Source organism: Paraburkholderia sp. J76 (assembly GCF_905220295.1).
Classification (GTDB): domain Bacteria; phylum Pseudomonadota; class Gammaproteobacteria; order Burkholderiales; family Burkholderiaceae; genus Paraburkholderia.
On the sequence record NZ_CAJMZJ010000001.1, the window covers coordinates 227013 to 284055 of the forward strand.

Below are 57043 nucleotides of genomic sequence, written 5' to 3' on the forward strand. Positions count from 1 at the left end.
CAATAACCGGATGATGCGCTGGGTGCCCGGCATCGGCACGGGCGTGTTCCGCGCGAACGCGAATTTCAGCAACGGCAACACGCTCGACCGCGAATGCCGGCTCGTCACGTGCGAGCACGGCACGCGCCGCGTCACGCGCACCGAGCACGATGGGCGCATCACCGTCATCGCCGATCGCTTCGAAGGGCATCGGCTGAATTCGCCCAACGACGTGGTCGTGCATTCGGACGGCTCGATCTGGTTCACCGATCCCGACTACGGCATTCTCGGCGACTACGAGGGCTTTCGCGCACCGAGCGAGATCGGCGCTTGCCATGTGTATCGCGTGGCGCCCGGGACAGGCGCGGTGCGGCGCATGGCCGACGACTTCGCGAAGCCCAACGGCCTCGCGTTTTCGCCCGATGAATCGCGGCTCTATGTGGCCGACTCGGGCGCTTCGCATATCGAGAACGGCCCGCATCACATCCGCGTATTCGACGTGGACGCGCAAGGCCACCTGCACAATGGCCGCCTGTTCGCGGACGTAACGCCGGGCGTGCCCGACGGCATGCGCGTGGACGAGCACGGCAACGTCTGGACGAGCGCGGGAGACGGCATCCACTGCTATGCGCCCGATGGCACGCTGCTCGGCAAGATTCTCGTGCCGGAAACGGTCGCGAATCTCGTGTTCGGCGGCCCGAATCGCAATCGCCTGTTCATTGCAGCCAGCACGTCGCTTTACTCGCTTTATGTCGGCGTGCGCGGCGCTTTCCAGGGAGACCGGCTATGACACTTCTCGACCCGGCCAAGCTTTCGGCCGCCCTCATTCTTCTCGACCGGCGCGATGACGTTGCCATCGCGCGCGGGCAGTTGATGCCAGGCTCGACGCTCTACGGCGACCACACGGTTGCGGGCATGATTCCGCCTGGCCACAAGGTGGCGCTGCGCGACATCGGGCAAGGCGAACCGGTGCGCCGCTACGGGCAGATCATCGGCTTCGCGAGCCGGCCCATCCGTCGCGGCGAACACGTACATACGCAGAATCTCTCGATGGGCGACTTCGAGCGCGACTACGCATTCGGCGTGGACGCGCACGAAACGCCTGCCGCCGCGCAGCCCGCGACGTTTCTCGGCATACGGCGCGCCGATGGCCGCGTCGCCACGCGCAATTACATAGGCATCCTGACCTCTGTGAACTGTTCGGCCACGGTGGCGCGTGCGATTGCCGATCACTTTCGCCGCGATATTCACCCGGAAGCGCTGGAGCCGTTTCCCAACGTGGATGGCGTGGTGGCGCTCACGCACGGCGAAGGCTGCGCGCTCGCGGCAGAAGGCGAGCCGATCACGGTATTGCGCCGCACGCTCGCCGGCTATGCGCGGCACGCCAACTTCTACGCAGTGCTGATCGTTGGTCTCGGCTGCGAGACGAACCAGATCGACGGTCTCGTGGAAGCGGAGCACCTGGAGCGCGGGGCGCGCCTTTCGACCATGACGATCCAGCAGACGGGCGGCACCGCGCGCACGGTGGCAGCGGGCATCGAGCAGGTGCGCGCGCTGCTGGCCGACGCGAATCGCGTGACGCGCGAGCCGGTGGAGGCGCGGCACCTGATGGTCGGCTTGCAGTGCGGCGGCTCGGACGGCTACTCCGGCATTTCCGCGAACCCGGCGCTGGGCGCCGCCGTGGACAGACTGGTCGCGCACGGCGGCACGGCGATCCTCTCCGAAACGCCCGAAATCTACGGCGCCGAGCACTTGCTCACGCGGCGCGCGGCGTCGCGCGAGGTAGGCGAAAAACTAGTGGCGCGCATCCGCTGGTGGGAAGCGTATTGCGCGCGCATGGAAGCGAACATGAACAACAATCCGTCCGCCGGCAACAAGGCGGGCGGCCTCACGACAATTCTCGAAAAATCGCTGGGCGCGGTGGCGAAAGGCGGCACCACGCGGCTCGTCGAAACCTACGAATACGCGCAGCCCGTGCGCGCGCAGGGGCTCGTGTTCATGGACACGCCTGGCTACGATCCGGTGTCCGCCACGGGTCAGGTGGCGGGGGGCGCCAACCTCATCTGCTTCACGACGGGCCGCGGCTCCGCTTACGGCTGCGCGCCGTCGCCGTCGCTCAAGTTCGGCACGAACAGCGCGCTATGGCGACGCCAGGAAGAAGACATCGACCTGAACTGCGGCCGCATTCTGGATGGCGAGCAAAGCGTGGACGAGACGGGCGCCGCGATCTTCGAGCTGATGCTCGCGACGGCCTCGGGGCAGCGCACCAAAAGCGAACTGCACGGCTATGGCCAGAACGAATTCGTGCCGTGGCATCTGGGGGCGGTCATGTAGAGCGGGCGACGTTCGAACCGGCGCCGCTACTCGATGGAGAACTCGATGGAGACACGACGCCACATTCAGAAGGAGTGCTTTCCATGAAGGAAAAATCGCGCTGGCTGGTCATATTCTTCTGTTTTCTGGCAATTGCAGTGAACTACATCGACCGCGCCAATCTCGCGGTCGCCGCACCTCACATCATGAAGGACCTGGGCATTGGTCCGGCCGCCATGGGGCTGCTGCTAAGCGGCTTCTTCTGGACTTACGCCGTGATGCAACTGCCCTACGGCTGGTTCGTCGATCGCGCCGGCGCGCGTATCGCGTTGCCGTTCGCGGTGGGTTGGTGGTCGGTGTTCACCGCGGCTACCGCGGTAGCAGGCAGTTTCGCCGCGATGTTCGGCTGCCGGCTCATGCTCGGCGCGGGCGAGGCGGGGGCGTATCCGTCGTGCGCGAAACTCGTTAGCCAGTGGTTCTCCCGCGAAGAACGCGCGCTCGCCACGAGCATTTTCGACAGCGGATCGCGCGTGGGCTCCGCGCTGTCGCTGCCGCTCGTTGCCGCGATCATGGCCGCGTGGGGCTGGAAAGCTTCGTTTGTGATTACCGGTGCGCTCGGTCTCGTGTGGGTCGTGGGCTGGATCGCGCTGTATCGCGAACCCGAGGCGCGCGCCGCACTTGACCAGCCGCGCGCGCCCGCTCCGGCGGCCGCCTCGATACGCTGGAGCGGGTTGTTCCGCTACCGCACCGTGTGGGGCATGATGCTGGGCTTCTTCTGCCTGAACTTCGTCATCTACTTCTTCATTACGTGGTTCCCGAGCTATCTCGTGGAGGCGCGGGGCTTCTCGCTCAAGTCGCTCGGTACGCTGGGCACCTTGCCCGCCATCGCCTCGATACCGGGCGGCTGGCTGGGCGGCTGGCTTTCGGATGCGCTCGTGAAGCGCGGCTGGAGCCTGACGGCCGCGCGCAAGACATGCATTGTCGGCGGTATGCTGCTTTCTTCGGTCATCACGCTCACCAGCGTTGTTCAGGATGTCTACGCAATGCTGGCACTCTTCGCGATTGCGTATGGAAGCCTCGCGGCCGCGGCGGCCAGCATCTGGTCGCTGCCCGCCGACATCGCGCCCACGCCGAAGCATGTCGCCTCGCTGGCGGGCATCCAGAACTTCGCGTCGAATCTCGCGGGCATCGCACTGACGACGTTTACCGGCGTGATGCTGCAACTCACGCGCGGATCCTTCACGATCCCGCTCGTCGTCGCCGGCGGCTTTTGCGTGCTCGGCGCGGTGAGCTATCTTGTGATAGTCGGACGCGTCGAGCCGCTGCAAGCGCCCGATGCGATCGGCGTCGACGAATCGGCTTACGCGCCGCGCACGTAAGCATGCCTAAGCGTCATCATTTGTTTTGCTGCCATACAGGGTCACGTACATGTCGAATGCCACTGCTGCAAAAGGTTCGGAAGTCGTTGTCGACGCTCGCGCGCTGCATGCCTTCGTTGTCGCCATCTGGCGCGCGGCGGGCAGCGAAGCGCGCGAGGCGACGCTGGTCGCCGACCATCTCGTCGAAGCGAATCTCGCCGGTCACGATTCGCATGGAGTAGGCATGATTCCGCGCTACATGCTGTCGTGCCGCGAAGGCGAACTCAAGCTGAATGCGCATGCGCAGATTGTGCGCGACGCGGGCGCGGTGCTCACGATCGAAGCCGGCCGGGGCTTTGGGCAGGTCACGGCGTTCGAAGCGATGGAGCACGGCATCGAGCGCGCGAAGTCGCTCGGCGTGTGCGCGCTCGGCCTGCGCAACGCGCATCACATCGGACGCATCGGGCATTGGGCCGAGCAATGCGCGCGCGCCGGGCTCGTGTCGTTCCACTTCGTCAACGTCGCGGGCGATCCGCTCGTCGCGCCATTCGGCGGCATCGACCGGCGCTTCGGCACGAACCCGTTTTGCGCGGCGTTTCCGCTCGAAGGGCGCTCGCCGCTGGTGCTCGACTTCGCCACGAGCGCGATAGCCGCGGGCAAGGTGCGCGTGGCCTACAACAAAGGCGTGGACGTGCCCGCCGACGCGCTGATCGACAGCGACGGACGCCCCACGCGCGACCCCGGCGCGCTCTTCAGCGATACGCAGCATGGCGCGCTGCGCGCGTTCGGCGGCGCGGTGGCGGGGCACAAGGGATCGGGGCTCGCCGCGATGTGCGAGATTCTGGCGGGCGCGCTCTCGGGCGGCTTCACGACGCGCGAGGAAACCATCGTCTCCACGCATGCCATCGTCAATTGCATGATGTCGGTGATCGTCGATCCGGCGGCGTTCGACGCGCCTTCGCGCGAGCACGAAGCGTTCGCGTTCGTCGAATGGCTAAAGGCCACGCGGCGCGCGGCGGGTGTCGATGAAATCCTGCTGCCCGGCGAGCGCGAGAACGCGACGCGGCGCGCGCGCGAGGCGCACGGCATTCCCGTGGATGCGACGAGTTGGGCGCAGATTGTCGACGCCGCGCGCATGGCGGGCGTGCCCGACGAGCAAATCGCGGCGTGCGGGCGCGGCGCAAGCTGAGAATGCGGCGGCGCTAATTACGCGCTGGTCACTCCTCGCACTTCACCTCGTTTTTGGGCGCGACGATGATCACCGGATAGGTTCCGCGATCGAGTTCCACGCGCACGACGATGGCGGTAGTGGCAGGGTCGCTATCGTCGTACACGCTCACTTTCTCGTTCTTCAATAGCGTGACGCCGACGCAGCCGGACGCGTGGCTGTCGTCGTCAGCGATCTTGCATTGAATTTCGTTGTCCTTGAGATAGCGGATGCGGTCGCGCTCCGGCGTGGCCAGATAGTCGCGCACGCCCGCAGCCGAGCCGGCCACGCCCGTTACGTAACCGATTGCGCAATCGCGCTTCGAATTCGTGTCGCCCGAGGACGTTTGGGCGAGTGCGGAAGGCGCGGTTAGCGCGATGGCCACGATGCCGGCGAGGGCGGACGAAAGGGTAAGGCACTTCATGAGTGTTCATTGGCCGCAAAAGGGGAATGGGCGATTTTAACGCGGGCGTCCGTTCGGCCGCCGACTCTGGATGTGGTTATCATGTGAATAGATATGCGCATGAGCATGCGCGCGGAGGATTCGAATGGCACAGGGAGTAACTGGCGGCCCACCCGGGTCGTCGCGCCGCTGATCCGGGCTGACGCTTTTCCACCTGGAAAGCATCAGACCGCATCGGGAGGGAACGCACCATGAGCACTCAAGTGAACGAGCAGGGGTTGCTGCGCTTGCTTGGCATCCAGAAGCCGATCATTCAGGCGCCCATGGCGGGCACCACCACGCCGGCGCTGGCCGCCGCTGTTTCGAACGCGGGCGCGCTCGGCTCGCTCGGCGTCGCGGCGATGAATGCGGAGAACGCGCGCAAAGCGATTCGACAAACACGCGAACTGACCGCGAAGCCCTTCAACGTCAACGTGTTCTGCCATCGCCCGGCCACACCCGATGCCGCCGTGGAACGCGCGTGGCTCGACTGGCTCGCGCCGGTGTTCCAGCAATACGATGCGACGCCACCGGCGTCGCTTTCGGAGATCTACACGAGCTTCGTCGTGGACAAGGCCATGCAGACCATGCTGGTGGACGAGAAGCCGGCTGTGGTGAGCTTTCATTTCGGACTGCCACCCGATGCGGTGATCGCCGAACTCAAGCACGCGGGCGTCCACTTGTTTGCGAGCGCGACGAATCGCGACGAAGCGGCGGCGGCCGTGGAAGCGGGCGTGGATGCGATCGTCGCGCAGGGCGTGGAGGCGGGCGGCCATCGCGGCGTGTTCGATCAGCGCGCACGCGACGACCGCCTCGGCACGTTCGCGCTCACACGCCTGCTAGCGAGCGAGTTCGACGCGCCCGTGATCGCGGCGGGCGGCATCATGGACGGCGCGGGCATTGCCGCCGCGCTCGCGTTGGGCGCGCAGGCCGCCCAACTGGGCACGGCGTTCGTGGCCTGCCCCGAGAGCGCCGCCGACGAGGGCCATCGCGCCGCCTTGCTCGGCGACGGCGCGCGTCACACCACGTTCACGGCGGCGATCTCGGGGCGCCTCGCGCGCAGCATCGTCAATCGCTTCACCGCGCTCGGCGAGGATCCGCACGCGCCGCGCATTCCGTCTTATCCAATCGCTTTCGACGCGGGCAAGTCGCTGAACGCGGCTGCGAAGGCCAAGGGCGAAACCGGCTATGGCGCGCAATGGGCGGGCCAGGCAGCGGCGCTCGCACGCGCACTGCCCGCAGCGGAACTGGTGGCGCAACTGGAGCGCGAAATGCGCGAAAGCATCGCGCGGCTGCAGTCGGCGTGGGGTTGAACGGAATTTAACAAGGCGCAGCCGCAGGAATATCGCGCACGTCGAACAGCCCGCCCGAAAGCGGATGCGTCATACTGCGAAATGCACCACGCATTTGCATTCCGTTGCCTTCACAGGGAGCCGCGATGATTTTTCGCCAGCTTTTCGACCCTGTATCGTCTACCTACACCTATCTGCTCGGCGACCCCGAAAGCGGCGAGGCGCTGCTGATCGACCCTGTCTACGAGCAGGTGCCGCGCGACCTCGCGCTTCTGCAGGAACTGGGCCTGCGCCTGCTGGCGACGCTTGACACCCACGTACACGCCGACCATGTCACGGGCGCGTGGCGCTTGCGCGAGCGCAGCGGCAGCGAGATCGCGCTCGCCGCGGCGGTGGGCGCCGAAGGCGTGAACCGCGCGCTGCGGCACGGGGATCGCATCGCGTTCGGCAAGCGGCATCTGGAGGTGCGCGCCACACCCGGGCACACCAGCGGCTGCCTGACCTACGTGCTCGACGACGCGAGCATGGCCTTCACCGGCGACAGCCTCTTGATACGCGGCTGCGGCCGCACCGATTTTCAGGGCGGGAGCGCGGAGCAGCTTTTCGCGTCGGTGCGCGAGCACATTCTCACGCTGCCCGGCGACTGCCTGCTATACCCCGCGCACGACTATCGCGGCATCACGGTGACGAGCGTGGCCGAGGAGCGGCGCTTCAATCCGCGCCTGGGCGGCGACGTCGATCTCGGTGACTTCGCGGGCTACATGCACAACCTGAATCTGCCGCACCCCAAGCAGATGGCCGTGGCAGTGCCCGCCAACATGCGCTGCGGCAAGCCCGAAGGCGACGCGCCGATCCAGGAAACGCCCGACTGGGCGCCGCTCACGCTGCGTTTTAGCGGCGTGTGGGAAATCGAGCCCATGGCGCTGCTGGAGCATGCGGCGGCGCTCCAGATCGTGGACGTGCGCGAGGCGCCTGAGTTCATCGACCAGCTTGGCCATCTGCAGGATGCGATGCTCGTGCCGCTCTCGCAACTCACGGCGCGCATCGGCGAACTGGATCGCGACCGGCCCGTGGTGGCGGTGTGCCGTTCGGGCGTGCGCTCGGCGCAGGCAAGCGTGTTGCTGACGAAGGCGGGCTTCGGCAAGGTGGCGAATCTCGCGGGCGGCATGCTGCGCTGGAAGGCCGAAGGATTGCCCGTCGCGCCGTGCAATCCTTGACGGCGCCCGGAGAAGAGGAGACGACATGGCAGCCCACGACTTCGCCCAGTTTTCATGGGACGAACAGGAAGACGTCAAGGCCGTGCTCGCGAGCCGCGGGCTCGACCCGAGCGAGTTCCGGATCTCGGACACAGAGAAAGCCGTCGCCGAGGGCGAGCGCGCGGCGATCCGGCAGGTATGCGTCACGCGCATCGCCAACGGCAAGACGGCCACTTACAACACCGATCACTTCGCCCCGTGGATCACGGATTTCGACGAAGCGCTGCAGGCCGGCGAATTTGACGACTGAGCGATGAAAACCGGCTACGGGAACGAGACGCGCGATGACGAACGCGACGGCGGCTAAGGGCCGGAACGATCACTGGCTCGTCGCACGGCGCGACGCGCAGACGGGCATCGAAAGCTTGCGCGCGCATTTCAGCGGTCACGCCTACGACCCCCACGATCACGACGACATGCTGATCGGCTACACGGAACAGGGCGTGCAGCGCTTTCAGTGTCACCGGGCGCTGCACACGAGCGTGCCGGGCCGGGCGATCCTGATCGAGCCCGGCGCGCTGCACGATGGCCACGCGCCCGAGCCGGGCGGCTTCACTTACGCGATGTTGTATCTGCCGCAGCCGTGGGTCGAGCGTGCGGCGCGCAGGCTGAACATCGCGGGCCTGAGCGGCGTGGAGGCCGCATTCGGCCGGACGCTCGTGGACGACCCGCGCCTCACCGCTGCAATCCGCCGTGCTTGTCTCGCGCTGTACGGCGAGGAAGGCCGGCTCGCTCGCGATGAAGCGCTCGACCGCTTGCTGGAACACCTGGCCGGCCATCTGCTGGATACCGCTGCGGCGGCGACTCCCGCGCCGCCCGCGCTGGCTCGCGCTCGCGACCTGCTGCACGAGCACATGAGCGCGAACATTGGACTCGACGAACTCGTCGATACCTCGGGCATCGACCGTTTTCGTTTGACGCGCTTGTTCCAGCGCGAGTTCGGCACCTCGCCCCATGCGTATCTGGTGCGCTTGCGTCTGCGCGCCGCGCGCAAGCTGCTGGCGGCGGGGCGCACGCCGGCCCAGGTTGCCGCGGAAGTGGGTTTTGCCGACCAGAGCCATCTGGGCCGCTGGTTTCGGCGCGCGTACCGCATGACGCCGTCCGCGTACCGGCGCATGTGCGCGCGCGTCGCGCCTTAAGCGGCTACCGGCTCAACGCGGCCTGAGCCCGTTGCAGCCACTCGCTATTGTGCTCGCGGGCGTGGCGCGGCCAGTGCTTCGCGTCGTGCACGATATCGGCGTAAAGCTCGCGCGAGCGCTGGCGGTCGGCATCGCCGGGCTGCCTGGCCAGCCAGTCGGCGAAAAGGCAGCGCGGCGCGGCGTCGCTCGCGCACGAGAGCGCGGCTTCGAACGCGGCGCGCGTGCCCGCTGCGCCATTCGCGGCCAGTGAGCGCGCATAGAGCAAGGCGGGGTCCGGCTGCTGCCTGGCGACAGGCTGGACGGCGAACAACTTTTCCAGCGTCTCCTGCGCAGCCGCGGCGTTGCCGTTGGCAAACTCCGCGCGCGCGAGGCCTTCGAGCAAAGCGGGATCGGATGCGAACGGCCCGGTGGCGGCCGCCTGATAATGCGCCAGCGCTTCGGCGGGGTTGCCCGCGTCGAGCAGGGCCGCGCCTAGCCGCATACGGTGCGCGACGGTCGGCGCGCGGTCGAAATCCATGCGCGCCTCGCGCACCGCGCGATTGGGATCGACCAGTTGCGAAATGGCCCGGCCCGTCGCCCTCGCTCCGCGCGATTGACGCAGGCTCGGCAAATAAATGACGAAGAAGTAGACGAGGCTGCCGAGGCCCGGGAAAAGAAACAGGATCAGCAGCCAGTACATGTTCTGCTGGTTGCGAATGGCGTGCACCGCAAAGAGCAGCGCGATGATGACGTAAAGACTGATTCCGAAAATGCGCATTGACGAAAGGGTCCGTTGTGATGATGGCGAACGCCGTGCAATTTGCCGCCCGGCTTGCGTAGCCGCGACGTCTGTTTTTCAATCATACCCTGCGCGTTCCGTGGCCTTCGCACGGGGTGGCATAATAGCCGCTCGGTCAAATCTTACGGATGCGTTGGGCAGGCGCCTGCCGAGTCAACAATGAAAGTCGATACGGTCCGCGGTTTTATCAGCAAGAGTCTTCGCGTTCCTCATCCGGAAATCGTTCAGGATGAGGTCGAGAGCCTTTCTGCATATAAAAAACTTTCGCTTCTGAAGAAGCAACTGCACAAGTGGTCGATACTGTCACTCAACCGCCAACTGGGTCTGTATACGGAAGCGGCGCAGTTGCGCCCGGGCGCGCGCATCCTGTTGTTCTACAGCGGCGTCAATAATCTCGGCGACGCGTTGATGGACCTTTCCGGGCGCGCGCTCCTCAGCGGCACGCCGTACAAGCTGGACGTGGTGCTCGATCCTTGTCTCGCCGAGTTGTTCCGCCACGACCGCTATTTTTCGAAAGTCTATACCGACTACCGCGAAGTCGATTTCGGCGAATACGATTTCGTTATTTTGAACAAGATGGGCATTCGCGTCATCAAGGAGAAAATCCGCTATGCCGGCCACGCCCGATTTACGAGCTTGATCGGATGGTATGCGGGGCGCAATTTCAACCACATTCAGTTCAGCTACTATTCGTTCAACAAGATCCTGAATTCCGGAATCGACGAAGCGGCGTTGTACAGGAATTCGCGGCTGATTCTCGACGCGCCGCAAAACCTCGATTTTCCGGTGCAAGCATGGGCCGGCAGCATTGCGATTTCGGTTGGCGGCAGGGAATCGAACCGTATCTACGGCAAGTGGGCCGACGTTCTTACGCGGCTCGATGACGATCCCGAGTTGTCGCGCTATCAATACGTCCTGGTCGGTTCGGATAACGGGCTCGACGAAGCCAATAATCTCACGGCAATGTCATTCAGGAATCTGAAGCTCGACTCACTGGTCGGCAAGTTGAAGATTCACGAATGCCGCGCGCTCATCGGGCAGAGTAAGCTGTTCGTCGGCGCGGATGGGGGCCTGTTGCATATCGCGCACGCGGCGGGCGTGCCGACTGTGGCGTTGTTTAGCGACGATATCGATCCGCGAACCCGCTACGTGGAAAACGACTTCTTCAGGTGCTCGCCGCTCGTTGGACCGGCCGACGTAACGAGCATCGAGCCGGGCGATGTCGTGCGCGTCATGAAAGGCGCGGTGCAGCAATAAAACCTCCTCCTTGAAGTGAGCCCATTCGGGCTTCGCTTTTTTTCTGAAATTAATCAGGATTCCTGTATAAACCTGAATAAAAGCCACTTTTATTCAGGCATTGAATAGCTGGATGAATCCACAGGCCGAGATTTCGGCCTGTGGCTCGGCCCGATTCTGAATTTTCGGATCGCAGCGCTTCGCGCACCTCCATCATCCGCATAAAAAAGTAGCTAAATCAAATACTTATGCTCAATGTGAGTAGGAGGCACGCGCTGGCACGGCTGCTGCTTTACCGGTGTCCAGCGGCCCGAACACCAATCGGCCGCGCCCCTTATTAAACAAGCACCGGAGACGCGACGCAGTCCGGTCGCGAAAACGAAGGAGACATCCCGTGCAGAACAGCGCATCCGCATCCCACGTGGCTCAGGCGACGCCCGAGTCATCCTCCCCGACGACGCAAACCCGCTTCTGGCCCGAAGGCTGGTGGAAGCTGATGGAAATCCGCATCGGCATCATTCCGCTGCCGGTCTACATAATCCTGTTCGCGCTGATCGCGGGCTTCGCCGTTACCGGCAAGGTGCCCGGCGAGATCTCGATGGCCATCGCCGTGCTCGCCTTTTGCGGCTTCACGTGCGCGGAACTCGGCAAGCGTCTGCCGCTCCTGCGCAATATCGGCGCGGCGGCCATTCTCGCGACCTTCGTGCCTTCGGCGCTCGTGTATTACCACGTGCTGCCCAAGCCCGTGCAGCATCTCACGGTCGAATTCACGAAGCAGACCAATTTCCTTTATCTCTTCATCGCGTCGATTATCGTCGGCAGCATTTTGAGCATGGACCGGCGCGTGCTGATTCAAGGATTCCTGAAGATCTTCATACCGCTTGCGGCGGGCACCGTCGCGGCGACCATCGTGGGCACGGCTGTGGGCGCGGCGCTTGGCCTGGGCGTCAAACACACGCTGCTCTATATCGTCGTCCCGATCATGGCGGGCGGCGTGGGCGAAGGCGCGATTCCGCTTTCGGTCGGCTACTCGGAAATCATGCATGTGGCGCAAGGCGATCTGTTCGCGCAGGTGTTGCCGCCCGTGATGCTCGGCAGCCTCATCGCAATCGTTCTCTCGGGCATGCTCGACATGCTGGGCAAGCGCATGCCGCATCTCACCGGCAACGGCCGTCTGCAAGTCGGCGCGACCGACGAACTGGGGTCGTCGAACGAGGAAATTCGCGGCCACGTGGACGTGAGCCACATCGCCGCGGCGGGAGTCACGGCGATCACGCTGTACCTCATCGGCCTGATGGCGAACAAGCTGTTCGGCCTGCCCGCGCCGGTCGCGATGCTGTTCCTCGCCGTGCTCGTGAAGCTCGCGCGCGCGGTGTCGCCGCCGCTGCAGGAAGGCGCGTTCGTGGTCTACAAGTTCTTCTCGACCGCGGTCACGTACCCGCTGCTGTTCGCCATCGGCGTGGCAATGACGCCGTGGGACAAGCTCATGGCCGCGTTCACGCTCGTCAATGTCGTGACGATTGCCGCGACCGTCATCACGCTCATGGGCACGGGCTTCGTGGTGGGCCGCCTGATGAAGATGTACCCTATCGACACCGCAATCGTGAACGCGTGCCACAGCGGGCAGGGCGGCACCGGCGACGTGGCGATCCTCACCGCCGCGAACCGCATGCAGCTCATGCCGTTCGCGCAGATCGCCACGCGCATCGGCGGCGCCATCGTCGTGACCGTGACGCTCATCCTGCTCGCTCACTTCGGCGCGTGACGCGGGGCTGCGCGCCCCTCGCACGCGCCCGCGCGATAACGGCGCCGGCGAATCGGGCGCGCGGTATCCGCTGAACCGCCCTCCGGCGGCAGCCAATCGACGAGGGTGAACGTGCGCAAGCGTTACAAGGGCATTCCATTATGGGGATGGGCGGCGGCGGCCGTGCTGTATGTCGGCGCGGCCGCCGCGGCAGTGGAGTTCGCATGGAACCGCGCCATCGACGCGCTGGTCGACGTGGGCGAGCATCGGCTCGATCTCTACTCGGCGAGCCTGAAAAGCGAGCTGGGACGCTTCGAGATGGTGCCCGCGCTCGTGGCGCGCCAGGATAGCGTGCGCGCGTTGCTCAAAGCGTCGCCTGAAGAAGCGCGCGCCTTGACGCCCTCGGTCGATGCCTATCTCGAAGCGGTCAACGACGATGTCGGCAGCGGCGCCGTGGACGTGATCGACGCGCATGGCACGGTGATCGCCGCGAGCAACTGGAACCAGCCGGTCAGCTTCGTCGGGACCAACGTGTCGTATCGGCCGTACTTCAAGGACGCGCTCGCACAGGGCCGCGGCCGCTTCTTCGGCATCGGCACGAACACCGGCATTCCGGGGCTGTACTTCGCCAATGCGATCCAGGATGGCGGCAAGTCGATCGGCGCGGCGGCCGTGAAGGTCAGCGTGGACGCGCTCGAATCGGCGTGGCGCACGCCTGGCGAAGCGGCGATCGTGGTCGACAGCAACGGCGTGATCGTCATTGCTACGCAGTCCGAATGGAAATTCACCGCCATGCGCGCGATGAGCGGGCCGCAGCAGCGCGACATCCAGGCCTCGCGCCAATATGCGGGCCGTATTGTCGAGGCGCTGCCGTACCGGCGTGTCGGCGACTGGAACGACAACGCGTGGATCGGCGTCTTTCCTGACCTGCGCCGCGCGGGCCGCACGGCCCGCTTTCTCGTGATGTCACGGCCTGCGCCGCAGGGGCAGGACACGATCATGGTGCTGCTCGACACGGCGGGCGCGCGGCGGCAGCAACGCCTCGCGTTCGCGTTCGTGACGGGCGTATTTCTGATCGCCGCGCTCTATGCGCTGTATGCGGCGCAGCGCCGCCGCGCGATCGTGGAAAAGCTCAAGGCGCAAGAAGCGTTGCGGCGCGCGAACGATCAACTGGAAACGACCGTCGCGCAACGCACCGCCGCGCTAACCCAGGCCAATACGCAGATGCAGCGCGAGATCGCCGAGCGGGAACGCACCGAGCAGCGGCTGCGCGCCACGCAGCAGGAAGTCGTGCACGCCGGCAAGCTCGCCGTGATCGGCCAGATGGCGGCGGGGCTCACGCACGAGTTGAACCAGCCGCTCGTCGCAATCCGCACGCTCTGCGACAATGCGCGTACCTTCTTCGAGCGCAATCAACCCGCACAGGCAATCGCGAATCTCGAGCGCGTAGGACGCCTCGTGGACAGCATGGCGGTTTTGACAAGCGAACTGAAGGCATTCGCGCGCAAGCCCGAAGTGGAGCGCGTGGCAGTGTCGCTTGGGGAGGCCGTCGCGCATGCGCGGCTCATCTACGAGTCGCGCATTCGCGACGAAGCGGTGCGCCTCGACGTGCGCATCGCGCCGGGCACGACGGTGTACGCGGAATCGAGCCAGTTGCAGCAGGTGATCGTCAATCTGCTGGGCAATGCACTCGACGCCGTGCGCGACGCGAACACGCGCGCGATCGCGATGGAGGCGAGCGAGCCCGATTCGCAAGGGCGCGTGCGCTTTACCATCGACGATAGCGGCCCCGGCATCGCGCCCGATGTGCTCGCGCACCTGTTCGAGCCGTTCGTGACGACCAAGCCGCGCGGGCAGGGCCTGGGACTCGGGCTCGCGATCACGTCGCGCATTGTGGAAGGCTTCGGCGCGAAAATCACCGCAACCAATCGCGACGAAGGCGGGGCGCGCTTCACGATCGAATTCGCGGCAGCCGGGCCGCAAAGGACAGAACATGGCAGATGAGATTCGGGTGCTGGTGGTCGAGGATGACGAAAATGTTCGCATCGGCGTGGAGCAGGCCGTGGCGCTGGCGGGCTTTCCGGTGAGCGCGTATGCGTCGGCGTCCGATGCCTGTGCCGGGATCGCGCCGGGCGCGCCTGTCGTGATCGTCTCGGACGTGCGCATGCCCGGCATCGACGGCCTGCAACTGCTGAATCACGTGATGGCAATCGATCCGCAAATTCCAGTGCTGCTAATTAGCGGGCATGCGGATATTTCGACGGCGGTCAGCGCAATGCGCGTGGGCGCCTACGACTTCATCGAAAAGCCGTTTTCTTCCGATGTGATCGCGGGCCGCGTGGCGCGCGCGGTGGAGAAGCGGCGGCTCACGCTCGAAGTCGAGGGCCTGCGCGCCTCGCTGCGCAACTGGCAGGGGATCGAGGCGCTGGTGCTCGGCAAGTCGCCGGCCATGGCGGAAGTCCGCAAGAAGATTCTGCGTCTCGCGGATACGTCGGTGTCGGTGCTCATCACCGGCGAAACCGGCACGGGCAAGGAGCTGATCGCACGCAGTCTGCACGACTTCAGCGCGCGGCGCGAGGCGCATTTCGTGGCGCTGAACTGCGGCGGCCTGCCCGAGCAGGTGTTCGAGAGCGAACTCTTCGGGCACGAGGCGGGCGCGTTCACGGGCGCGATCAAAAAGCGCGTGGGCAAGATCGAATGGGCGAACGGCGGCACGCTCTTTCTCGACGAAATCGAAACGATGCCGCTGCCGCTGCAGATCAAGATGCTGCGCGTGCTGCAAGAGCGCGTGGTCGAGCGCCTGGGCGCGAACGAGCTGATTCCGGTGGATTGCCGCATCGTCGCCGCTTCGAAGGCGGACCTTGCCGAAGTCTCGGCGGAAGGCAACTTTCGCGCGGACCTGCTGTACCGGCTGAATGTGGCGCAGATCGAACTGCCGCCGCTGCGCGAGCGGCGCGAAGACGTACCCCTGCTATTCGAACATTTCGTGCTCGCGGCCGCGCGCCGCTTCGGCACGCCCGCGCCCGTCGTGACCGCCGCGCAGGTGTCCGAACTCATGACGCACGCGTGGCCCGGCAACGTGCGCGAACTGCAGAATGTCGCGGACCGTTTCGTGCTCGGTCTCACCGGCGACAGCCTGCTTTCGGCGGGCGCGGCGACGGTGAAAGGAGAGACGCTCGCGGACCAGCTTGCCTACTTCGAGCGCATGCTGATCGAGAACACCGTGCGGCGCCATCACGGCAACGTCGCGCAGGCGAGCGACGAGTTGGGCATGCCGAAGAAAACGCTCTATCACAAGCTGCGCCAGTTGAAGATCGCGGCGCGTGACCCGCTGGGCGAGGAGAAGGACGCTTGACCTTGAACCGGCCTAGTTGGTGCGGTAGGTGGTTGTCGACGATTGCAGCTTCGTGAGCGCGCCGTTCCTGAGCCGGAACCAGCCTTCCGAGCCTTGCATCACGACTTCGTCGGGTTGCCAGAACACGCGCTTGACCGTCATGCGCGTGCTCACGTGCTGCACGAGCGGCGGAGTGCGGCGGAAGTCGTACAGGACCGGACCGTAGGCGGTCTGCACGAGCATGCGCGTGATCGTGCTGTTGTCGTGGCCCAATTCGTCGAAATGCGCGAGCGTTTTCGCGTCGAAGCGGTCGAAGATGTCCTTGCCGAGGACCGCCACGAAGTCGCGGTCATCGCGCACGAACTGGACCGTGCCGGCGGGCGTGGCGAACGAGCCCGCCGCGTCGCTTTGGGCATGGGCGCAGGTTGCAAACGAGGCGGCGGCGAGCGCGGCGAGTAACAGTCGTTTCATATTTCTTTCCAGTGGGTCCGCGGCATTTTCGTACAGCATTTTCGTTCATTTTTGCCGCAGCGGCCCGTGTTGCGCCAGGGCGGGAACGCCATATTCTCGCGTACATTCCGATTCGTTGACAACCGCGCGATGGCAAAACGGACGAAGCGCCCGGCCCGCGGAATCGTGTCCGCGAGCCGGGCGCCTCGTGGGTCAAGCTTCCACGCGACCACGTGGCCGCGCTGTCGCCTAGTTCGGCGTATAGCCCGCGGGCAGCGTCGAATTGGTGCTCGCCACCGTGGCGTTCTGCGAAATCACATACACCGGCGATTCGGTCAGGCTCAGCGAAAGCTGGCCATTGGCGTAGCTCTTCGTCGTCGGATTGCCCATTTCGTCGAGCACGGTCACCGTGCCGCTCGTGCCGGGCGCATCCACCGCGAGGCTGTAATTCACACTATAGGTCGAGCTGTAGCCGCTGCTCGCGCTCCATACGCTGTTGTTGTGCGTCCAGAGCGCCGTGATGACCGCGCCGTTGTTCAACTGCCGGAACGCGTAGGCGTAGACGCCCGAGGGCGTGCCGTTCACCGGGCCGAGCGTGTTCGTGCCGTCGAGAATGCGCGTCATCGCCGCGACGGTCATCGCCGCCGGCTTCGGGCTGATGTTCTGCGCGCCGTATTGGCCCTGCGCGTCGGCGAGATCGAAGAACGTGCCGTAGCCCACGAGGCCCGGGAAATCCGCGCCATAGAAGATCCAGGTTTGATCGGCGCCTTCGCCCAGGATGATCGCGTGGCTGCGCGCCACCAGTGCGCCCTGTGCGTACAGAACGTTGGCGGTCGGATAGTTCGCGCCATACGACGAACCGTTGTCATAGCTGATGCCCAGCTCCGTGCTGAACAGCTTCATGCCCGGCTTGTAGTCGGCGGCCATTTCGCTGCGCAGCGCGCGCATTTGCCCGATCAGCGAACCCGATGCGTTGGCCGGATCGGTCGCGAGCCGTTCGGGCGCATACGAAGGCGACGTGCCGTTGATGTCGTAGTAGCCGTGCGTCGTCACGCCGTCGATGTATTGCGCGTAGCCGAGCGGCGCGAGCGCCTTGAGCTGGTCGGCCGTGCCGGAGGGCGCCGTATCGGTGGGACCCATCACGACGGCGTGAGGGTCGGTCGAATGGATGCCCTGGTAGACGGTCTGGTAAAGCTGCACGAACTGCGAATTCGTGCCTTGCCATTGCGCATCCGGTTCCCAGGTGAGCTGGTAGTAATTGGCCGCCTGGTCCGGAAAATAAGTCGTCCGAATGATATTCGATTCGGTGCCGATGCGAGCCATGTAGTTCTGGTAGTACGCGAGATCGGTGGGCGGAAGCGCTTCGTCCTCGAACGCGCCTGTCGGGCTCGCCCACGCGGGAATGCCGTCCAGACGCACGAGCCGCATGACCTTGCTCGTCGTGTAGAACGGATCGAGGTTGTTCGCGTTCGGGTTGAAGGTGTTGGGGCCGTTGGGCTCCATGTTGTACAGCTCGCGATGGTCGTACGTCCACGAGATGCCGAGCGAGGAGAGCACGGAGGTGTTGTCGTCCTCGCCCTGCATGCCGAAGCGATGCAGGTCCTGGTGCGGATACGTGACGGCCGGCACGACGTTGGCCAGATCGGGCAGCACGCCGAAGGTCGCGGTTCCCGCGGGGCGCGTGCCGAGCTGGGGCAACTGGCCGCCTGCCGTGGCGAGCGTAGCGGTGACGGCGAAGTAGCCTGCGAGCGTGGAGTTGCAGGAGAGCGTGGTCGTCACGGGTCCTGCCGTCACGGGCAGGCGGCCGCTCGCGGCCACGTTGCCGAACTGGTCGGCGATCGACCAGATCAGCGTGTCGGCGGCGGGCGCGTTCGTTGTGAAGGCAACGGGGAACGCCGTGGCCGAAGCGAAGATGCGGCCGCTTTGCGTGGTCGGCGTATCGGCGGAAACGAGATCGCTGCCGGCGCTTGCGCTCGACTTCGAGCCGGAGTCGCAGGTCATCGTTCCAGGCTGGAGCGCGGGCGTGCTGGCGCTGGCCGCGTTCGTGCCCGCCTTCGTCGCGTTTCCGGCCGGGCTCGCGCCGCTGTTGTTCGTGCCGCTCGTATTTTGCGGCGTGGCCGAGGCATTGGTTGCGTCGCCGGGGCTTCCGGAACCGCCGCCGCCGCACGCCGCGAGAAACAGCGACGAGGACAGCAGGAGATAAAAGAGTTTCATCGTTTTTTGAAAAGACAAAGCGACGCCCAGCCGGCGACGGCGCGCGCGGCGCGCCCAGAGGCTGGCTTAGGTCTGAAGAATGAGTTTGGGCGGACGGTGCACAACGGCTCGATGAGCCGTGCGCCCGCTGCGTGCGCCGCGCGGTTCGCGCTAATGGCGAAGGTGCGTATCTGTCCCTGGCTGTCGCGCGGGTAAATATTTCACCGTTGCAACAGCTACCCCGTCGGGAATTTCGGCCTTACGCTGGATCCCTGAAGAAGGGAGACGTGCGCAATATTTTCGGACGAAGATTACGAAGTCACTGCGTGAAGTCAGACGCGCGGCGGATGTTACCGATAATTCCCCCTGGCATGTGAAAATCAGACGTAACAAAATGTCACACGAATTCACACCCGTTTCCAATTACCGAAACTTAGTGAATTTCTGCCGAATAGCAAGGTATTAATTACCTCAAATCCAGACGGTAATGCTTGCTGCATCGATTACGTATTCGCCCGCTATTTGCAGGCTTATCGGCAGTTTTTGAGCGGTCTGAAGTGCGCTGATGTAATTAATTCCTTGGCCTATATTCCCTTTTAAATGCCTTTCTGATTTAAATCGGGTCGGAATTTAATTGACGTGACTGATATCATGGCGGGCATGCGCATCGATCCCTATAGCCTCGAACTGTTCATTTCGGTCGTGGAGGAAGGTTCCATTGCCCGGGCGGCGAGCCGCAATCACATTGCGCCTTCCGCACTCAGCCGCCGCATGGCGGATCTGGAAGCGGCAATGGGGCTGCCTTTGCTCATCCGCTCTCCTTCCGGCGTCGAATTGACCGAGGCGGGCCGCCACGCGTTTTCTCGCGCGGCGGCGGTGCACGACCAGTTGCAGTCGCTCGCGCGCGAAGTTCAGTCGCTCAGCGGCGAGGTGGCGGGCGTCGTGCGCCTGTTCGCGAATGCGTCCGCGATCGTTGGCTTTCTGCCGGAGCGGCTCAAGGCCTTTCAGGCGCGCTATCCGCTCGTGCAAATCGCCCTGACCGAACAGATCAGCGACGAGGTCGTGCGGGCCTGCATGGAAGATCGCGCCGACGTGGGCATCTCCGCGAACGGCAGGACTCCCGGCGCGCTCGATTCATGGCACTTCGCCGACGACCCGCTCATGGTCGTGCTGCCGCCCGAACACGAACTGGCCGCGATGCAGGCGCTCACGTTCCACGACGTGCTGCGTTTTCCGCTCGTCGCGCTCCAGGCTGGCGGCTCGCTCGACCAGCTCCTCAAGGAGCGCGCCGCCGCTGCGCGCGTGCCGCTCAAGATTCCGGTGACGGTCAACAGCTTCGACGCCCAGTGCCGCATGGTCGAGGCCCAGCTTGGCATCGGCATCGTGCCGACCAGTGCGGCGTCGGCCTTCGCGGGCTCGCAGGGGTTCGTGCGCCGGCCTCTGGACGAACCGTGGGCGACGAGCCGCAGCCTGCGCTTGCACGCGTTGCGCAAGTCGCCGCGCCTGAGGGCCGTGCAGGCCCTGATCGATACGCTCGTGCAGCGCGAGGGTTAACGAGGACATCGCGAACGGCGATGCCCCCTTTGCCGATCGAGCACTTCGTCTCGCCGCTTCCTGCCGTCTAGATTTCCCCTCAAGGAGAAAGGGGATGGCAACACTGGAATTGACTGGCCGCATGTTATTTCTTTGCAATGACCCGGAGCAGGTCGAGCGGCAATTGCATGGCGACAGGCGTGACGCCGATCGGGAAGGCTTCACGCCAGACGCATTGAGAGACGACGTTTCGACTGACGAGATCACGCCCATGAGCGTGCTCACGCGCTTCGACGATCGCCTCGGCCGCGTGCCCTACGTCGGCTTTCAGGCGGGCGGGCGCAATCCCATTGGTATGGATTCCATACGAAATGGCGGGTTCAGCGTGACCGTGGCGGGGAGCCGCTACGGCAAGGGATCGTCGCGCGAGCACAGCCCGCTGGCGGAATATCGTGCGGGCATCCGGCTCGTCATCGCGCGCAGCTTCGAGCGCATCTATCGACAGAACGCCGACAACATCGGCTTGTTTACGTCGACGGATTTCGGGCTGATCGAGCGCATCCGGCGCGGCGAGCCGATCGACGTCGAAGAGCTGGTGGCGTCCCGCGACGGTTTGGCGGCTTCGATTCTGCGCAGCGGCGGCCTGCTGAAATACGGCGCGCAATACATGCGGAAGATCGAGCCTGTTTCGCAGTCCGCCAATCACGCCCCACGCACGTTCGCGCAGAAGATCCTCGAGCGTCACGTGTTACGCACCGGGCACACCGGCGAATCGCTCGCGCCGGGCGCAGGCGTTTTCGTCCGCGCGGACTGGCGTTTCATCCACGAGTACTACACGGGGATGGCCGCGCACATGCTGCATGCCACGTTCGGCAAGCCGCTTGCGCTGCATGAGCCCGAAACCCTGCTCGCGTTCGAAGATCACCTTTCGTATTCGCACAGGAGCGAGCTGCATGTGCGCAATGGACTGCTGCCTGATGTGCGCGAGCTTTCGGCTGCGCACCGGCAATTCGCGCACGACTATGGGGTGCATAACCACGGCTATCTGAGCGAACTCGAAGGCGGCATAAAAGAAGGCTCGGAAGGCATTTCCCACGCGATGATGGCCGAGCGTTACGCGCTGCCGGGTCAGGTCGTCGCCGGGACCGATTCGCATACGCCGCATAGCGGCGCGCTCGGGTGTCTCGCGTTCGGCGTGGGCACGACCGACATGGCGAATGCGTTCGTAACGGGCGCGGTGCGCATGACCGTGCCGCAGTCGCTGCGCGTGAATTTCCACGGCCCGATTCCCGCAGGCGTGACGGCAAAAGACCTCGTGCTGCACCTGCTCGCGCAACCAGGCATTCGCGCCGGCGCGGGCGTAGGAAAAGTGTTCGAGTTCGCCGGTTCCGCGATCATGCAATTGAGCACCGACGAACGCACGACGCTCACGAACATGACGGCGGAACTGGGCGGCTTCACAGGCATCGTGGCACCCGATGAGGAAACCGTGCGCTTTTTGCGCGAGCGCCGCGGCATCGAGTTCGCCATCGAGCCGTGGATGTGCAGCGACCCGGGCGCGACCTACGCCGAAGTCATCGACATCGACTGCGCGCGCCTCTCGCCGATGCTCGCCGCGCCGGGCGACCCCGGCAACGGCATTGCGCTGCATGACCTCGAAGCGAGGCCGCGCATCGACATCGCCTACGGCGGTTCGTGCACGGCAGGCAAGCGCGAAGACTTCGACCACTACCACGAAGTGCTGGCGTGGGCGGCGGCGCGCGGCATACGCGTGCCCGCCGAGGTGAAGCTCTATCTGCAATTCGGTACGTCCGACGTGCGCGACTATTGCGTGCGGCGCGGTTACATCGCCGCGTTCGAGCAGGTCGGTGCTATTCTCCTGCAGCCTTCATGCGGCGCATGCGCCAATTGCGGACCGGGGTCTTCCGTCGACGCGGGTCAGGTCACGATCAGCGCGATCAACCGCAATTTTCCGGGGCGCTCGGGGCCTGGCCGCGTCTGGCTCGCGAGCCCGCCAACGGTCGTGGCGAGCGCCCTCGCGGGCGAGATCGCGTCGTTTGACGAATTGAAAGAGCGCTACCGGTGAGCGCGGCGTAACGAACCATTGAATCGAATGACTACATTGGAGACAAACATGGCCATTCTGGAGGGCACGGCGAGCGTGCGGGCCGCAGACCATGGAACACCCGCCGATGCAAACGCGCTGGCCGAAGGCAGCGCGCAGTACGGCACAATATCGGCCCGTCTCGACCGGCTTCCGGCCACGCGCGCGGTATGGAAGCTGATCCTGTTGCTGAGCCTCGGGTTCTTCTTCGAACTGTACGATCTGCTCTTCACCGGCTATGTTGCGCCGGGTCTCGTTAAAAGCGGCATTCTCACTTCGACCACCCCCGGCCTTTTCGGCACCTCGGGTGTGGCGAGCTTCATCGCCGCGCTGTTTTGCGGCCTCTTCATCGGCACGGCCGCTTGCGGCTTTCTCGCCGATCGCTTCGGCCGGCGCGCCATCTTTACGTGGTCGCTGCTGTGGTATGTCGCGGCGAATACGGTCATGGCCTTCCAGGATACGGCGAGCGGACTGAACTTCTGGCGCTTCGTTTCCGGCGTGGGCATTGGCGTCGAGCTGGTGACCATCGGCACCTACCTCTCCGAGCTTGCGCCAAAACACTTGCGCGGCAGAGCGTTCGCGGTGTGCCAGGCCATCGGCTTTTCGGCCGTGCCTGTCGTGGCGTTTCTTTCGTGGCTGCTCGTACCGCGTGCGCTGCTGGGGCTCGATGGGTGGCGCTGGGTCGTGCTGCTCGGCGGCATTAGCGCGCTCTTCGTCTGGTACTTCCGGCGCAATTTGCCCGAGAGTCCGCGCTGGCTCGCAGGCAAGGGCCGCACCGAAGAAGCCGCTGCGGTGCTGGCGGACCTCGAAGACAAGGTGGCGCGGCAATACGGAGCGCCGCTGCCCGCGCCAGGCGCCGCCGACCCGGTGCCGCGAAAGGCAGGATTCGCGGACATGTGGAAGCCGCCGTACGGCAAACGCACCGTCATGCTCATCGTCTTCCATATTTTCCAGACGGTGGGCTTTTTTGGCTTCGCGAACTGGGTGCCCACGCTGCTCGTGAAGCAAGGCATTACCGTCACGTCGAGCCTCATGTACACCACGGTGATCGGACTCGCCGCGCCGCTCGGTCCGCTGCTCGGCTACTGGATTGCCGACCGTTTCGAGCGCAAGCATGTGATCGTCGGCATGGCGGCGATCAATATCGTGAGCGGCCTGTTGTTCAGCCAGGCGTCGGCGGCGGTGGCGATCGTCACGCTTGGCGTGCTGTTGACGCTCGCGGGCAACATCATTTCGTTCACCTATCACACGTACCAGCAGGAGCTTTATCCCACAGCGATTCGCGCGCGCGCCGTGGGCTTCGTGTATTCGTGGAGCCGGCTTTCGGCCGTGTTCAGTTCGTTCGTCATCGCTTTCACGCTCAAGGAGTTCGGCGTGACAGGCGTGTTCGTTTTCATCGCGGGCGCCATGGCGCTCGTGATGGTCGCCATCGGCCTGATGGGGCCGCGCACGCTGGGCAAGTCGCTGGAGAGCATTTCGCACTGAGCGCTTTTACTCCGCCGCCGGCTCTCGAGCGTTCGGCGCGTGTTCGGACAATGGGCGCAGTCCATGGCGCAGTGATCCCCGCGAACCGCTGGGCTAAGCCGGTGCGAGCGCAAGATGCAGCGGCGCCTGCGGCCTTAGCGTCACATTGAGCACGGGGCGCGGGGCCGCTGCGCCGTCCGGCACCGAGAGCGTGTAGCGTTGCAACAGCATCGCCGCGATCACCGTCATCTCGGTCATGGCCAGATGCTGACCCAGGCACACACGCGGACCCATGCCGAATGGCGACCACGCGCCGCGCTGCGCAGGCGCGGCGTCGCGGGCGAAGCGCTCGGGCTTGAACGCGGACGGCTCCGCAAACCAGCGCGCGTCGTGCTGCATCAATTGCACGGGCAACATGAACAGCGTGCGCGCCGGAAACCGCCACTCGCCAAGTTCCACCGCTCGCGTCGCGCGACGGTTGATCAGCACCGGTGCGGCGGGGTAGAGGCGCAGTGTTTCCTCCAGGGTCTGCGCGAGCCACGGCAGCGCGGTGCGCACGTCGGCGCCCGGCGCACGGCCTTGCAGCACCTCGCTCACCTCCGCGCGCGCGGCGGCTTGTGCCGAAGGATTCGAGGCCATGCACCATGCCCACCACGTGAGGGTGGCCGCCGTCGTCTCGTGACCGGCGAGAAAGGTCGTCATGCATTCGTCGCGCACCGCCTGGAGCGGCCATGTGGCCGGGTCTTCGCGATGCAGATGCAAGAGCCGCGAGAGCAGGTCGTCGGGCCATGCGCCAGCGCAAAGCGCCAGGCGCGCTTGCAGATGCTGCGCGATGAGATCCTTCAGCACGCGGATCGCCCGCCGCTTCGCGCGTTTCCAGGGCATCCAGTCGGGCGCGCTGGCGGGCCAATAGAATTCGGCGTTGGCGGCTTCGCTCGCCACCCGCACGGCGTCTTCGGCCTCGCGAGCCTGCGCGCCGATTTGCGCCGAAAACATCATCCGCAAGATCACGTCCATGGTGAGCGAGGTCAGCGCGGTTTCCACCGGCCAGCGCGCGTCATGCGACGGCCACTGCGCGAGCGCGCCTGCCGTTGCCGCCGCCACGCCCGGCACGAAGGCTTGTACGGTTTTCGGCGTGAAGCCGGGCTGCATCGCATGGCGCTTCACGCGCCACGCATCGTCTTCGGATGTCAGCACACTGTGGCCGTGCAATTGCGCGAAAATGCCCGTGCCGCGTTCCCAGCGGATCAGCGCGTCGTGATGCGTCACCAGCAGGTCGCGTGCGAGCTGCGGGTCGGTCAGCATGATCGCGTGCTCGGGGAACGTGCGCACATGCACGACGTCGCCGTAGGTGCGCTGCCACTGCGCGAGCGTGCCGAGCAGGTCGCGGGACATCTGGCGCAACAAGCGCCAGCCGGTCAGCCCGGCGGGTGGGCCGGGCGGCCATGTGCCGGTGGGCGCGGGCGTTGGCGGCTTCCCGTCGCGCTTCGCGTGGAAAGGGCATTGAGGGGTCGATGGCGTATTCATGCCTGGCATTGCACACCCTCCGGCGCCCGCGCGTCTTGAACGCAAACGACATCGACGCTCTTGCGGCGCTCGCCTATACTGCGCGGTCATGTCCACTGCAACGCCTTCCAGCCCGATTGTCTGCCCCGACCGATGGGCGCGCGCGCCGCGCGTATTGCGCGGCGCCGGGCATCCGCACGCGCGGCTCTATCCGCCGCCTGCGGCGTTGGCGGATGCCATCGTGGCGGTGGCCTGCCGCGACACGCGCGGTTTCGACCTGAACGACGCGCAACGCCTCTCGCATTTCCCGGCCTCGCCGCTCGTGTGTGTCTCGTGGTATCGCGACCTGGATGCGGGGCTCCTGGAATCGACCGCGAACGGGCCGCGGTGGCGGCCGTTCGGCACGGCGATCACGCTCTCGGGCAGCCAGTCGCAGCCCACCACGAGCTGGGCGCCTGGCACGGGCTTCGGCGGCATGGTGTGTTTCAACGCCGATGCAGCGAAGGCTTTGTTCGATCTCGATCTGGCCGCGGTTCACGACCGTTTTCTGTGCGCGCGCGAAACCTTGGGCCGCGAGTGGATGCCGCTCCTGGACGCCTTGCTTCGCACTGCCGACGATGCGCAGGCGCTCGCAGCGCTCGAATCCCATCTCGCGCTCCGCTGGTATGCGGTTCGCGGCCACCGCTCCGCCGTTGCCACGCTGCGCGAGGCGGGCCGCCGCTGGGTGGGGCGTCTCGCCTGGCAGGCGCGCGAATGGGGGCACACGCATAGCGCACGCCAGGTGGAGCGGCGCATCAAGGCTTACAGCGGGCGTTCGCTGCGCGAGTGGCACTCGCTCGTGAAGGCCGAGGGCGCGTATTTCGCGGCAACGGAGCGCCTCGCCAACGGTGAGTCCTTCGACTGGGCGGCGTTCGCCCACGACGAAGGCTTCGCGGATCAGGCGCACCTGAGCCGCACGACCCGCCGCATGACCGGCTTCTCGCCCACCGACTTCGCGCAGCGCTATGTCGAGGACGAGTCGTTCTGGATGTACCGTCTGTGGGTGTGAGCGGGCCGCGCGCGCGAGCCTAGCGATCCACCCGCTGTTGCCACTGCGCGGGATATCGGTCGCCCACCACCTGAATCGCCTTGAGCGCAGCTTCAATATCGGCGAGATCGCCCGCGCTCAACTCGATGCTGGCCGCACCGACGTTTTCGTCGAGACGCGAAAGCTTGGTAGTGCCAGGAATCGGCACGATCCACGGCTTTTGTGCGAGCAGCCAGGCCAGCGCGATCTGCGCGCGCGTCGCGCCTTTGCCTTCGGCGAGACGGCCCAGCACGTCGACGAGTCCCGCATTGGCCTTGCGGTTCTCCTCCGTAAAGCGCGGCACCATAGCCCGGAAGTCGCTCTGATCGAACGACGTGCGCTCATCGATCGCGCCGGTCAGAAAGCCCTTGCCGAGCGGGCTGAACGGAACGAAGCCAATGCCCAGTTCTTCCAGAACCGGCATCACCTTGTGCTCCGGCTCGCGCCACCACAGCGAGTATTCGCTTTGCAGCGCGGCCACGGGCTGCACGGCGTGAGCGCGGCGAATGGACTGCTCGCCCGCTTCGGAAAGGCCGAAGTGCTTTACCTTGCCTTCGCGGATCAGGTCCTTCACCGTGCCCGCCACGTCTTCCATCGGCACGTTCGGATCGACGCGATGCTGATAGAAGAGGTCGATGCGGTCGGTCTTCAGGCGCTTGAGCGACGCCTCGGCCACGGCGCGGATGCGCTCGGGCCGGCTGTCCATCGGCTTCTTCGAGTCGCCGTCCTGGAAGCCGAATTTCGTGGCGATCGCCACCTGGTCGCGAATGGGCGCGAGCGCTTCGCCCACGAGTTCTTCGTTGACGAAAGGCCCGTAGACTTCGGCCGTGTCGAAGAAGGTGACGCCGCGCTCGAACGCCGTGCGGATCAGACGGATGGCGTCGTTCTTTTCGGTGGCGGGGCCGTAGCCGAAGCTCAGGCCCATGCAGCCCAGACCCAATGCGGAAACTTCTAGGCCGTTCTGGCCGAGTGTGCGCTTTTGCATGTTTTGCTCCTTTAAAGCGATGGGACGTGCGGCCTCGACGTTTGCCCGGAGCCGCCTTTACCCGTCGAGTGTAGGTTGCTGTGTCCCGCTCAACAATCCCGCTAAGATTGCATGAGGTATTGAGAGGAATTCATAAATGATGCGCACCGGTTTATCCGAACTGACGGCCTTCGTGACGATCGCCGAGCAGCGCAGCTTCAGCGGCGCGGCGCGCACGCTGGGCGTTTCGCCGTCCGCGCTCAGCCATACCGTGCGCAACCTGGAGGCGAAGCTCGGCGTGCGCCTCCTGAACCGCACCACGCGTTCCGTGGCGCTGACCGAGGCGGGCGAGCAGTTGCTCAACCGCGTGCGTCCCGCGATGGCCGATCTCGAAGACGCCGTAAACGACGTCGCGACCGCGAGCAACCGGCCTTCGGGATCGATCCGCATCAGCGCTTCGGAATCGGGCGCGCGCCCGCTCATTCGCCACGTGCTGCCGGACTTCCTCGCCCGTTATCCGGACATCCGCGTGGAATTCGTGGTCGATACGCGGCTCGTGGACATTGTCGCCGGCGGGTTCGACGCGGGCGTGCGCCTGCTCGAAGACGTGCCGCGCGACATGATCGCCATCCGCTTCACGCAGGACATGCGCTTTGGCGCGGTCGCCTCGCCCGCGTATCTGGCGCGGCACGCGCCGCCGCGCGCGCCGCACGACCTCGCGCAGCATCGCTGCATCCGCTTTCGCTTCGAGAGCGGCGCGCTATTCCGCTGGGATTTCGCGCACGGCGGCAAGAGCGCCAGCATCGACGTGGACGGCGCGCTCACCCTCGGCAATCCCAACCTCATGGTCGATGCGGCGCTCGCCGGGGTGGGCGTGGCGTGGGTGCCGGAATCGCTCGTGGCCGAGCATGTGGCCGCCGGGCGGCTCGTTCACCTGCTGCCCGAATGGGGGCCGGTGTTTTCGGGGCTCTCCCTTTACTGTCCGGCCAATCGCCATCCGCCCGCCGCGCTGCGCCTCTTCGCGCAGGCCGTGCGTGAGTGGGCCGGGACGAACGATATCGCCGGCATGGCCCATGCCGCACCGCAGCACAAGCCGCAAACGCCGTAAAACGAACCGGCCTGCAATGTATTGTGTCCCGCACTCGCGCCGATACAGTGAGATACAAAGCCGCTCGCGGCATGCGGTATAAACCCACCATTCCCTGCACACGGAGTTCGAACATGCACGCCGATGGATTTGCGGGCCGCCGCCGCGCGCCGCTGGTTTCGCGGGCGGCGCGGCAATGAGCGCGCCGCACTGGCCGCGCACGCTGTTCGCGCGCCTGGCCCTGATCCTGTGCGTCGGGCTCGCGCTTGCGCAGTTGCTGTCGTTCAAGCTCACGATGACCGAGCGCAACGACGCCACCGCGAACATGATGACCGACTACATTTCGCGCGAAGTCGCCATCTCCGTCGCGTTGCTCGATCATCTGCCCGCGGCCGAACGCGCGGCGTGGCTGCCGCAGCTCGCGCGGCGCACCTACAGTTTCATTCTCGGTCCCGGCACGCCCGGCGAGCCGCCCGACGCGAGCCGCTCGAAGAGCGTGGCCTCGGCCATTGCGGCGGGACTTGCCGGCAAGTACGCGCTCACGACCAATTCGGTGCCCGGCAAGGGCGAACGCCTGCAGATCCATCTGCGGCTTTCGGACGGCTCGCCGCTCACCATCGACTATCGCCCGGGCCCGGCGCTGCCGTTGTCGGGCTGGCTGCCGGCGGTGCTCGTCGCCCAGCTTGTCGTGCTGGCGGCGTGCTGCTGGTTCGCGGTGCGCACGGCCACGCGGCCGCTGCACGAACTCGCCCGCGTGGCCGACGCGCTGGGCCCGGACCTGAAGGCGGAGCGCCTGGAGGAAGAAGGGCCTTCCGAAGTCGCGCGCGCGGCGCGCGCATTCAACGCGATGCAGCAGCGCATTGCGGCGCACGTGGCCGAGCGCATGCAGATTCTCGCGGCCATCTCGCACGATTTGCAGACGCCGATTACGCGCATGCGCCTGCGTGTGGACCAGATGGACGACGAAGCGCAGGCGGGCAAGCTCGCGCAGGACCTGCACGAAATGGAGCAACTGGTGAAGGAGGGCGTGGCGTACGCGCGCACGCTGCACGGCACCGGCGAAGCGGCCGCACGCGTCGATCTCGACGCGCTGCTCGACAGTCTCGTATGCGATTACGTGGATGCGGGCTCGCCCGTGACCTTCGAGCGCCGCCTCGACGTGGCGATCGTTACGCGCGTGCAGGCGCTGCGGCGCATTGTCGGCAATCTCGTCGATAACGCGCTGAAATACGGCAGCACGGCGGCTATCGAAGTGAGCGCGTCGCCGCAGGACAAGACCGTCACGATCTCGGTGCTCGACAGCGGCCCCGGCATTCCCGAAGACGCGCTCGAAAAGGTATTCGAGCCGTTCTACCGGCTCGAAACCTCGCGCAATCGGGGCACGGGCGGCACGGGTCTCGGCCTTGCGATCTCGCGCCAGCTCGCCGTGGCGATGGGCGCCCAGCTCACGCTGCGCAACCGGCCCGAAGGCGGGCTCGAAGGGCGGCTCGTGCTGGGCGGCGCGCAGGCGTGAAATGTGGAATGCGGTGTGCCGCGAGCGTTCGTCGCGGTCAATCGGCGAGCGGAATGAACACGTTGAACTGGCCTTCCTCAGGGTGGCGCGAACGATGACCCTTGCCCACGGTGTCCTCGCACAGCACGACCGTGCCGGGCTCGCAGTGGCGCGTGTCGCCGTCGCTGGTTTCGAACTCGACCCAGCCGGTCATCCAGAGCACGAACTGACGAACCGGGGTGGTGTGCCAGTCCGCCTCCTTGAGGCCCGCGGGCACCCAGCCAAAGCGCACGGCCTTTGTTTGTTGCCACGTCGAAAGATAAATGGGCGGGATGTTGGGAAAAAGCTCCAGCGGCGTGAGCGGAATATCGATGTCCTCGAAATGGGACTCGCCCTGGGGGTCGGCGTAGATTCGCAGACATTTCATGGGGGCCTCCTGGAGCCGTTCCCTGCGTTGCGCGCTACCGCACATTGTGGTCCCGAACCGCGCGGCGCGGTTTCGATGTGTACGCCGTGCAATGTGTTGTGTAGAAGCGCGCAACGGATACTGTGCGATGCAGCGCAGCGTGCGTATTACGCTATAAATCACGCCATAAATCGCGCGATGAATCAGCCAACGAAATCGATCGAAAGGAGAACACGATGAGCACGACGAACTGGAAGGGTTCCTGTCATTGCGGTGCGGTACAGTTCGAAGTCCGCACGGCGATCGAGCCAGCCGGGCGCTGCAACTGCAGCCTGTGCCGCCGCAAGGGCGCGCTGATGAGCCCGATGTTCGAGGGCAGCGAACTCAAGATTCTCGCGGGCGAAGACGCGCTCACGCTGTACCAGTTCAACACGCGCGTGGCGAAGCATTACTTCTGCAAGCACTGCGGCATCTATCCGTTTCACCAGACGCGCAGGGACCCGACGCGCTGGCGCGTCAATCTCGGCTGCCTGGAGGGCGTGGACATCTACGCGCTCGAAGCGTCGGTTGCCGACGGCGCGAGCCTTTCCGTCATGGAGGACGCATGAAACGCCTGCTCGCCATCCTGTTCTTCGCGGCGAGCGGCGTGGCTGCGGAGATCGCGCATCCGGTGTACTGTTCGTGCATCGCGGAAACCCGCTCACGCCTCGCGCGCAAGGAGAAAAACAATCCATGACGGAAAAGATCGATCACGTCCTGATCGTCGACGACGATCGCGGCATACGCGAACTGGTCGGGGCCTACCTCGAAAAGAACGGCATGCGCGTGTCGCTGGCCGCAAACGGGCGCGAGATGCGCGCGGTGCTGGAAAGCGGCGCGCCCGACCTGATCGTGCTCGACCTCATGATGCCCGGCGACGACGGCCTCGTGCTGTGCCGCGAACTGCGCGCGGGCAAGTTCCGCGCCGTGCCCGTGGTGATGCTCACCGCGCGCAACGAGGAGACGGACCGCATCGTGGGTCTGGAAATGGGCGCCGACGACTATCTGCCCAAGCCTTTCGCCGTGCGCGAATTGTTCGCGCGCATCCGCTCGGTGCTGCGCCGCACACGCATGCTGCCGCCGGGCATGGAGGTGAGCGAGTCGGCGCAACTGCTCGCATTCGGGGACTGGCGGCTCGATACCACGGCGCGCCATCTGCTCGACGCCGAAGGCACGATCGTCGCGCTGAGCGGCGCGGAATACCGGCTGCTGCGCGTGTTTCTCGACCATCCGCAGCGCGTGCTCACGCGCGACCAGTTGCTGAGCCTCACGCAGGGCCGTCAGGCCGATGCGTTCGACCGTTCGATCGATCTGCTCGTGAGCCGGCTGCGCCAGCGTCTGCGCGACGAGGCGCGCGAGCCGCGTTACATCAAGACGCTGCGCAGCGAGGGGTATGTGTTTTCGTCGGCGGTTAGCACGGTCGAAGCGCCGGAGTAAGGGCGGCCCGAAACCGGGCGCTCACTCCGCGCTCTCCCCGCGGCCCTTGTGCTGCGCCGCCAACCGCTCCTGATGCGCCGGCGGCACGGGATCATAGTGGCTTAGCTGAATGCTGTAGTTCCCGTGGCCGCCCGCGAGCGAATTCAGCCGCGACTGGTAATCGTTAAGCTCCGCAAGCGGCACCTTCCCCGCAATGACCATGGCCTGGCCGCCCATCGTGCGCGTGCCGTGCACCTGCCCGCGCCGCGCGGAAAGATCGCCGATGATGTCGCCCATCGCGGCCTCGGGCGTCATCACCTCGATATCGACAATGGGTTCGAGCACGATGGGCTGCGCTTTCAAAACCGCATCGATAAACGCCTTGCGCCCCGCGGTAACGAATGCCACTTCCTTCGAATCGACGGGATGATGCTTGCCGTCGTACACGATCACGCGCACGTCCTGCATCGGAAAGCCCGCGAGCGGCCCGCGGTCGATCACCTGCAGGATGCCTTTTTCCACCGCCGGCATGAATTGCGAAGGAATCGCGCCGCCTTTCACGGCATCGACGAACTCGAAGCCCGCGCCGCGCGGCAAGGGCTCGACACGCAGCATCACTTCGCCGAACTGGCCCGCGCCGCCCGTCTGCTTCTTGTGGCGGCAATGGCCCTCGGCCTTGCCGCTTATCGTCTCGCGCCACGCAATCGTGGGCGGCCGCGTCACGACGTCGAGTTTGTACTGGTCGGTCAAGCGCTCCAGCATGTAGCGCAGATGCAGTTCGCCCAGTCCGCGCACCACGGTTTCGTTGGTGCCCTCGGGGTGATCGATCTGCAGGCAAGGGTCTTCCGCCGCGAGTTTTTGCAGCACTTCCCACACGCGTTGCTCATTGCCGCGCCGCGCCGGCTCGATAGCGAGACCGTAAATCGGATTCGGAAACGCAGGCGCCGTGAGGTGAATGTTGCCGTCTTCGGGCGCGTCGTGCAGCACGGCGTCGAAGCCGATGTCATCGGCCTTCGCGACCGCGCAGATATTGCCGGGCCCCGCGCGCTGCACTTCCGTATGCTCCTTGCCCTGCAGCATCAGCAGGTGCGCCACCTTGAACGGCTGCCGCGCGTTGCCGATATAAAGCTGGCTATCGCGCGTAACGGTGCCCTGATGAATGCGAAACACGGCCACCTTGCCGATATACGGGTCCATCACGATCTTGAACACATGCGCGAGCACGTGCTTGCCGGCGTTTGGCTCGGCGTGCACGGGTTCCTTGCCTTCCTTGCCGTCCACCTCGCGGTAAAAGAGCGGCGGATTGCCTTCGGTGACGTTGGGCAGGAGCTTCACGAATACGTCGAGCAGTTGCGCGATGCCCGCGCCCGTTGCCGTGGAGGTGAAACACACGGGCACGAGATGCCCTTCGCGCAAGGCGCGCTCGAACGGCTCGTGCAGTTGTTCGGGGCTGATGGCTTCGCCTTGTTCGAGGTATAGCTCCATCAACTCGGGATCGAGTTCGATCACCTGATCGACGAGCGCATTGTGCGCCGCTTCCACCGAATGAAAATCGGCCTCGCCCGCAGGGTTGAAAAAGCAGTCCACCACGTCGCGGCCGCCGTGCGCGGGCAGATTGATCGGCAAGCAGGTCTTGCCAAAAGTCTCCTGTATCTGCGCGAGCAGTGCGGGCAAATCGACCTTTTCCGCGTCGATGCCGTTCACGACGATCATGCGGCATAGCTTGCGCTGCTGCGCGTACGTCATCATGCGGGTCGTCGTCATTTCGATGCCGGTGCGCGCGTTGATGACGATGGCCGCCGTTTCGACCGCGGGCAGCGCGCTCATCGACATGCCGGCGAAGTCGGGATAGCCGGGCGTGTCGAGCAGATAGATGCGCGTGTCCTGATGATCGAAGTGGGCGATGGCGGAATTGAGGGAGTGGTGATACTTGCGTTCGAGCGGATCGAAATCGCAGAGGGCGGTGCCGCGATTCACGCTGCCTGGCGCGTGCAGCGCGCCGCCCTGGTGCAGGAGCGCTTCCGCAAGCGAGGTCTTGCCGCAGCCGGCATGGCCGACCAGAGCGATCGTGCGGATGGCTTCGGGACTGTAATCCATGGCCGCCGTCGTCCGTTAGTGGATGTTCGGCAATTATTGGCGATATTTCCGCGCTCTGCCAATGCCAAGCTCAAAAGTTGCGTGCATGAACGCGCGCAGACGGGCAGTGCGCCGGTTTCGCTGCGCTGCAATATTCAGTTGAACTGGAGAAAACGCTTGGCCCCCAAAACGGGACGGATCGCTCACAGTTCGCGCGGCGGCCCTGCGCGATCTATCAGCGCGTTGAGCAGTTCGATGGGCAGCGGGAAGACGATGGTGGAGTTCTTGTCGGCGGCGATGGTGGTGAGCGTTTGCAGATAGCGCAGTTGCATGGCCTGTGGCTGCTGTGCGAGACATTGCGCGGCCTGCAGCAATTTTTCGGACGCCTGAAGTTCGCCTTCCGCGTGAATCACTTTCGCGCGGCGCTCGCGTTCGGCCTCGGCCTGGCGGGCAATCGCGCGGATCATCGTTTCGTTCAGATCCACGTGCTTGATTTCGACGTTCGACACCTTGATGCCCCACGCATCCGTTTGCGCATCCAGCACTTTCTGGATGTCGGCGTTCAGTTGCTCGCGCTCGGCGAGCAGGGCGTCGAGTTCGTGCTTGCCGAGCACGGCGCGCAGCGTGGTTTGCGCGAGCTGGCTCGTCGCCTCGACGTAGCGCGCAACCTGAATCACGGCCTTTTCCGGGTCCACGACGCGAAAATAGACCACGGCGTTCACCTTCACCGAAACGTTGTCGCGCGTGATGACGTCTTGCGACGGCACGTCGAACACCACGGTGCGCAGGTCGATGCGCACGGCCATCTGCACCACGGGAACAATCAGCACGAGCCCCGGCCCCTTGACCTTCCAGAAGCGCCCGAGCATGAACACGACGCCCCGTTCGTACTCCTTGAAGATGCGGATGGACGACAAGGCGAGCAGCACCACCAGCGCGATCAGAAGACCTGTGAAGCCGAACGTGAAGCCGATCATGAACGTTCTCCCTGGCCGTGTGCCTTGTCCTCCACCGCGCCGTGCAGCGGGGTGACGGTGAGCGTGAGGCCGCTGCGCGAACTGACGCGTACGCGGCTGCCGGCGGCGAGGGGCGTCGCGCATGCCACGTGCCAGCGCTCGCCGTGCACGCGAGCCCAGCCCGTGGCGGACGTCGCGCGCCCGGGCCGCGGATCGGGATGCAGGCCCTCGTCGATCACCTCGCCGATGGCGCCCACCATCGCCTCGGCGCCCGTCACCACGGGCCGCCGCCGCGCGCGCAGGGCGACGCTCGATACCATGGCGACGAACGCCGCGCCGCCGAGCGCAAGGCCCGCAATGAGCGGGATGGGAATGCCGTAGCCGGGCGCGCTGGTGTCCATCAGCATGAGCGCGCCGATGGCGAACGCCACGATGCCGCCGAAGCCCACCACGCCGAACGTCGGCAAAAAGGCCTCCGCGACGAGGCACGCGAGCCCGAGCAGGACGAGCCCGAGACCCGCGTAGTTCACGGGCAGCAACTGCATGGCGAAGAGGCCCACGAGCAAGCAGGTCGCGCCCGCCACGCCGGGCAGCACGAAGCCGGGATTCGCGAACTCGAAGAAGAGGCCGTACACGCCGATGGTCAGCAGAATCAGCGCGACGTTCGGGTCGGCGATGATCGAGAGAAAGCGGTTGCGCCAGTCGGGCGCGACGACTTCGAGCGGCGCGTGCGCCGTGGCTACGCGTAGCGTGCCTGCCGTGGTCGTGACGGTGCGGCCATCGAGCTGGCGCGCGAGATCGGCGGGGTCCCGGGCGATCAGGTCGATCACGTGCTGGTCGCGTGCTTCTTCGTCCGAGAGGCTCACGGCCTCGCGCACCGCGCGCTCGCCCCACGCGGCGTTGCGTCCGCGCAGTTGCGCGAGGCCGCGTATGTAGGCAGCGGAGTCGTGCATGACCTTGCGGGCTTCGGTCGATGCGTTGTCGTCGGCGTGCGGCGGCGACGCGCCGGAGGCTGCCTGCGGCGCTTGAGCCGGGCTGCCGGGCGCCCCGCCCATGCCGCCCACGCCGAGCTGCACCGGCGAAGCCGCGCCGAGGTTCGTCCCCGGCGCCATGGCGGCGAAATGGCTCGCGTAGACGATATAGGTGCCCGCGCTCGCGGCGCGCGCGCCGCCCGGCGCGACGAAAGCCGCGACCGGCACCGGCGAGGCGAGGATCGCCTTGATGATCTGGCGCATCGAGGTGTCGAGTCCGCCGGGCGTATCCAGTTCGAGGATCGCGAGCGGTGCGCGCTCGCGCTCGGCGTGTTGCAGCGAGCGGACGATGAAATCGGCGCTGGCGGGTCCGATCGCACCGTTTACCGTCATGACGACGACAGGCGGGCTTGCCGCCGCCAGCGCGGCCCATGCGAGCAGCAACGCGACGAACACGGCGGCACGCGCAAGCCGCGCCGTGAGCGGATGGTGAGGATGAGCGGGCGGCGCGCGGTGCGCCGCGGCATGCGAGGGGCGATGATCGCGCATCGGGAGTCCGGAGCCTGGCGCGCGGGGGGCGCGCGTTCCGGTTCACAGATGGGGCAGGAGCCGATACCTCAAGATTAGGCGCTTTCCGCCCAAAGCGCGAACCGGCCCGAGGGCGTGCGCCTCACGGACGGTGCTGCGCTTATTCGGTAACGGGCAAGTCGTTGCTGCCGCAACCGAATGGCGGGACGCGCAAGAGGCTCACACGAAGCCGCCGGCCACTGGTCGCTTTACGACGGCACGCACGAAAAAAGAAACCACAGATGTGGCGATGCGGGCCCTGGTTGGGCGCCGCCTGAAACCCGACCGCTCGATGCGGCCGTGCGTTACGGCTCGCCCCCGCTCGTGCGGGCAGGGACGCTTGCTGCGGTCAGGCGCGGATTAGTACCAGCGGCGCTGAGCTTCCGCGAGCAGTTCGCAGTATTCGAGGTGACGGTTCAGCGCTTCGGCGCCGAGACGACGCAGTGCAGCCAGAACTTGAGTCAGCTTTTCGACGATTGCACCCATGATTTCCTCTTTGCTAGGGTTAGTGCCTAAGGGATAACCCTAGTATAAAGATGACGGGGGCAGAATGCAAGGCTTTGAAGAGGTTAAGTGTGCAGTGCAGCAACGTTTTTTGATTCGTCCCTTATTGATGTGGCGATTCGGGTGTGCCAGTTGTGCCAGTTCGCGCGGCGCCCCTTCCTGTATCGCACTGTGTCTGGCCACGCGCCCGACAAGCGCGCTTGCAAAAACGCCCGCGCGCGCAAACAAGCCAGATACATCGCGGCGTTCAAATGTCTCCTACGCAAGGTTGATACACAACAGTGCGCAACCACTCACCCAACGTCAGGAGAAACACCATGAAACTCGCACAATCGTTCGCCGCCGCCGCGCTTGCCGCCCTTGTCGCCGTTCCGGCGCTCTCGTTCGCACAGTCGAGCCAGCCGGTTAGCCGCGCCGAAGTGAAGGCCGAACTCGTGCAACTCCAGAAGGCCGGCTACAACCCCGCCAGCGACAACACGCAATACCCCGCGAACCTGCAAGCCGCGCTCTCGCGCGTGAACGCGGGGAATGGCGCTGCGGCTTCGGCGTTCGGCGGCGTGGTTCAGGGCGCGTCCGCAGCGGGCAGCCGCACGCATGTTCGCGGCGTATCGGGTGTATCGGACTTATCGGGCGCCTCGGGTGCGAACGCCGCCGATCAGGATGTCGTTGGCCTCGGCCCGATCTACGCCCATTCGTAATGCGCGCGGCCCGACGCCGCGAACCGGCCGCGAAGCGCGCCACGCACCGGCGAGCTTCGCGGCTTTGCCGCATCCATGCCCGGCCCGCTGGCTTCCTGCTGTTACCATGTGCTGGCACGCGCGAACGCATTCGCGTTCGAGTTCAAGACGCATCATCCATGCGCATACCGCCCGAAGCTCGCACGAGGTCAACATGCCGGGAACCCAGCCGCCCACTTCCGCCCGCCCGCGCATGATCCTGTTCAGCGCGCGCCCATACGACGTCGATACGTTCGGCGAGGCGAACAGCGCTTTCCAGTACGAATTGCACTACCAGGAATCGCATCTCGACGCCGAAACCGCCGTGATCGCCGATGGATACGACGTGGTTTGCCCGTTCGTGAACGATACGGTCGATGCCGCGACGCTCGAGCGCCTTCACAAGGGCGGCACGCGGTTCGTGGCGCTGCGCTCGGCCGGTTTCAATCATGTCGATCTAGCGGCGGCGCAGCGTCTTGGCATGCCCGTCGCGAGAGTGCCTGCGTACTCGCCGCACGCGGTGGCCGAGCATGCCGTCGGGCTGATCCTCGCGCTGAACCGCAAATTGCCGCGCGCCGTCTCGCGCACGCGCGAAGGCGACTTTTCGCTGGCGGGGCTGCTCGGTTTCGATCTGCATGGGAAGACGGTCGGCGTGGTCGGCACGGGCATCATCGGCAGGTGTTTTGCGCGCATCATGGCGGGCTTCGGCATGCAGGTGCTCGCGCACGACCCGGGCACGCCCGCCGCCGACCTGCTCGCGCTCGGCGCGCATTATGTGCCGCTCGACACGCTGCTCGCGCAGTCGGACGTGGTGAGCCTGCATTGCCCGCTCGTTCCCGCCACGCGCCATTTGATCGACGGCCGCGCGCTCGCGAAGATGAAGCGCGGCGCCATGCTCATCAACACCGGGCGCGGCGGCCTCGTGGAAAGCAGCGCGCTCGTGGATGCGCTCAAGAGCGGCCAGCTCGGACACCTCGGTCTCGACGTGTACGAGGAGGAGGGCGGCATCTTTTTCGAGGATCATTCCGATGCGCCGCTGCAGGACGACGTACTCGCGCGTCTCCTGATGTTTCCGAACGTGATCGTCACGTCGCACCAGGCGTTCTTCACGCGCGAGGCCATGAGCGAGATTGCGCAGACGACGCTGCGTAACGTGCAAGCCTGGCGCAACGGCTCGCCGGCCAATCTCGTGGACGCGCCGCACGGCTAAAGAACCACGTGTACGGCAACACGCGGTAAGGAAGCGGGGCGCGCGCAAGCCGCCCCGCTTTTTTGCGTTCGCCCGCTACGCGATCACGCCCCGGCGACGGCGAGCGTGACGTCGATGTTGCCGCGCGTCGCCTTCGAATACGGGCAGATCTGATGCGCCGTTTCGACGATGCGCTGCGCCATCTCGCGATCGACGCCCGGCAGCGTGACGTTCAGGCGGCCGCGCAGTTTGAAGGCGTCGTCGGCGTTGACGAGGTCGATCTCGGCGTCCACCGCCACGTCGCGCGGCAGCGTCGCGCCCAGCTTCGCGGCGGCGCGGCCCATCGCGCCGATGAAGCACGCCGACCAGCCCGCCGCGAACATCTGCTCCGGGTTCGTGCCCGGCCCGCTCGAACCGGGCGGCGACAGCTTCACGTCCAGACGTCCGTCCCCGCTGCGCGCCGCGCCGTCGCGGCCGCCGGTGGTGTGGGTCTTGCCGGTGTACAGCACTTTTTCTGCCTGCGTCATGGTGTTTATCTCCTGAAGTTTGTGTGGCAAAGGCGACGACTTAACTGCCGCGATACAACTGCTGGATGGCCGCGAGCTGGCCGTCGTGCTGCGCCTGAACCAGTTCCTGGCGAACCTGCGCACGCGTGACCTTGACGTTCGCGGCGTTGCTGGCGGGCGTCCACGCCTGGCCTGACTGCTGCGCCGGTTGCGCCGCGCCCGCCTGCACGGGCATGGCTGCGAACGCCGGAGCGGCTGCGAGGACGGCGGCGCTGGCGGCAAAAGCGAGGGCGAGCTTCGATACGTTCATGACTAATCTCCTGGGATGGGGTTGGCAATCCGTCCGGGCATCAGCAAGTTCCGGCGTTGATGCATTACAACCGCCGGACGTATCTGCCGTGTTTCATGAACGCCGTGTTTTGCAAGGGCGTGTGTCTGCGCCATGCGCTTATACATTGCGATACAAACGCGCCGCGATCGGTCCTGCCGCCCCGCGTTTTTTGATTCGTTTTGTGTACACGCCCGAATCAGACACATTGGGATACATGGCGCTTTTCCCGCTCGGATATAAATTCACCGAGGCGTTTTGCCTGCCGCCGCGAGCGCGATCGACCGATTCGAGCGATTCGAGCGATTCGAGGATCTGCTGCCGCTGGCTCATCAACGAGGCCAAGCCGTTCGGGCGCGGCCTGCATGCATACACATCAAGGAGAAGTGGTCATGTCAGATCCCGTCAACGTCCGGCGCCGTCGCCTGCTCGGCACGTCGCTCGCCGGCCTCACGCTCGCGGACTTCGCATTCGGCGGCCTTGCGCACGCACAGTCGGATGGCGGCGCGCAAGGCAACGCGCGCACGGGTAACGGCGTATCGTTCGGCCCGATCAAGCAGATCAACGCGGGCCTGCTCAATGTCGGCTATGCCGAAGCGGGGCCGAAGAACGGCCCGGTGGTGATCCTGCTGCACGGCTGGCCGTACGACATCCACAGCTATGTCGAGGTCGCGCCGATGCTGGCCGCGCAGGGCTATCGCGTGATCGTGCCGCATCTGCGCGGCTACGGCAGCACGCGCATTCTTTCGGACGACACGCCGCGCAACGGCCAGCAGGCCGTCACCGCCGTCGATCTCGTCGCGTTCATGGACGCCCTGAAGATCGATCAGGCCATTCTGGGCGGCTACGACTGGGGCGCGCGCACGGCGAACATCGTCGCGGCGCTATGGCCGGAGCGCGTGAAGGGAATGGTGTCCGTGAGCGGCTATCTGATCGGCAGCCAGGAGGCGAACCGCAAGCCGCTGCCGCCGCAAGCCGAACTGCAGTGGTGGTATCAGTTCTACTTCGCGACCGAGCGCGGCGCGCAGGGTTATGCCGCGAATCGCGACGCGTTCAACAAGCTGATCTGGCAACTCGCTTCGCCGAAGTGGAATTTCGACGATGCGACCTACGAGCGCAGCGCGGCGTCGTTCCAGAATCCGGACCACGTGGCCATCGTGATCTCCAACTACCGCTGGCGCCTCGGGCTCGCGCAGGGCGAGGCGAAGTACGACAGCCTCGAACAGCGCCTCGCCGCCGCGCCGCCCATCACCGTGCCGACCATCACGCTCGAAGGCGACGCCAACGGCGCGCCGCATCCCGCGCCGGCCGCTTACGCGAAGAAGTTCACGGGCAAATACCTGCACCGCGACATCGACGGCGGCATTGGCCACAATCTCCCGCAGGAAGCGCCCAAGGAGTTCGCGCAGGCCATCCTGCAAGTGACGCACCTTTGAGGGAGACGGCGATGCAAGCACGTTTTTTCAGGCGTCGCGCGCTCCTCGCGGGTGCGCTGCTCGCAATTCTCGCGCAGGGGTCGGCCGCATGGGCCCAGCAGGGCGCGCAGCCGCAAGCGCCGGGGCAGGCCGCTTCGCCGATCTACGGCGTGACGATTCCGCCCGGCTACCGCAAGTGGGAAATGATCGCGCCCGCCGAGGAGGCCGCGCCGCTCGACGAACTGCGCGTGGTGCTCGGCAATGCGGTTGCGATCAAGGCCATCGAGAATTCGACGCTGCCGTATCCCGACGGCACGATCCTCGTGAAGCTTGCGTACAAACGTAAGCAGTCCGATGATTTCGCGCCGGCCACCGTGCCGGGCCAGCCCACGACCGTGCAGGTCATGGTGAAGGACTCGCGCCGCTATGCGTCGACGGGCGGCTGGGGGTACGGGCGTTTCATCAATGGCGTGCCGGCCGACCTGGCGCAGCATCAGACCTGTTTCGCGTGCCACGCTTCGAAGGTGAAGGACCGCGATTACGTGTTTACGCGATTCGCGCCTTGATGGAACGCGAGGGCTCTCGCCTGACGACCGGTGACATAATTGCGCAATTGTCGCCAAACGGACCGGGAGAGCCCCATGCAACGGACATACCGTGGAAGTTGCCATTGCCAGTCGGTGAAATTCGAAGCCCTGATCGATTTCAGCAAGGGCACGGGTAAATGCAATTGCAGCTTCTGCGGAAAACTGCGGCTGTGGCTCGTCCCGGTTCGCCCGGAAGCATTCGTTTTACTGGCGGGCGAAACCGAACTTACGCATTACGAAGGAAAAAACCCGGTTGCCCATCATCCGTTTTGCGGGCGCTGCGGCGTGCATGTGTTCGATCGTGTCGATATGCCGAATTCAACGGGCTACCCGTATGTCAACGTGAATGTCATGTGCATCGACGACTTCGATTTGAACGAAGCCTTGAATGCCCCGATTTCCTATGCCAATGGGCTCGCGAACGACTGGGGCAACGCGCCCGCGCAAACGCGGCATCTTTGAGTGCGTCAGGGCGCTCGTCCCGAATATTGCTCGACGCCGGGTTCGCGGGCATCCAACCGATGCCGCTCACAGGTGAACTGAACGAATTGCGCCCGGAACCGTGAAGGTTCATCGAGCGTGCCCGCGTAGAGCGTCACGATATCCGGGGCATGCTGCGGCGTGCCAAAGAGCAGACTGCCGCAACGCGCACAGGAATTTCGCGTGGTCGGCATGCCGCTGCCGCCCGTGATCGTGTAAGACCGGATTTCGCCTTCGAACGAAAATCCGGCGGCGCTCACGACAACGACCGGCAAGCCGGCCGATCCCGAAGCGCGCTGGCAATCGCGGCAGTGACAAATGAGCTGCGCCAGCGCGGCCCCGCGAGCGTGGTATTGCACCGCGCCGCAGAGGCAGCGGCCTTTCCAGCAGTCCGACATCGCTCTCCTCCCTTATTGCGCTTGCGCGGAATATCGCATGGTACGCTGGCCGCCGCCCCGCAAGCCGGAGGCGGCGGCGCGGGGCGATCATCCTTGCTTGCCCTGAATGCCCAGCAGGTCGCGAATCTTTTGTTCGGTCTGCGCGTAATCCCCTTCGCCGAAGTGCGTATAAACGAGCTTGCCGTTCTGGTCGATGAGATACACCGCCGGCCAGTACTGATTGCCGTAAGCATTCCACGTCGCGTAACCGTTGTCCTGCGCGACGGGGTATGTAATGCCGTACTGTTTGATCGCCTTCTTCAGGTTGCCGGTGTCGCGTTCGAACGAATACTCGGGCGTGTGCACGCCGACTACCACGAGACCCTTGTCGCGATAGCGTGCGTCAAGCTCCTTGATGTGCGGGATCGTGTGCGCGCAGTTGATGCAGTCGAAGGTCCAGAAGTCGACGAGCACGACCTTGCCGTGCAACTGCTTGAGGTCGAGCGGCGCGCTGTTGAGCCAGTTGTTGATGCCCGTGAAGTTGGGCGCCTGCGCGCCGGTTTGCAGCGCGGCCGAGCCGCCGCCCGGCTCTTCGCTGGAGGCATACGCGGCGAGCCCCGCGGTGGCGGCGAGGCCGATGGCAATGGCGGCAATCTTGAGACGAGAGATCATGAGGGTTCTCCTTGTGTGGACGACGAGCGTATTGGAACGCTCCCACGTATCTGGCTCGTGTCGCGACGCAGGCACTGTTGAAACGTAGTGTGTCGCTGACGGGGCGCGATACCTGGAGATACAAATCCCGGGTGGGGCGCGAGAATCGCCTTCGCGCGGGCTACTGTTTAAGCGACACAGACTCGCATAGCACCGCCATTTCCGCGCCGCACGATGGTTCAAGCAAGAAAAGTGTCAGGCGCCCGGCATTGAAGTCTGCGGCATACGCATCGCTGCTTTCTTCGCTGATTGCGGTAGCCTTCGAATCATCGCGACTGTTGATCCACTGGATCCATGTTCGCGCCTCAGCCGATGTAAACATGTATCCCGGCGATATCAGCAATCTCGACGCCACATTTTGAGCGGCGAAATCAATCAGGCGTTGCGCGATAACGCCCGAAAATTTCAATACCTCATTTTCACCGCCAACCCGGCGGAAGCGCAGAGTGAGTGAGCGCGCTTCTGGATCGTGTTCAACGCTGCACAACTCGGCATCGTGAAAGCTTGGGAGGTCCGAAACATTTCGGGTATCAATGTAGGTGTCCATAGGGAAAGCATATCAGGCTGATAGTCGAACACCTGCGCATCACGAGCGACGTCGGCGCGAGCGTGCTAACCCCAGACGTTTCGCTGTCACGATCAGCACTGTTTGAATCAAGGCCATCGGAACTGGCCGCGTTGCTCACGCTCCCCGCAACCCTCCTTGTTGTATCCCCCTGTATCAAACCCCCTTCGCGATACACGACGATGCACGCCCCCCGCATTCCAGACATTCCCCGGATACATGCTCGCGCTGAAATACGGCTCATGGCGTGTACGCCCAAATTAGTCTGGAGACCGAACTCATGTTACTCCTCGTCATCGCATTCGCAGGCGGTGCGTTCACCGTCCTGAGCCCCTGCATCCTGCCCGTTGTGCCGTTCGTGTTCGCGCGTTCGGGCGAGCCCTTCCTGACCGGCCGCCTGCCCATGCTGCTCGGCCTCGCGCTCACGTTCGCGCTGCTCACGGGTCTCGGCGCAGCGGGGCTGAACGGCGCGGCGCAGTTGAGCGAATACGGCCGCTGGATCGCGCTCGCGCTCTTCGCGCTGTTCGGCGCGGCGCTGCTTTTTCCCGCGCTCGCCGCGCGCCTTTCCGGCCCGCTCACGGCGCTCGCGGACCGCTTCATGGCGCGCTCGCAGGACGGTGGCGCGTCGCGCCGCATCGGCTCCGCGGTGCTGCTCGGCGCAGCGACGGGCCTGCTCTGGGCCCCGTGCGCCGGGCCCATCCTCGGTCTCATCATCACCGGTGCGGCGCGGCACGGCGTGACCTGGCAGACCTGGGCCGCGCTCGCGGCCTATGCCGTGGGCGCCGCCAGTTCGCTCGCGGTCGTCGCGGGTCTGGGTCATCGCGCGATGGCGGCGCTCAAGCGCTCGCTCGGCGTGGGCGAGCACGTGCGGCGCGCAATGGGCGCGCTCGTGCTCCTCACGGTCGGCGCGATCGCGCTGGGTCTGGATACGCGTTTGCTCGCGCTCGTGCCGGGCGCGCCGACCAATGGCGTGGAAGCGCGCCTCGTTGATCTGCTTGCGAGTCCCGCTGCGGCACGGCAAACGCCGCGCGCGCAACCCGCGCGTCATGAGGAGCGGGAAGCCCAGGCGCGTCCGGCGCAACAGGAAGTGCCAGCGGCCCGCATCGTGCGCGTGTCGTTGCCGTCCCCTGCGGCTGCCGCCGATATGCCGGTGGAAGGCCGCTTGCCGCCGCTCGACGGCGCGCTCACGTGGCTCAATTCCGCGCCGCTCACGCCCGAAGCGCTGCGCGGCAAGGTCGTGCTGGTCAACTTCTGGACCTACTCGTGCATCAACTGCCTGCGAACGCTGCCGTACCTCAAGACGTGGGCCGAGCGCTACCGCAACGACGGTCTCGTCGTGATCGGCGTCCATACGCCGGAGTTCGGCTTCGAGCATGACGCGGGCAACGTCAAGCGGGCGTTGGCCAACCTGAACATTCGCTATCCCGTTGCCGTGGATAGCGACTACCGCATCTGGAATGCCTTCGGCAATCAGTACTGGCCGGCGTTCTATCTCGTCGATGCGCAGGGCCGCGTCCGTTATCACCACTTCGGCGAAGGGGACTACGCGCAGGCGGAGCAGGCTATCCGGCAACTGCTGGCCGACAACGGCCGCGCCACGTCCACGGCCACGGCCGCGCAGCCGGCGCCGCAAGCAAGCGGCGCGCTGGCGGCGGCGGACCCGCGCGACATCGGCTCCGGCGAAACGTACGTGGGATATCGCGAAGCGCAGGGCAATGCGAACGCGGATCGCGTGCAGGGCGACACGCCCGCGGCCTACGCGTTGCCTGCGCAGCTCGGGCTGAACCAGTGGGCGTTCGGCGGCCAGTGGAACGTGGGCGCCGAGTCCGCCGTGGCGGCCTCGCGCGAGGCGAGCATCGCCTATCGCTTCCATGCGCGCGACCTGCATCTGGTGCTCGCGCCCGCCGCCGACGGCCAGCCCATGCGCTTTCGCATCAGCATCGACGGCGCGCCCCCGGGCGCGGCGCATGGCGCCGATGTCGCGGCGGACGGCGCCGGCATCGCCGCCAGCGCGCGCCTGTATCAGCTCGTGCGCCAGTCCGGCCGCATCGAGGATCACACCTTCGAGATCCGCTTTCTCGACCCGGGCGCGCGCGTCTACAGCTTCACGTTCGGCTGATGCGCGACGCATGCCGGGCCCCGAGGCGGCCTTTTTGTAGCGCAATGTATCTGCGAGCAATTCGGACACGTTGATACGCAAACCGTATGGAAACACGGCAGATACATCGGGGCGTTCAAATACACCTACGCCAGCTCGATACATCATTCGCGCTGAACCGACCCGGAAAGCTGTCTACCTCATCTTTGGAGAACGTCATGAAAGCCCTCAAGCTCCTCGCCGTTGCTGCCCTCGCTGCCGCCCCGGCGCTTTCGTTCGCTCAGTCGAACGAGCCCGTCACGCGTGCCCAGGTGCGCGCCGAACTCGTGCAGTTGCAGAACGCCGGCTACAACCCCGCTGCCGACGAAACCCAATACCCGCGCAACATCCAGGCCGCGCTGGCTCGCGTGGAAGCCTCGCAGGTCGCCCAGCAAGCCGGCGCAGCGTCGTACGGCGGCATGACGGCGGGGTCATCCGATGCGGGCGCATCGCATAACGCCACGACGGCCGCAGGCCACCCCCACGCCGCGCGCGCCCCGCAGGACGATATCCCCGGCCTCGGCCCCATCTACGCGCATTCGTAATCCGCCTTACCCGACTTCCGATCCACCCAACGACCCGATAAGAGAAGAGAGATAAACGATGGCTTCGATCAAGCAGATTTTCACCTCCGTAGCGCTCCTCGGCGGCCTTTTCGCGCTGCAACCGGCGCACGCCGCGCCGCCGCAGGACCTGAAAGGCACCAATGTCGTGCTCGTGCACGGCGCCTTCGCCGACGGTTCGAGCTGGAGCCGCGTGATTCCGCTGCTCGAAGCGCGCGGCCTGCACGTGGTCGCCGTGCAGAACCCCCTTAGCTCGCTCGCCGACGACGCGGCCGCGACGAAGCGCGTGATCGAGCAGCAGAAGGGCCCGGTGGTGCTGGTCGGCCATTCGTGGGCGGGCGTCGTGATCAGCGAAGCCGGCAACGACGAGAAGGTGAAGTCGCTTGTGTACGTGGCGGCGTTCGCGCCCGACAGCGGCCAGTCGATCGCCGACGTCACGCAGGGCCAGCCGCCCGCGCCGTGGGCGAGCGAGTTGCAGAAGGATTCGGCGGGCTTCCTGACGCTTTCCGACAAGGCGATTCACCAGGACTTCGCCCCCGATCTGCCGCCCGTCGAGCAACGCATCGTGGCGGCCACGCAGGGCCCGTGGTTCAGCGGCTGCCTCTCGCAGAAGGTCACGCAGGCCGCATGGCACGACAAGCCCTCGTATTTCGTCGTGGCGACGCGCGACCGCATGATCGACCCCGCGCTGCAGGAATCGATGGCGAAGCATATCGGCGCGAAGGTGACGCGCGTGAACGGCAGCCACGTCTCGATGGTGAGCCAGCCGAAGGCGGTGGCGGACGCGATCATCGACGCGGCGCAGCACGTACAGCAGGACGCGAAGTAACTTGCCCCGCGAGCGGCCGAGGAGCACCTGAATGCAGCGCTGGGTACAGGGACTGTTAATCTGCACACTTCCGTCATCGTCCGGAAGTCCTGCCGTGCGCCCATTCAGTGCCCTCATCATGCTCGCCGGCGTTCTGCTCGCCTCGGCCGGTTATGGCGCGACGTTCCTGTTCTCCATGCACGTGCGCGCCATCGGCGGCAACGACATCAACACCGGCGTGGCGCTCGCGGGCGCAGCGCTCGGCACCTTCGTGGGCGTCTCGCTCACGGGCTGGGTTGCCCAGCATGTGGGCGCGGCGCGCATGGCCGCGCTCGCCGCGCTCTGCGTGGGCGCGGGCGTGGTGAGTTTCGCGCTCGTCGAGCACGTGAGCAGCGTCGACGTCGTGCCCGGCTTTCTCGTGGGCTTCGGCTGGGGCGCGTTCTGTCTCGCCGCGCCCATGGCGCTCGCCGAGCGCACGAACGACGCCGAGCGCGGCCGCTGGTTTCTGCGCTTCGCCACCATCCAGATGACGGGCATCGGCGGCAGCCCGGCGATTGCGGGGTTTGCGATCCGCTTCTGGCGCATGCCGCTTGGCGGCGTGCTCTACGCGATCGGCGGCCTGTGCGTGCTGGCGGCCGTTCTGCTCGAACTATTCGGCCGGCTGGCGCCGCACGTGCGCTCCGCTGGCCCGGCGCAGGAACCGGACTCGCCCGACCCGTGGCTCCTGAAAGCGGGTGCGATCGCCCGCACGCGCGCGGTGTATCCCATCGTCATCATCGCGCTCGGCGGCTGCGTGTTCTCGGGCCTCATGACGTTCCAGATGTCGCTCGTGCAAGGCACCGAGGCGAAGGCGACCACCTTCTTCAGCGTCTATACGGTGACGGTCATCGCCTCGCGCTGGCTGCTCTCGCGCGTGGTCATCAAGCTGCGCTCCGAAACCGCGACCAAAGTGCTGCTCACGATGATGGTGCTCGGCAGCGCCGCGATGTTCGTCGTGCCGTTTCACGTGCTGTTTCAATCGGCGGCCGCGGTGCTGCTGGGCACGGGGTATGGACTCGCGTACCCGATCGTCCAGCTCCAGGCCGTGAACGACTCCGTCGCCGCGCACCGCCGCGCCGCGCTCACGTGGTTCGTGGCGGCGTACTTCGTCGGCGCGTTCGGGTTTCCGACCGTCGGCGGCTGGGTGCTGGTCCACGGCGGCCGGGCCGCGCTGCTCGCGCTCATCGCCGCGTGCGGACTCGCGGCGCTCGCGCTGGCCGTACTGCGCGACAGGCAGCGCGTCGAGACCTTATCGGCCAGCGCCTGAACAACTACTCATTTTGATTTGCCAACGAACCGGAGGGACCGTGACTGAACTATGGCGTTTAACCGCAACTGAACTCGCCAGACGGATTCGCGCGCGCGAGGTGTCCGCACGCGAAGCTTCGCAGGACGCACTCGCGCGCCTCGAAGCCGTCAATCCGCTCATCAACGCGGTGATCGACTATCGGCCCGAATGGGTGCTGGAGCAGGCCGACAGGATCGACGCGGCGATTGCGCGCGGAGAAGACCCGGGGCCGCTCGCGGGCGTGCCCGTCACCACGAAGATCAACGTCGACCAGGCGGGCTTCGCCACGACCAACGGCGCGCGCGTGCAGAAAGATCTGATCGCGCAGGCGAACAGCCCGGCCGTCGACAACCTCGTGCGCGCCGGTGCCGTGCTGCTCGGTCGCACCAATTCGCCGACCTTCGCGCTGCGCTGGTTCACGAGCAACCAGGTTCATGGCCACACGAAGAACCCCCGCAATGCGTCGCTCACGCCGGGCGGGTCGAGCGGCGGCGCGGCGGCGGCGGTTACGGCCGGCATCGGCCAGATCGCGCTCGGCACCGACATCGGCGGCTCGGTGCGCTACCCCGCGTACGCGTGCGGCGTGCATGGCTTGCGGCCCACCTTCGGGCGCGTGCCGGCGTTCAACGCGTCGTCGCCCGAGCGGCCGATCGGCGCGCAGATGATGTCGGGCGCGGGCCCGATGGCGCGTACCGTCGAGGACTTGCGCGTGGCGCTCGCGGCGCTTGCGGCGCCCGACCTGCGCGACCCGTGGTGGGCGCCCGCGCCGCTCGTCGGGCCCGATGTGCCCCGGCGCGCGGCGCTCTGCCTGCGTCCTGGCGGCATGAGCATCGCAAGGGAGGTCGAAGACGCGCTGCTCGACGCCGCCCGGCGACTCGCGGACGCGGGCTGGACGGTCGAGCAGATCGACGACGTGCCGCTGCTGCACGACGCAAGCGAAGTGCAGGAGCGTCTGTGGCTCGGCGACGGTTTCCCCGCGCTCGCCGAGGCCGTGGCGCGCGACGGCGACCCGGGCGCGCAAGCGGTAGTGGACGGCGTTCGCGCCAAAGTCGCCGCGATGCCCGAGAACGTGGTGGTGCCGTCGCTCGTGCGCCGCACGACGCTCACGCGCGCATGGCGCTTGTTCCTTTCGGAATATCCGGTGCTGCTGCTGCCGGTTTCGGGCGAACTGCCGTTCCCCGATAACCTCGACATGGAGGGCGCGGCGGGCTTCCAGCGCGTGTGGGATGCCCAGTTGACCATGCGCGCATTGCCCGCGATGGGCTTGCCGGGACTCGTCGTTTCGACGGGCATGGTGAAGGACGTGCCGGTGGGCGTGCAGATCGTCGCCGGGCATTTCCGCGAGGACCTGTGCCTGCTGGCGGGCAAGGCGATCGAAGAGCGCGGCGCGCCGCCTTCGCCCATCGACCCGGCCGTGTAAGGCGGCCAGGCGCGGCCTCCCCGGCGGCCGCGCCGCCATTCGTTTCCCGCAACGGCGCTAGGCAGGTTTCTTGACCACGGTGTCGTGAGGCGTGAGCGCGTGCCCTTCGCGTGTCTGCGGAAACATGGGAAGGAGCGGCTTGCCCGTTGCCTTGTCGATCAACCACGAATGTCGCTCGCCGCGTTCGAACAGATGTCGCTCGCCCCATTGCTGAAGAGAGACGATCACGGGAAAGAGGCTTTCGCCCTTCCGGGTTAGTACGTACTCCTGATAGGTCGTGCCATCGGAGGCAGGCCGCGTTTCGAGAATGCCGGCCTCGACGAGATGGCTCAAGCGGCCGGACAGAATATTGCGCGCCACGCCCAGATTGCGCTGAATGTCGCCGAAGCGGTAAATGCCGTCGAAGACATCGCGCAGGATCATGAGCGACCACCGGTCGCCGATCACGTTCACCGAGCGCGCAACGGGGCAGGTCTCCTTCTTCGGAGATGTGCGGCTTGCCATGGCGATTTCCCCCTTTTATCGAGTACGCGCCGACGAAAACCATGCGTCTCACGTAGTTGCATTTTAAAACCAGTCGGCATACCATTCAACCGGTTTTGTTTTGAAACTGGATTGAAGATCATGGACGCTGATCCCGTTGCGCTGGCGACCCTGACTGGCGACGCTCAAGCCCGGCCGCGCGCGCCGATGCCGCGCGGCATCGTGCTGTTGTTCGCCGCCGCCAGCGGCTTGAGCGTCGCCAACGTCTACTATGCGCAACCTTTGCTGGACGCATTGGCGCGCGATTTCGGCATTACCCGCGCTGCCGTCGGCGGCGTGATCACGGCGACGCAGGCTGGCTGCGCGCTGGCGCTGCTGCTGCTCGTGCCGCTTGGCGACATGGTGGAACGCCGCCGCCTGATGGTCGCGCAATTACTGGCGCTCTTTGGCGCGCTGGCCGTGGTGAGTCTCGCCCGGTCCACTCCGGTGTTGCTGGCTGGCATGCTGGGTGTCGGCATGCTGGGCACGGCCATGACGCAGGGCTTGATCGCCTATGCGGCCGCAGCCGCCGCGCCCGGCGAGCGTGGGCGCGTGGTGGGCGCGGCGGGCGGCGGGGTATTCATCGGCCTGCTGCTGGCCCGCGTGTTCGCGGGCGCCGTGAGCGACGTGGCCGGATGGCGCGGCGTGTATGGCTGCGCGGCCGCAGTCATGCTCGCGCTTGCCGTGCCGTTGTGGCGCCGGCTGCCGGGTCTTGCTCGTGGCGTGCCCAACACGATGAACTATACGAAGCTGATCGTTTCGATGCTCGCGTTACTGCGCTCGAACCGCGTGCTGCAGATTCGCGGCGTGCTCGCGCTGCTGATGTTCGCGACCTTCAATATTTTCTGGAGCGCGCTGGTGCTGCCGTTGAGCGCGCCGCCCTACAATTTTTCTCACACGGCGATCGGGGCGTTCGGCATCGCCGGCGCGGCGGGCGCCCTCGCCGCCGCACGCGCCGGGCAATGGGCCGACCGGGGTTGGGGGCAGCGCACCAGTGCCGGCGCGCTGCTGCTCCTGGTGCTGGCGTGGTGGCCGCTCTCGATGATGCGTCACTCGCTGTGGTTACTGCTGGCTGGCATCGTATTGCTCGATCTGGGCGGCCAGGCGCTGCACGTGACCAATCAAAGCCTGATTTTCCGCGGCAACGCACAGTTGCATGGCCGGCTCGTGAGCCTTTATATGCTTTTCTATGCGGTGGGCAGCGGGCTCGGCGCGATCGGCGCCACGGCGACTTATGCCGCGGCGGGCTGGCACGGCGTGTGTGTACTGGGTGCGGCCGTGAGTTTGCTGGCGCTGGTGTTTTGGGCCGTCACGGTACGCCCATTTGCGCACGCCATGGCGGACATCGAATGACGTTGCGCGCGCTGATTCCCGTGCGTCCCCCTATGCATCCCACGCATACCGTCCCAAACCCCGGCATCTGGCCGCCCCTTGCGGCTTGCCGCACAGTGTGTTCCGCGCAGCAACGCGCAGGCGACTGTCGATAACGGAGACAACGAGATGATGGCGGGCATGCACACCAGGGTAGTGATTGTCGGCGCAGGCCCGACCGGCCTCGCATTGGCTATCGAACTGGGCAGCCGCGGGATTCCGTGCGTCGTGGTCGAGCGTAACGACAGGGTGGGCTACGCGCCGCGCGCCAAGACAACCAATGTCCGTACGCGCGAACACCTGCGCCGTTGGGGCATCGCGGACAAACTCGCCGCCGTTTCGCCGTTGGGACTGGATTACCCGTCGCATGTGCTTTTCGTCACGCGGCTGGCGGGACCCTTGCTAGCGAAATTCGAAAACGCGCTCGATTGCAGTCCCGGGCGCAACGCGCACTATTCGGAACATGGGCAGTGGATTCCCCAATATTTGCTGGAGGAAGTGCTGCGCTCGCATGCGCAATCCTTGCCCGATGTGACGGTGTGCTTCAGCAGCGAATTGTCGTCGTTCGCGCAGGACGCAACGGGCGTGCGCGCGCAGGTGCGCGACATCGTAACGGGAGAAACGCACTGCATATCGAGTGAGTTTCTCGTGGGCGCCGATGGCGCGCGCAGCTCCGTGCGCAACGCCATCGGCGCGAAGATGGAAGGACAGTACGGGTTATCGCGCAACTACAACGTCGTGTTCCGTGCGCCAGGCCTTGCCGCCGCGCACCGCCACGGCCCGGCGATCATGTACTGGCAGGTCAATGCCGACGTGCCCAGCCTGATCGGTCCGATGGACGATAACGACAGATGGTTCTTCATGCCCACTGCTGTGCCCGACGGCTTTCAGTTGAACAAGGAGGAAGCCGCCAGCCTGATCCGCCGCGCGACGGGCATCGATCTCGACTACGAGATCCTGAGCACCGATGAGTGGCTGGCAAGCCGCCTGATCGCCGACCGCTATCGCGACAGACGCGTGCTGCTCGCGGGCGACGCGTGTCACCTGCATCCGCCCATGGGCGGTTATGGCATGAACATGGGCATCGCGGATGGCGTCGATCTGGGCTGGAAACTCGCGGCCGTTCTGCAAGGCTGGGGCGGAGAAGGTTTGCTGGCGAGCTATGAAGCGGAGCGCCGCCCGGTGCACGACTTCGTGATGAACGAAGCCGTGGCCAATCATGCGACGTTGAGCGGGCATCTGTTGCGCGATGGCATCGAAGACGCATCCGCTGCGGGCGTTCAGGTCAGGCGCGAGGCGGGCGAGCAGATTCGGCACATGAAGGCGCGCGAATTCATGAACACGCGCGTCGTGCTGGGGTATCACTACGAAGGGTCGAGCCTCGTTGCGCCCGATGAAGTGGAGCAGGCGCGCGCCGCGCCGGGCGACGGCTACGCACCTTGTGCGCGGCCTGGACATCTCGCGCCGCACGTCTGGCTCGAAGATCGCGCTTCGCTTTACGATGGCTTCGGGCAGGGGTACACCTTGTTGATCACGGGACCCGCAAATGAAGGCGCCTTACTCGATGACGAACAGCGTACCGTCGAAGCAGCGCGCCGCGACGCGGAAATTGCCGGCGTTCCGGTCGTGACGCTCGCGCCGCGGCACGCGGATCTGCCCGATCTGTATCAGGCGCGTTACGCGTTGATTCGGCCCGACCAGCACGTCGCCTGGCGCGGCGACGCGTGGCCCGCGAACGGCGTGGCGCTATTGCGGCGCGTGTCGGGGCAGTGAGGGTTCGTTAGCACTCCTCTTTCACCACGCGCCGCGAGCTATTTACAGCCGCAGCAATTCTTCGGCGTTACGGTACGCGATCTTTTCCTTGTCTTCCTGGCTGATATTGAGTTGCTCAAGGAAAGCGCGCGCGCCCGTCATGGTCAGATAAGGATAGTCGATCGCATAGATCATGCGATCCGCGCCCACCACCTTATGAACGAACTCGAAGTGCGGAACATTCAGCATGCCGCTCGGCGTGACATAGACATGGTCTCGATAGGTCTGCGAAATAGTGCGTGAAAGTCCCGTGACCTCGGGCGGCAGCATGTCGTCCATCCGTTGCAGATAGAACGGCACCATCTCGCCCCAGTGCCCGCTGATCACGCGCAACTGCGGAAAGCGCTCGAAAACGCCTGCGAGCAGCATGCGTATCACTTGGATGCCCGCCTCGTGATGCCAACCCCATCCGAACAGCGAAAGACGCGCGCTCACCTCCTTCTCGAGCCCCCCGTAATAGGGCTCGCGCACCTGCGGCAGCGGAAATCCGGGGTGAACGTAAATCGGCACTTGCAGTTCGTTCAGCTTCGCAAGCACCGGTTCGTAGCGCGGGTCGTCGAGAAACGTTTCGCCGGGCCGCCCGACGATCAGCGTGCCGACGAACCCCAGTTCCTTGACCGATCGCTCCAGTTCCGCGGCGGCGGCTTCGGGATGCTGCCACGGCAGCGTCGCGAAGCCCGCCAGGCGCGAGGGGTTTGCCCGGCTGGCGGCGGCGAGACGGTCGTTCGCGTCGCGCGCAAGCTGCGCGGCCTGTTCCTTTGGCGCGAGTTGCAAAGGGCTGCTGTACGACACGACCTGCATGTCGATGCCGTGTTTATCCATCTCGGCGATTCGCCCGGCGCCCATGTCCCGCGCGAGACCCACGGCCGAAAGCGGGTCCTGCAGATGCGGAAGACGGTCGCCGAAACTATCGGGCCGGTCCTTCACCCGCGCGCCCCAGTCGGCCATATAGGGCGCCTCGGCGAGCGTCGCGGGCCGGGCGGCTTCGACCACAGGCAGATCGATCGTATGTTCTTCGATGCAGATAATTTTCATCGGCGGTTTCCTCGTGCGGGCGCCCTGATCGGCGCGGGTCAGCCCTCAGTCTCGCGCGGCTTGCCCGCGGCGCATAGATGCGAATCGTGCGCCTCCTATGCGGGTTCGACATAGCGGGTTCGACATAGGCGGCCGTTGCGTTTTCCGTCTGCCGCCTTCTCGCTTCATTCGGGTAATTCCTGGCATTGCACAGCCTCTGAAAGGTTGCAAAACCAACCATTATGAGATTTAATTTCGCTGCCTTTCGGTTGATTTTAGTTGCTTTTGCAATTGTATAAAGAGGGCTGGGAAAAATGCGGAACACCGAAGAACAGCGTCATGCGCAGCCGGGCGCGGTGGCGAGCCCCGCGCGCCGCAAGCTCGGCCTGATGATGGCGGGCGTGCTCGCGAGCCGGGCCATACCGGGCATGGCGCAGGCCGCGCCCGCAACGGGTCCCGCGCAGCGGATCGACGTGCATCATCACTTTCTCCCGCCGGTCTTCCGGCAAACCATGGGCGAGGCGGCCATCGGCGCACCCGCGCCGAATCGCGTGGCGCCGCAGTGGAAAGTGGCCGACTCGCTCGACGCCATGGACCGGCAAGGCATCGCGACGGCAATGGTGTCCGCGCCGCCGCTGTGGATGCCCGACATGACGAAGACGCGGCGTCTCACGCGCGCCTGCAATGAATTCGCGGCCCAGATGGTGGCCGATCACCCCACACGGTTCGGCGCGCTTGCCGCGTTGCCGTTGCCGGACGCAGCCGCGGCGCGCAAGGAAATCGATCACGCATTCGACGTGCTCGGCGCGGACGGGATCGGGCTCATGACGAACTACGACGACCGCTATCTCGGTCACGCGGACTTCGCGCCCGTATTCGACGAACTCAATCGCCGCAAGGCCGTGGTCTACGTGCATCCCACCTCGTGCGCCTGCAATCGCGGCCTGCTTCCGGACCAGCCCGACTCGCTGATCGAGTTCCCGCACGACACCACGCGCACGGTGGCGAGCCTGCTGTTCTCGGGTACGTTCAACCGCTGCCCCGACATTCGCTTCATCTTTTCCCATGCCGGCGGCACGGTGCCGTACCTCGCGACGCGCATGGCGCTGCTGGGTTCGCTCGACAAGCAACTGGCGCGGTAGGTGCCCGGCGGCGTGCTGCCGGTTCTGCGTCGCCAGTACTACGACACGGCGATTTCCGCCAACCCCATCTCGATGGCCGCGCTGCTCAAACTCGTCACGCCCGCCAACGTGCTGCTCGGCACGGACTTTCCGTTCGTCCCCGAACATGGCATGCAGGCGACGCTAGCCGGGCTGCGCGACGTGGGCCTGAGCGACGCCGAACTGCGCGCGGTCGAAGGCGGCAATGCGGCGCGCCTCTTCGCTCGCGTTGCCCGTGACGGCGCGCGTAACGACGCCGCGCAAGCCGGCTGATAGAGGCAGCCACAGCGCTGGCGAACCATTCGACCAATCGAACCGGATTCACAAGGAGACCTGCAATGCGAGCAGAACACGACGCACAACACTGGATCGGCGGCGCATGGCTTGCCGAGGGGCCGCGCCGGGAAAGCATCGATCCCGCGACAGGCGACGTCATCGGATATTTCCACGACGCTTCGGCCGAAACGATGCAGAAGGCGATCGACTGCGCTTGCGAGGCGTTCGCGCACAGCGGCTGGCGCAACGATGCGCACCGCCGGGCCGCGGCGCTGAGCCATCTGGCGGACGCGTTCGAGACGCGGCTCGATCAGGTCATCGAAACGTTGTGCGCCGAGAACGGCAAGATCCGGCCCGAAGCGACATTCGAGGCATCGCTCATTGCGCGTGCGCTGCGCTTTGCCGTCGGCCTTTCGATGCACGGTTTCGGCCGCGTGCTGGAGACGCGCCCGGGGCAGCAGTCGATGTCGATTCGCGAGCCAGTCGGCGTCGCTGGCCTCATCGTTCCGTGGAATTCGCCCGCCTACCTATGCATACGCGCGCTCGCGCCGGCGCTGGCCGCCGGATGTACGGCGGTCGTCAAGATGCCGCATCAGGCCGCGCAAACGGCGGCGCTGATCGCGCGCATCGTCGAAACCGTCAGCGAGATTCCCGCGGGCGTGGTCAACATCGTGATCGAATCGGGGGCGGGCGGCGCGCGGCTGCTGGTCGATTCGCCGCGCGTGCCGGCGATCAGCTTCACCGGCAGCACGGCGACCGGGCGCGCCATTGCGCGCGCCGCTGCCGGGCGCTTCAAGCGCGTGGGCCTGGAACTGGGCGGCAAGACCCCGCACCTCGTTTTCGACGACGCCGATCTGGCCGCCGCGCTGCCCGTGCTCGAAAAGTCC

General features: G+C 65.7%; 53 protein-coding genes and 1 pseudogene (2 of these 54 only partly in view). 35 read left to right on the forward strand and 19 right to left on the reverse strand.

Translation table 11 applies throughout. The features are described 5' to 3' along the window. The 4 genes from U5768_RS01055 to U5768_RS01070 form a co-directional block, all read left to right on the forward strand. On the forward strand, positions 1-769 hold the 3' portion of the coding sequence (locus U5768_RS01055) for an SMP-30/gluconolactonase/LRE family protein (protein WP_322028526.1). It extends 152 nt beyond the left edge of the window; the window shows 769 of its 921 coding nt (coding positions 153-921); the start codon falls outside the window, past its left edge; its stop codon occupies positions 767-769. Further along, entirely contained in the window at positions 766-2313 is a 1548-nt protein-coding gene (locus tag U5768_RS01060) for an altronate dehydratase family protein (protein WP_322028527.1), read from the forward strand. The genes U5768_RS01055 and U5768_RS01060 overlap by 4 nt, the downstream gene beginning before the upstream one ends. An 83-nt stretch (positions 2314-2396) precedes the next feature. Beyond that, positions 2397-3671: an MFS transporter gene (locus U5768_RS01065; RefSeq protein ID WP_322028528.1), complete on the forward strand. Its 1275-nt coding sequence runs from the start codon at positions 2397-2399 to the stop codon at positions 3669-3671. A gap of 49 nt (positions 3672-3720) precedes the next feature. Beyond that, positions 3721-4839, forward strand: a complete 1119-nt coding sequence (locus U5768_RS01070) for a malate/lactate/ureidoglycolate dehydrogenase (RefSeq protein WP_322028529.1) — start codon at positions 3721-3723, stop codon at positions 4837-4839. Between the two features lie 28 nt (positions 4840-4867). Here the strand turns inward: U5768_RS01070 and U5768_RS01075 are convergent, their stop codons facing one another. Next, on the reverse strand, positions 4868-5281 hold the full coding sequence (locus tag U5768_RS01075) for a hypothetical protein (protein ID WP_322028530.1): 414 nt from the start codon (positions 5279-5281) through the stop codon (positions 4868-4870). Between the two features lie 230 nt (positions 5282-5511). On the opposite strand from U5768_RS01075, the gene U5768_RS01080 reads away from it, so the two are divergent. The 4 genes from U5768_RS01080 (at position 5512) to U5768_RS01095 (ending at position 8986) form a co-directional block, all read left to right on the forward strand. Next, a complete protein-coding gene (locus tag U5768_RS01080; RefSeq protein WP_322028531.1) occupies positions 5512-6612 on the forward strand; it encodes a nitronate monooxygenase in 1101 nt (366 codons plus the stop codon). Positions 6613-6737: 125 nt separating this feature from the next. Next, positions 6738-7808 (forward strand): MBL fold metallo-hydrolase, encoded by a 1071-nt coding sequence (locus U5768_RS01085; protein ID WP_322028532.1) that lies wholly within the window; start codon positions 6738-6740, stop codon positions 7806-7808. 25 nt (positions 7809-7833) lie between these two features. Next, positions 7834-8097 (forward strand): hypothetical protein, encoded by a 264-nt coding sequence (locus U5768_RS01090; protein WP_322028533.1) that lies wholly within the window; start codon positions 7834-7836, stop codon positions 8095-8097. A 34-nt stretch (positions 8098-8131) separates the two neighbouring features. Then, a complete protein-coding gene (locus tag U5768_RS01095; RefSeq protein ID WP_322028534.1) occupies positions 8132-8986 on the forward strand; it encodes an AraC family transcriptional regulator in 855 nt (284 codons plus the stop codon). A gap of 4 nt (positions 8987-8990) precedes the next feature. Here U5768_RS01095 and U5768_RS01100 read toward each other — a convergent pair whose 3' ends face one another. Beyond that, positions 8991-9743: a hypothetical protein gene (locus U5768_RS01100; RefSeq protein WP_322028535.1), complete on the reverse strand. Its 753-nt coding sequence runs from the start codon at positions 9741-9743 to the stop codon at positions 8991-8993. A 54-nt stretch (positions 9744-9797) separates the two neighbouring features. Here U5768_RS01100 and U5768_RS01105 point away from each other — a divergent pair, with 54 nt between their 5' ends. The 4 genes from U5768_RS01105 (at position 9798) to U5768_RS01120 (ending at position 16099) form a co-directional block, all read left to right on the forward strand. Further along, positions 9798-11021, forward strand: coding sequence for a glycosyltransferase family 9 protein (locus U5768_RS01105; protein ID WP_322028536.1), 1224 nt, complete (start codon positions 9798-9800; stop codon positions 11019-11021). A gap of 400 nt (positions 11022-11421) precedes the next feature. Continuing rightward, positions 11422-12765 carry a 2-hydroxycarboxylate transporter family protein gene (locus U5768_RS01110; protein WP_322028984.1) on the forward strand — a complete coding sequence of 448 codons (1344 nt, stop codon included), beginning with the start codon at positions 11422-11424 and terminating at the stop codon, positions 12763-12765. A 111-nt stretch (positions 12766-12876) separates the two neighbouring features. Then, the gene (locus U5768_RS01115; protein WP_322028537.1) at positions 12877-14748 is read left to right on the forward strand and encodes an ATP-binding protein; all 1872 of its coding nucleotides are present in this window, start codon (positions 12877-12879) and stop codon (positions 14746-14748) included. After that, complete coding sequence (locus U5768_RS01120; RefSeq protein ID WP_322028538.1) at positions 14738-16099, forward strand: sigma-54 dependent transcriptional regulator; 1362 nt, start codon at positions 14738-14740, stop codon at positions 16097-16099. The genes U5768_RS01115 and U5768_RS01120 overlap by 11 nt, the downstream gene beginning before the upstream one ends. A 12-nt stretch (positions 16100-16111) precedes the next feature. Here U5768_RS01120 and U5768_RS01125 read toward each other — a convergent pair whose 3' ends face one another. Both U5768_RS01125 and U5768_RS01130 read right to left on the reverse strand, forming a co-directional pair. Beyond that, entirely contained in the window at positions 16112-16549 is a 438-nt protein-coding gene (locus tag U5768_RS01125; RefSeq protein ID WP_322028539.1) for a hypothetical protein, read from the reverse strand. A 228-nt stretch (positions 16550-16777) separates the two neighbouring features. After that, positions 16778-18742 (reverse strand): hypothetical protein, encoded by a 1965-nt coding sequence (locus tag U5768_RS01130; protein WP_322028540.1) that lies wholly within the window; start codon positions 18740-18742, stop codon positions 16778-16780. 639 nt (positions 18743-19381) lie between these two features. Between U5768_RS01130 and U5768_RS01135 the strand changes: the two genes are divergently transcribed. The 3 genes from U5768_RS01135 (at position 19382) to U5768_RS01145 (ending at position 23843) form a co-directional block, all read left to right on the forward strand. Next, positions 19382-20275 (forward strand): LysR family transcriptional regulator, encoded by an 894-nt coding sequence (locus U5768_RS01135; RefSeq protein ID WP_322028985.1) that lies wholly within the window; start codon positions 19382-19384, stop codon positions 20273-20275. Positions 20276-20369: 94 nt separating this feature from the next. Further along, positions 20370-22340, forward strand: a complete 1971-nt coding sequence (locus U5768_RS01140) for an aconitase family protein (RefSeq protein WP_322028541.1) — start codon at positions 20370-20372, stop codon at positions 22338-22340. Between the two features lie 48 nt (positions 22341-22388). After that, a complete protein-coding gene (locus U5768_RS01145) occupies positions 22389-23843 on the forward strand; it encodes an MFS transporter (protein ID WP_322028542.1) in 1455 nt (484 codons plus the stop codon). Positions 23844-23936: 93 nt separating this feature from the next. Here the strand turns inward: U5768_RS01145 and U5768_RS01150 are convergent, their stop codons facing one another. Next, positions 23937-25349, reverse strand: a complete 1413-nt coding sequence (locus U5768_RS01150) for a cytochrome P450 (RefSeq protein ID WP_322028543.1) — start codon at positions 25347-25349, stop codon at positions 23937-23939. 88 nt (positions 25350-25437) lie between these two features. Between U5768_RS01150 and U5768_RS01155 the strand changes: the two genes are divergently transcribed. After that, positions 25438-26376, forward strand: a complete 939-nt coding sequence (locus tag U5768_RS01155) for a helix-turn-helix domain-containing protein (RefSeq protein ID WP_322028544.1) — start codon at positions 25438-25440, stop codon at positions 26374-26376. Between the two features lie 19 nt (positions 26377-26395). On the opposite strand, the gene U5768_RS01160 is transcribed toward U5768_RS01155, so the two are convergent. Further along, positions 26396-27379: an aldo/keto reductase gene (locus tag U5768_RS01160; protein WP_322028545.1), complete on the reverse strand. Its 984-nt coding sequence runs from the start codon at positions 27377-27379 to the stop codon at positions 26396-26398. A gap of 136 nt (positions 27380-27515) precedes the next feature. On the opposite strand from U5768_RS01160, the gene U5768_RS01165 reads away from it, so the two are divergent. Next, a complete protein-coding gene (locus U5768_RS01165; protein ID WP_322028546.1) occupies positions 27516-28466 on the forward strand; it encodes a LysR family transcriptional regulator in 951 nt (316 codons plus the stop codon). Between the two features lie 175 nt (positions 28467-28641). Further along, positions 28642-29958, forward strand: coding sequence for an ATP-binding protein (locus U5768_RS01170; RefSeq protein ID WP_322028547.1), 1317 nt, complete (start codon positions 28642-28644; stop codon positions 29956-29958). 37 nt (positions 29959-29995) lie between these two features. On the opposite strand, the gene U5768_RS01175 is transcribed toward U5768_RS01170, so the two are convergent. Then, the gene (locus tag U5768_RS01175; protein WP_322028548.1) at positions 29996-30364 is read right to left on the reverse strand and encodes a cupin domain-containing protein; all 369 of its coding nucleotides are present in this window, start codon (positions 30362-30364) and stop codon (positions 29996-29998) included. 215 nt (positions 30365-30579) lie between these two features. Here U5768_RS01175 and U5768_RS01180 point away from each other — a divergent pair, with 215 nt between their 5' ends. From U5768_RS01180 to U5768_RS01190, 3 genes are read left to right on the forward strand one after another with little or no spacing between them, the layout of a single operon-like run. After that, a complete protein-coding gene (locus tag U5768_RS01180) occupies positions 30580-30951 on the forward strand; it encodes a GFA family protein (protein ID WP_322028549.1) in 372 nt (123 codons plus the stop codon). Beyond that, a complete protein-coding gene (locus U5768_RS01185) occupies positions 30948-31079 on the forward strand; it encodes a hypothetical protein (protein WP_322028550.1) in 132 nt (43 codons plus the stop codon). The genes U5768_RS01180 and U5768_RS01185 overlap by 4 nt, the downstream gene beginning before the upstream one ends. Next, a complete protein-coding gene (locus tag U5768_RS01190) occupies positions 31076-31819 on the forward strand; it encodes a response regulator (protein ID WP_322028551.1) in 744 nt (247 codons plus the stop codon). The genes U5768_RS01185 and U5768_RS01190 overlap by 4 nt, the downstream gene beginning before the upstream one ends. 21 nt (positions 31820-31840) lie before the next feature. On the opposite strand, the gene fusA is transcribed toward U5768_RS01190, so the two are convergent. The 4 genes from fusA to U5768_RS01210 form a co-directional block, all read right to left on the reverse strand. Next, complete coding sequence (gene fusA, locus U5768_RS01195) at positions 31841-33895, reverse strand: elongation factor G (RefSeq protein WP_322028552.1); 2055 nt, start codon at positions 33893-33895, stop codon at positions 31841-31843. Between the two features lie 182 nt (positions 33896-34077). Next, positions 34078-34851: a slipin family protein gene (locus U5768_RS01200; protein WP_322028553.1), complete on the reverse strand. Its 774-nt coding sequence runs from the start codon at positions 34849-34851 to the stop codon at positions 34078-34080. Next, positions 34848-36350 (reverse strand): nodulation protein NfeD, encoded by a 1503-nt coding sequence (locus U5768_RS01205; RefSeq protein WP_322028554.1) that lies wholly within the window; start codon positions 36348-36350, stop codon positions 34848-34850. Before U5768_RS01205 ends, U5768_RS01200 begins: the two co-directional genes overlap by 4 nt. A gap of 378 nt (positions 36351-36728) precedes the next feature. Continuing rightward, a complete protein-coding gene (locus U5768_RS01210) occupies positions 36729-36854 on the reverse strand; it encodes a hypothetical protein (RefSeq protein ID WP_256094506.1) in 126 nt (41 codons plus the stop codon). 335 nt (positions 36855-37189) lie between these two features. Here U5768_RS01210 and U5768_RS01215 point away from each other — a divergent pair, with 335 nt between their 5' ends. After that, positions 37190-37570 (forward strand): DUF4148 domain-containing protein, encoded by a 381-nt coding sequence (locus tag U5768_RS01215; protein ID WP_322028555.1) that lies wholly within the window; start codon positions 37190-37192, stop codon positions 37568-37570. Positions 37571-37763: 193 nt separating this feature from the next. After that, the gene (locus U5768_RS01220; protein WP_322028556.1) at positions 37764-38798 is read left to right on the forward strand and encodes a 2-hydroxyacid dehydrogenase; all 1035 of its coding nucleotides are present in this window, start codon (positions 37764-37766) and stop codon (positions 38796-38798) included. A gap of 83 nt (positions 38799-38881) precedes the next feature. Here the strand turns inward: U5768_RS01220 and U5768_RS01225 are convergent, their stop codons facing one another. From U5768_RS01225 to U5768_RS01235, 3 genes are all read right to left on the reverse strand, one after another. Continuing rightward, a complete protein-coding gene (locus U5768_RS01225) occupies positions 38882-39304 on the reverse strand; it encodes an organic hydroperoxide resistance protein (RefSeq protein ID WP_322028557.1) in 423 nt (140 codons plus the stop codon). A 40-nt stretch (positions 39305-39344) separates the two neighbouring features. Next, complete coding sequence (locus U5768_RS01230; protein ID WP_322028558.1) at positions 39345-39593, reverse strand: DUF4148 domain-containing protein; 249 nt, start codon at positions 39591-39593, stop codon at positions 39345-39347. A 138-nt stretch (positions 39594-39731) separates the two neighbouring features. Then, on the reverse strand, positions 39732-39944 hold the full coding sequence (locus tag U5768_RS01235; protein WP_322028559.1) for a hypothetical protein: 213 nt from the start codon (positions 39942-39944) through the stop codon (positions 39732-39734). A 59-nt stretch (positions 39945-40003) separates the two neighbouring features. Here U5768_RS01235 and U5768_RS01240 point away from each other — a divergent pair, with 59 nt between their 5' ends. The 3 genes from U5768_RS01240 (at position 40004) to U5768_RS01250 (ending at position 42075) form a co-directional block, all read left to right on the forward strand. Then, the gene (locus U5768_RS01240; protein ID WP_322028560.1) at positions 40004-41047 is read left to right on the forward strand and encodes an alpha/beta hydrolase; all 1044 of its coding nucleotides are present in this window, start codon (positions 40004-40006) and stop codon (positions 41045-41047) included. An 11-nt stretch (positions 41048-41058) separates the two neighbouring features. Further along, on the forward strand, positions 41059-41592 hold the full coding sequence (locus U5768_RS01245; RefSeq protein WP_322028561.1) for a cytochrome P460 family protein: 534 nt from the start codon (positions 41059-41061) through the stop codon (positions 41590-41592). A 75-nt stretch (positions 41593-41667) separates the two neighbouring features. After that, positions 41668-42075, forward strand: coding sequence for a GFA family protein (locus tag U5768_RS01250; RefSeq protein ID WP_322028562.1), 408 nt, complete (start codon positions 41668-41670; stop codon positions 42073-42075). A gap of 5 nt (positions 42076-42080) precedes the next feature. Here U5768_RS01250 and U5768_RS01255 read toward each other — a convergent pair whose 3' ends face one another. The 3 genes from U5768_RS01255 to U5768_RS01265 all read right to left on the reverse strand — a co-directional run bounded on the left by U5768_RS01255 (position 42081) and on the right by U5768_RS01265 (position 43728). Then, entirely contained in the window at positions 42081-42491 is a 411-nt protein-coding gene (locus tag U5768_RS01255; RefSeq protein WP_322028563.1) for a GFA family protein, read from the reverse strand. Between the two features lie 87 nt (positions 42492-42578). Then, on the reverse strand, positions 42579-43142 hold the full coding sequence (locus U5768_RS01260) for a thioredoxin family protein (protein ID WP_322028564.1): 564 nt from the start codon (positions 43140-43142) through the stop codon (positions 42579-42581). Between the two features lie 160 nt (positions 43143-43302). Further along, a complete protein-coding gene (locus tag U5768_RS01265) occupies positions 43303-43728 on the reverse strand; it encodes a hypothetical protein (protein WP_322028565.1) in 426 nt (141 codons plus the stop codon). A gap of 298 nt (positions 43729-44026) precedes the next feature. On the opposite strand from U5768_RS01265, the gene U5768_RS01270 reads away from it, so the two are divergent. The 5 genes from U5768_RS01270 (at position 44027) to U5768_RS01290 (ending at position 50001) form a co-directional block, all read left to right on the forward strand. After that, positions 44027-45865 (forward strand): cytochrome c biogenesis protein DipZ, encoded by a 1839-nt coding sequence (locus U5768_RS01270; protein WP_322028566.1) that lies wholly within the window; start codon positions 44027-44029, stop codon positions 45863-45865. Positions 45866-46062: 197 nt separating this feature from the next. Continuing rightward, entirely contained in the window at positions 46063-46428 is a 366-nt protein-coding gene (locus tag U5768_RS01275; protein WP_322028567.1) for a DUF4148 domain-containing protein, read from the forward strand. Between the two features lie 58 nt (positions 46429-46486). Beyond that, positions 46487-47275: an alpha/beta hydrolase gene (locus tag U5768_RS01280; RefSeq protein ID WP_322028568.1), complete on the forward strand. Its 789-nt coding sequence runs from the start codon at positions 46487-46489 to the stop codon at positions 47273-47275. Positions 47276-47369: 94 nt separating this feature from the next. Beyond that, positions 47370-48560, forward strand: a complete 1191-nt coding sequence (locus tag U5768_RS01285) for an MFS transporter (RefSeq protein ID WP_322028569.1) — start codon at positions 47370-47372, stop codon at positions 48558-48560. Positions 48561-48600: 40 nt separating this feature from the next. Beyond that, positions 48601-50001 (forward strand): amidase family protein, encoded by a 1401-nt coding sequence (locus U5768_RS01290; RefSeq protein WP_322028570.1) that lies wholly within the window; start codon positions 48601-48603, stop codon positions 49999-50001. A 57-nt stretch (positions 50002-50058) separates the two neighbouring features. Here the strand turns inward: U5768_RS01290 and U5768_RS01295 are convergent, their stop codons facing one another. After that, on the reverse strand, positions 50059-50505 hold the full coding sequence (locus U5768_RS01295) for a helix-turn-helix domain-containing protein (protein WP_322028571.1): 447 nt from the start codon (positions 50503-50505) through the stop codon (positions 50059-50061). A 186-nt stretch (positions 50506-50691) separates the two neighbouring features. On the opposite strand from U5768_RS01295, the gene U5768_RS01300 reads away from it, so the two are divergent. Then, a complete protein-coding gene (locus U5768_RS01300) occupies positions 50692-51876 on the forward strand; it encodes an MFS transporter (RefSeq protein WP_322028986.1) in 1185 nt (394 codons plus the stop codon). A 159-nt stretch (positions 51877-52035) separates the two neighbouring features. Then, positions 52036-53667 (forward strand): FAD-dependent monooxygenase, encoded by a 1632-nt coding sequence (locus U5768_RS01305; protein ID WP_322028572.1) that lies wholly within the window; start codon positions 52036-52038, stop codon positions 53665-53667. Positions 53668-53709: 42 nt separating this feature from the next. Here the strand turns inward: U5768_RS01305 and U5768_RS01310 are convergent, their stop codons facing one another. Then, on the reverse strand, positions 53710-54741 hold the full coding sequence (locus tag U5768_RS01310; protein WP_322028573.1) for an amidohydrolase family protein: 1032 nt from the start codon (positions 54739-54741) through the stop codon (positions 53710-53712). Positions 54742-55148: 407 nt separating this feature from the next. Between U5768_RS01310 and U5768_RS01315 the strand changes: the two are divergent. Next, a pseudogene (locus tag U5768_RS01315) lies at positions 55149-56153 on the forward strand (amidohydrolase family protein). A gap of 65 nt (positions 56154-56218) precedes the next feature. Then, positions 56219-57043: the 5' portion of an aldehyde dehydrogenase family protein gene (locus U5768_RS01320; RefSeq protein ID WP_322028574.1), read on the forward strand. Its footprint extends 636 nt past the window's final position; only the first 825 of its 1461 coding nucleotides appear in the window; it begins with the start codon at positions 56219-56221; its stop codon lies off the right edge, out of view.

Bases quoted from the DNA above. Each gene is read 5' to 3' on its own strand.
- U5768_RS01215 (WP_322028555.1), top strand. From the start codon at position 37,190: ATGAAACTCGCACAATCGTTCGCCGCCGCCGCGCTTGCCGCCCTTGTC.
- U5768_RS01085 (WP_322028532.1), top strand. From the start codon at position 6,738: ATGATTTTTCGCCAGCTTTTCGACCCTGTATCGTCTACCTACACCTAT.
- U5768_RS01205 (WP_322028554.1), bottom strand. From the start codon at position 36,350: ATGCGCGATCATCGCCCCTCGCATGCCGCGGCGCACCGCGCGCCGCCC.
- U5768_RS01150 (WP_322028543.1), bottom strand. From the start codon at position 25,349: ATGAATACGCCATCGACCCCTCAATGCCCTTTCCACGCGAAGCGCGAC.
- U5768_RS01250 (WP_322028562.1), top strand. From the start codon at position 41,668: ATGCAACGGACATACCGTGGAAGTTGCCATTGCCAGTCGGTGAAATTC.
- U5768_RS01260 (WP_322028564.1), bottom strand. From the start codon at position 43,142: ATGATCTCTCGTCTCAAGATTGCCGCCATTGCCATCGGCCTCGCCGCC.
- U5768_RS01230 (WP_322028558.1), bottom strand. From the start codon at position 39,593: ATGAACGTATCGAAGCTCGCCCTCGCTTTTGCCGCCAGCGCCGCCGTC.
- U5768_RS01170 (WP_322028547.1), top strand. From the start codon at position 28,642: ATGAGCGCGCCGCACTGGCCGCGCACGCTGTTCGCGCGCCTGGCCCTG.
- U5768_RS01125 (WP_322028539.1), bottom strand. From the start codon at position 16,549: ATGAAACGACTGTTACTCGCCGCGCTCGCCGCCGCCTCGTTTGCAACC.
- U5768_RS01180 (WP_322028549.1), top strand. From the start codon at position 30,580: ATGAGCACGACGAACTGGAAGGGTTCCTGTCATTGCGGTGCGGTACAG.
- U5768_RS01130 (WP_322028540.1), bottom strand. From the start codon at position 18,742: ATGAAACTCTTTTATCTCCTGCTGTCCTCGTCGCTGTTTCTCGCGGCG.
- U5768_RS01245 (WP_322028561.1), top strand. From the start codon at position 41,059: ATGCAAGCACGTTTTTTCAGGCGTCGCGCGCTCCTCGCGGGTGCGCTG.
- U5768_RS01070 (WP_322028529.1), top strand. From the start codon at position 3,721: ATGTCGAATGCCACTGCTGCAAAAGGTTCGGAAGTCGTTGTCGACGCT.
- U5768_RS01065 (WP_322028528.1), top strand. From the start codon at position 2,397: ATGAAGGAAAAATCGCGCTGGCTGGTCATATTCTTCTGTTTTCTGGCA.
- U5768_RS01185 (WP_322028550.1), top strand. From the start codon at position 30,948: ATGAAACGCCTGCTCGCCATCCTGTTCTTCGCGGCGAGCGGCGTGGCT.
- U5768_RS01160 (WP_322028545.1), bottom strand. From the start codon at position 27,379: ATGCAAAAGCGCACACTCGGCCAGAACGGCCTAGAAGTTTCCGCATTG.
- U5768_RS01265 (WP_322028565.1), bottom strand. From the start codon at position 43,728: ATGGACACCTACATTGATACCCGAAATGTTTCGGACCTCCCAAGCTTT.
- U5768_RS01200 (WP_322028553.1), bottom strand. From the start codon at position 34,851: ATGATCGGCTTCACGTTCGGCTTCACAGGTCTTCTGATCGCGCTGGTG.
- U5768_RS01165 (WP_322028546.1), top strand. From the start codon at position 27,516: ATGATGCGCACCGGTTTATCCGAACTGACGGCCTTCGTGACGATCGCC.
- U5768_RS01135 (WP_322028985.1), top strand. From the start codon at position 19,382: ATGCGCATCGATCCCTATAGCCTCGAACTGTTCATTTCGGTCGTGGAG.
- U5768_RS01305 (WP_322028572.1), top strand. From the start codon at position 52,036: ATGCACACCAGGGTAGTGATTGTCGGCGCAGGCCCGACCGGCCTCGCA.
- U5768_RS01080 (WP_322028531.1), top strand. From the start codon at position 5,512: ATGAGCACTCAAGTGAACGAGCAGGGGTTGCTGCGCTTGCTTGGCATC.
- U5768_RS01235 (WP_322028559.1), bottom strand. From the start codon at position 39,944: ATGAGCCAGCGGCAGCAGATCCTCGAATCGCTCGAATCGCTCGAATCG.
- U5768_RS01120 (WP_322028538.1), top strand. From the start codon at position 14,738: ATGGCAGATGAGATTCGGGTGCTGGTGGTCGAGGATGACGAAAATGTT.
- U5768_RS01240 (WP_322028560.1), top strand. From the start codon at position 40,004: ATGTCAGATCCCGTCAACGTCCGGCGCCGTCGCCTGCTCGGCACGTCG.
- U5768_RS01095 (WP_322028534.1), top strand. From the start codon at position 8,132: ATGACGAACGCGACGGCGGCTAAGGGCCGGAACGATCACTGGCTCGTC.
- U5768_RS01100 (WP_322028535.1), bottom strand. From the start codon at position 9,743: ATGCGCATTTTCGGAATCAGTCTTTACGTCATCATCGCGCTGCTCTTT.
- U5768_RS01075 (WP_322028530.1), bottom strand. From the start codon at position 5,281: ATGAAGTGCCTTACCCTTTCGTCCGCCCTCGCCGGCATCGTGGCCATC.
- U5768_RS01270 (WP_322028566.1), top strand. From the start codon at position 44,027: ATGTTACTCCTCGTCATCGCATTCGCAGGCGGTGCGTTCACCGTCCTG.
- U5768_RS01145 (WP_322028542.1), top strand. From the start codon at position 22,389: ATGGCCATTCTGGAGGGCACGGCGAGCGTGCGGGCCGCAGACCATGGA.
- U5768_RS01060 (WP_322028527.1), top strand. From the start codon at position 766: ATGACACTTCTCGACCCGGCCAAGCTTTCGGCCGCCCTCATTCTTCTC.
- U5768_RS01190 (WP_322028551.1), top strand. From the start codon at position 31,076: ATGACGGAAAAGATCGATCACGTCCTGATCGTCGACGACGATCGCGGC.
- U5768_RS01225 (WP_322028557.1), bottom strand. From the start codon at position 39,304: ATGACGCAGGCAGAAAAAGTGCTGTACACCGGCAAGACCCACACCACC.
- U5768_RS01140 (WP_322028541.1), top strand. From the start codon at position 20,370: ATGGCAACACTGGAATTGACTGGCCGCATGTTATTTCTTTGCAATGAC.
- U5768_RS01090 (WP_322028533.1), top strand. From the start codon at position 7,834: ATGGCAGCCCACGACTTCGCCCAGTTTTCATGGGACGAACAGGAAGAC.
- U5768_RS01300 (WP_322028986.1), top strand. From the start codon at position 50,692: ATGCCGCGCGGCATCGTGCTGTTGTTCGCCGCCGCCAGCGGCTTGAGC.
- U5768_RS01220 (WP_322028556.1), top strand. From the start codon at position 37,764: ATGCCGGGAACCCAGCCGCCCACTTCCGCCCGCCCGCGCATGATCCTG.
- U5768_RS01255 (WP_322028563.1), bottom strand. From the start codon at position 42,491: ATGTCGGACTGCTGGAAAGGCCGCTGCCTCTGCGGCGCGGTGCAATAC.
- U5768_RS01175 (WP_322028548.1), bottom strand. From the start codon at position 30,364: ATGAAATGTCTGCGAATCTACGCCGACCCCCAGGGCGAGTCCCATTTC.
- U5768_RS01295 (WP_322028571.1), bottom strand. From the start codon at position 50,505: ATGGCAAGCCGCACATCTCCGAAGAAGGAGACCTGCCCCGTTGCGCGC.
- U5768_RS01210 (WP_256094506.1), bottom strand. From the start codon at position 36,854: ATGGGTGCAATCGTCGAAAAGCTGACTCAAGTTCTGGCTGCACTGCGT.
- U5768_RS01155 (WP_322028544.1), top strand. From the start codon at position 25,438: ATGTCCACTGCAACGCCTTCCAGCCCGATTGTCTGCCCCGACCGATGG.
- fusA (WP_322028552.1), bottom strand. From the start codon at position 33,895: ATGGATTACAGTCCCGAAGCCATCCGCACGATCGCTCTGGTCGGCCAT.
- U5768_RS01280 (WP_322028568.1), top strand. From the start codon at position 46,487: ATGGCTTCGATCAAGCAGATTTTCACCTCCGTAGCGCTCCTCGGCGGC.
- U5768_RS01310 (WP_322028573.1), bottom strand. From the start codon at position 54,741: ATGAAAATTATCTGCATCGAAGAACATACGATCGATCTGCCTGTGGTC.
- U5768_RS01275 (WP_322028567.1), top strand. From the start codon at position 46,063: ATGAAAGCCCTCAAGCTCCTCGCCGTTGCTGCCCTCGCTGCCGCCCCG.